The sequence below is a fragment of the Lysinibacillus sp. NPDC096212 genome (assembly GCF_044763105.1).
Classification (GTDB): domain Bacteria; phylum Bacillota; class Bacilli; order Bacillales_A; family Planococcaceae; genus Lysinibacillus.
This window is the reverse complement of record NZ_JBIWFQ010000009.1, coordinates 115,344-162,822: the sequence shown is the minus strand read 5'-3', so window position 1 is coordinate 162,822 and position 47,479 is coordinate 115,344. Positions and strand designations below refer to the sequence as shown.

The following is a 47,479-nucleotide window of genomic DNA, read 5'->3' as shown; positions in this document are numbered from 1 at the left end:
TTTATTCCGCTCCGACATCTTTTTTCTCATTATAAACAAAAGTACCCTATAGGATAGACTTTTTTCAAAGTGTCTATCTTATAGGGTACAGTTTATTTTTTGAATCAGCTCTTTTTGTTAGGATTAAGTCATTGATTGTGATTTTCGCTTATTCCTTCAAACCTTGCCACGACTGCACTTACACGTAATTATATTGCAGTTTACCCATGCACAGCTATTGCGTGAAAAGCCTCTTTTGACAAGGCTAAATCTTATTTCATTCAAATTCATAAGAGATTGCAGACAGTGCATAGAGTGGTGCCGTTTCTGCTCGTAAAATTCGAGGTCCTAATGACATCGTTTGGGCACCGGCTTGAAGCAGGGCATCTGCTTCTTTTCTAGCAATGCCTCCTTCTGGACCAAAGATAATAAGAATTGATTTCGACTTCTTGTCATACACATTTTTTAACTTCTCCGAAAATCTTGTGCGTCGTTCTGCTTTTGCATCCTCTTCATCTGCTATAAAAACGGCGTCGAATTTGCCAACTTGTTCTACTAGCTGTTTAAAAGAGATTGGTTCATAGATTTCCGGGATATGTGTACGATGGGATTGCTCAGCTGCTTCTTTAGCAATTTTTTGTAGACGCTCTTGCTTTTTGGCACCCTTCTTTTTATCCCATTTAACGATGGAACGCTCCGCTTCAAAAGGCAACAAGGCAAACATTCCAAGCTCTGTTGCCTTTTGTGTAATAAGTTCTAGTTTATCGCCCTTTGGCAAACCACATGCCACTGTTACATTTACAGGTAACTCCGGAGAAGGAATAATTTCACCTGTAGTTTGAACGTATACTTCATCTGCTTCGAAGGCTTCAATTTCACATATATGGGCGGTATTTTGTGCAACTACAACGATTTTGTCGCCTTCTTTCATACGCATTACTCGTTCAATATGTCGCGCATCCTCTCCGCTAATACGTGCTTCCTCAATGGTCGTCTCAATAAAATAGCGTTGCATGTTACCATACTCCTTTATAGCAAGAAGAGAAAACGCCAAATCGCCAGCACTCGGCTCACGATTTGGCGCTTCCTCAATCAATTTATTGTGGTCGACGGGCAATGATCGCTACCCAATCTTCCATTAGTAATACTTCTTCGATTACAAATCCTGAAGCTTCTAGTGCTACTTTTACATCATCACGTTTCGCGCCAATGATGCCTGAAGTGACATATAATCCACCCGGTTTAACAACTGAAAATGCATCGTCAGTAAAGGACATAATAATTTCTGCTAAAATATTAGCCACAACGACATCAGCTGGTTCCTTAACTGTATCCAATAGATTTCCATGGAATACAGATACTTTATCATCTACTTTGTTTAATGCAGCATTTTCTTGTGCTGAACGTACAGCTACTTCGTCTAAATCAAGTGCATGTACGCTCTTAGCTCCTAGTAAGGCTGCACCAATTGATAGAACGCCTGAACCCGTCCCGATATCGATAACTGTATCGCCCTCTTTTACGACCTTCTCAAGCCCTTGTAAGCACATAACAGTTGTAGGGTGTGTTCCTGTACCGAAAGCCATACCAGGATCTAATTCAATAATTAATTCATCTGTTGATACTGGTACATATTCTTCCCATGTTGGCACAATTGTAAAGCGTTCAGAAATTTTTACAGGATGATAGTATTGCTTCCATGCTGTTGCCCAGTCTTCCTCGTTAACCTCCACAATCGATACAACATTTTCACCAATATCGATGTTGAAGTTCGTTAGATTTGTTATAGCCGCCTTAATTTCTTCGACTGTTTCATTTAAAAAACTAGACTCCGATAAGTAAGCCTTAACAATAACACCATCTCTCGGAAAATCCGCTTCATTTAGCGCATAAATTTCACCATACTGATCCTCTCGTGGCTTCGCAAATTCTGCAGAATCCTCAATAACCACACCACTTGCCCCTGCTTCATGCAAAATATTCGAAATTGCTTCTACCGCTTCATTTTTTGTATGAATGGATAATTCTGACCACTTCACGTAGCTCTTCAGCTCCTCTAATTATTCACCTTGGAATTTTTTCTTAATTTTATCGAATAGCGAGCTTCCTTGCTCTTCAGGAATATCACCACTGATTTCCGCAAATTCACGTAGTAATTGTTTTTGTTTTTCTGTTAATTTTTCTGGCGTTACAACTTTTACTGTTACATATTGATTCCCTGTACCATAGCCATGTACATTTTTGACACCTTTGTCTTTTAGACGGAATTGCGCACCTGACTGTGTGCCCGCTGGAATACGTAGTTTTACTTTTCCATGAACAGTCGGAACTTCAATTTCATCACCAAGAGCTGCTTGTGGGAATGTCAGTTTTAGTTCGTAATAAATATCATCGCCATCACGTTCAAACTCATTATGTCCTTGAACGCGGAACATAATATATAAATCCCCCGCTGGGCCTCCATTTATACCTGGCTCACCTTGACCAGACACACGAATTTGCTGACCATCATCCACACCTGCTGGAATGTTAACTTTGATTTTCTTACGTTGTTGAACTTTTCCTTCACCACGACAAGTTGAACATTTTTCTTTAATGATTTTACCTGCGCCATGACATGTAGAACAAGTACGACGATTCATCACACGGCCAAAAGGTGTATCTACAGCTTGATTTACTTGACCTGCACCTTGACATGTTGAACATACTTCGGGGTTAGTACCTGGTTTTGCACCTGAACCGTGGCAAGTATCACATAATTCATCTTTTGGAATTTCGATTTCTGTTTCTTTCCCGAAAATCGCTTCTTCGAATGTAATATTCATACGATATTGAAGGTCATCACCCTTGCGCGGTGCATTCGGGTCCTGACGGCGACCGCCACCACCAAAGAATGAGCTGAAAATATCCTCGAAGCCGCCAAAGCCGCCGCCTCCGAAGCCACCACCAAAGCCTGCATTTGGATCCTCGTGGCCAAATTGATCATAGCGTGCTTTTTTCTGATCATCACTTAACACTTCATAAGCTTCAGCGATTTCTTTGAATTTTTCATCTGCACCTGGCTCTTTATTAAGGTCAGGATGGTATTGTTTTGATAATTTACGGTATGCTTTTTTAATTTCATCTTTAGAAGCTGATTTCGTTAAACCAAGCACCTCGTAGTAATCGCGTTTCTCCATCATTCACACTCCGCTCTTTTTGCATAAAATCTATTGTATCACGCAGTTAAAAAAACTGCCTCTATTTTTATTATTAAATATTCATTAAAAATGTTGCACATATGTTTCTTCACATTTCTCGCAGTTAACCTATACACCTAGACGAATAAATGTGCGTAGGTTATAGCTAACTATAAAGAGAAAAGCCAAAGCCGCAAGCGGTCTTTGGCTTCTTCACTTAACTGTGTTACTTACTATTATTTATCGTCTTTTACTTCTTCAAAATCAGCGTCTACGATATCATCTTTTTTACCAGCGCCAGCATCTGCACCAGCATCGCCACCTTGAGCTGCTTGAGCAGCTGCTGCAGCTTGTTCATATACTTTCATAACTAATGGCTGTAATACGCCTTCTAGTTTTTCTTTAGCGGATTTAATGCCTTCTAATTCGCCAGCTTCAAGCGCTTTTTTCAATTCATCACGAGCATCTTCAACAGATTTTTTCTCGTCTTCTGTAATTTGTTCGCCTAAGTCAGCAATTGTTTTGTCAACTTGGAACACTAATTGGTCAGCTTCGTTGCGAAGATCTGCTTCTTCTTTACGTTTAGTATCCGCTTCAGCATTTGCCTCTGCATCTTTTACCATACGTTCGATTTCTTCCTCAGACAGACCAGAATCAGATTGGATAACAATTGTTTGTTCTTTGTTTGTACCAAGGTCTTTCGCTTTAACAGATACGATACCATTTTTGTCAATATCGAATGTTACTTCGATTTGTGGTACACCACGTGGTGCTGGTGGGATATCTGATAATTGGAAGCGACCTAATGTTTTGTTGTCTGCTGCCATTGAGCGTTCACCTTGTAGCACGTGAATATCTACTGCTGGTTGGTTGTCAGCTGCAGTTGAGAATACTTGTGATTTAGATGTTGGGATCGTAGTGTTACGGTCGATTAATTTTGTGAATACGCCACCCATTGTTTCGATACCTAATGAAAGTGGAGTTACGTCAAGTAAAACTACGTCTTTTACATCACCAGTTAATACGCCACCTTGAACAGCAGCACCCATTGCTACAACTTCATCAGGGTTTACACCGCGGTGTGGCTCTTTATTAGTTTCTTTACGTACAGCTTCTTGTACAGCTGGAATACGAGTAGAACCACCAACTAAGATTACTTGGTCAAGTTCAGATGTTGAAAGACCTGCATCAGATAATGCTTGACGTACTGGACCTACTGTACGGTTTACTAATGGTAATGTAATTTCGTCAAATTTTGCACGAGTTAAAGAAATTTCTAAGTGTAATGGACCCGCTTCACCAGCAGTGATGAATGGTAAAGAAATTTGAGTAGATGTTACACCTGATAAGTCTTTTTTCGCTTTTTCAGCCGCATCTTTTAGACGTTGCATAGCCATTTTATCTTTAGAAAGGTCAATGCCGTTTTCTTTTTTGAATTCTGCAACAAGATATTCGATGATAGCATCGTCGAAATCGTCCCCACCTAGTTTGTTATCACCAGCTGTTGCTAATACTTCAAATACACCGTCACCTAATTCAAGAATAGATACGTCAAATGTACCGCCACCAAGGTCAAATACTAATACTTTTTGGTCTGTGTCTTGTTTGTCTAAACCATAAGCAAGTGCAGCAGCTGTTGGTTCGTTGATAATACGCTCTACTTCTAAACCTGCGATTTTACCAGCATCTTTAGTAGCTTGGCGTTGAGCGTCGTTGAAGTAAGCAGGTACAGTAATTACTGCTTTAGTTACTTTTTCACCTAAGTAGTCTTCAGCATAGCCTTTTAAGTATTGAAGAATCATTGCAGAAACTTCTTGTGGTGTATATTCTTTATCTTCCACTTTAACTTTTTCAGATGTACCTATTTTAGATTTAATAGAAATAATTGTGTTAGGATTTGTTACTGATTGACGTTTTGCTACTTCACCAACTTGACGTTCGCCATTTTTAAACGCAACAACAGATGGTGTTGTACGGTTTCCTTCTGGATTTGGAATTACTTTTGGTTCTCCGCCTTCAAGTACAGAAACACAAGAGTTTGTTGTTCCTAAGTCAATACCGATAATTTTGCTCATAAAAATTTCCTCCTATTATTTAAACGCAAATGACGCGTTTTCTAACTAATGTAATTAATTAAATAGTACTAAGTCTATTCGTTTACAGATACCATTGTTGGGCGTAATACGCGATCCTTTAACATATAGCCTTTTTGAAGCTCACGTAAGACAACACCCGTCGCTTTTTCACTATCTTGCTCCTGCATGACAGCTTGGTGAACATTAGGATCAAATTGCTCACCTTCAGCTTTAATAATCTGTAAGCCTTCCTTCTCAGTAGCTTCTATAAGAGAACGGTACACCATTTCAATACCTTTCACGATGGAAGCAGTTTCTTCAGAAGTCGCTTCAACTTGTAAGGCACGCTCGAAATTATCGATTACTGGCAGTAAATCAGACAGTAAGCTCTGAGCGCGATACTTTTCAGCAGCCTCACGATCAAGCTGATTGCGGCGGCGAATATTATCGAAGTCAGCACGTAAGCGTAGATGACGACTTTCCTCGTCGTCTAACTTTGCTTGTAACTCAGCTAGCTTTGCTTCATACTGTTCTTCGAGTGTTAATTCAGCTTTTTGTTCTTCTACTACTTCTGTTTCTTCTACTACATTTTCAGCTTGTACATCCTGCACAAGGTCTTTGTTTTCAGTTGTTTCAGTCACTTTAATCCTCCTCATTATCAATCACTACGATTCTTCGTAAAGGCCTGTGATAAATCCATGCGCATTACGTCTAGTAAAGCAACGACACGCTTATAATCCATACGTGTTGGACCAATAATTGCTATAGCCCCTTGCTGATCTTCACCAATAGAATAAGTGGTCGTAATGACACTACAGTTTTCCATTTCTAGTTGTTTATTTTCTGAACCAATACGAATTTGAATGCCCGATTCATTAGGATGGAAGAGTGACTGCACTTGGCTAGTCGTTTCCATTAAGTCCAAAATCATACGGACTTTATTTAAATCGTGGAATTCCGGTTGGTTGAACATATTTGTTTTACCACCATAGAAAATTTTACTTTCCGAATTATGCATCGTCGCTGTAACGAGACCGTGGATAAAATCATCCGCTGATCGAACATGCTGTTGTAATACTGTTAGCACTTCAGCTTCGAGTTTTTTATGAATATCCTCTAATGAAACACCAACGAGACGTTCATTTAAGATATTAACCATTTTCTCTAAATCAGAAGCGGTAAAATTAGGCGGTAAACTAAACATGCGATTTTCAACATGCCCGTTATCCGTTACGATAATCGCTACTGCTGAATCGCTAGAGAGTGGCACAATTGAAAATCGTTTTACTCGATGTCTTTGAACATCTGGTCCTAAAAGAATCGATGTATACGATGTCAGCTCTGATAAAATATTGGCTGACTTTCGGATAATATGCTCTACTTCTACCAAACGATCATTAAAAATTGATTGGATTTGCTGAATATCCCTTGAATTAATGCCTTGTGGGTTCAACAAATGATCTACATAAAATCTATAACCCTTTTCCGAAGGCACTCGACCAGAGGAAGTGTGCGTTTTTTCTAAGAAGCCTAATTCCTCTAAATCCGCCATTTCATTTCGAATTGTGGCTGGACTAAATGTAATCTCTTTCTTTTTGGAGATTTGGCGAGAACCTACCGGCTGTGCAAACATAATAAAGTCATCTACAATAGCTTGCAATATTTGTAATTGCCGATTTGTTAGCATGATCATCACCTCTGTTAGCACTCAACTAAGAGGAGTGCTAATACTATTATTAAGTTATCAAATCCTACATTTTATGTCAACGATATCGCTCAATCTTCTAGTAAAAATTGTTGAAATACTTCATTACCTACAAAGCGACCTTTTCGCGTAAGACGAATTCCTTTAGTATCATGTTCCAAAAGACCTTCTGAAACTAACTTTTCAATGACTTGTGAGTAATCCCTCTGCATTGATTCTTTAAATTTTTCTTCATATATAGAGTGTGGAATTCCTTCCGTTTTACGCAAACCTAAAAACATTTGCTCTTCGCGTTTCTCATTCTCTGTTACAACATGTTCATATACAATTGGTAGTTCCCCTGCATTTACTGCATCCATATACTTTTTCAATGGTCCATGATTTGAATAGCGCACACCAGCTAGATACCCATGAGCACCAGCACCAAATCCTGCATATTCATCGTTTTCCCAGTATATTTTATTATGTTTAGAACTGAAACCAGATAGAGCAAAATTGCTAATTTCGTATTGGAGAAGTCCATGCGCCTCCATCTGGCTCATTAGCACATCGTACATATCCGCTTCAAGATCTTCCGTTGGTAAATGGAGCTTACCTTTTGTGTATTGATTATAAAAAATCGTTTTTGGCTCCACTATTAGTGAATAGGCAGAATAATGTGGTATATCAAGAGCGAACGCTTTTTCTAAAGTATCTTTCCATTGTGCCATCGTCTGCCCCGGCAAACCGTACATTAAATCCAGACTAATATTTCTGAAACCTACCTTTTTCGCCATGGCAATTGTTTCATAGACGTGATTATTACTATGTGTACGACCAATGTTCTTTAACAACTCTTGATCAAAGGATTGTACACCCATACTTAAGCGATTTACACCCCCATCAAATAATGCCTGCATTTTTGCTTCTGATAGCTCGTCCGGATTAGCCTCTGATGTAAATTCTGTCACATTGTCCATCGGAATATACGTACGAATAAGCTCAAGAAGTCTCTCTATTTGTTTAGATGATAGTGCTGTTGGTGTACCGCCACCAAGAAATATTGTTTCGATTTGCTTAAAACTCTCGGGATATTTTTTTGTCGCAAGTTCCATCTCCTTGCCAAGCATTTCTATATATTCATCCACTGGTTGATTTTTAAAATAAAATTTATTGAAATCGCAGTAGTTACAAATTTGGTGACAAAAAGGAATATGAATGTAAACACCTCGTGCCATAGCTATCCCTTCTTTCTCGTTAGTCTTTTCCATTTCCTCATTATAAACAATAGTGGCATGGAACGCCATGAATCAAGTTAGTAAAATAACTAAATCAAAACTATTTTGCATTAACATTATTTGCTCAAATTATTATCTGAAAATTCACATCTTTATGTTATGCTAATTAAAAGCAAGAAACGGAGTGATCATGATGGACATAATTTTAAAACAACAACAGCAACAGAAAATGATGATGACACCTCAATTACAGCAATCTATTGAATTACTACAATATACAACACTTGAACTTGAGCAATTTCTGTATGAACAGCAATTAGAGAACCCGTTAATCGACTTACAACCACCATCATTTCAAGAACGTATTTACGGAAATTCTTATTCTCCCTTTCGAACAACTGAGAATGATTTATATACAAAAATTGTAGAACTAAACTACCGGGAGGAATTGCTACAACTAGCTACACTCACTTTTGCAGGTGATGATTTACAAATTGTACAGTTTCTTATTGAACAGTTAGATAACAAAGGTTATTCTCCAGCCCACCTTTCTAATGTTGCAGAAGAACAACATTATTATGGTATTCAGCTTTTACAACAAATCGGGCCGCCGGGAATTGGTGCACGTAATCTGCAAGAATGTCTTTTACTGCAAATCGAAGAGAATAATTATGATTTACAGCAACTTATTCAAAAAGGGCTGTTCCTACTAGCTGAACGTAAATTTCCTGAATTGATGAAATCTCTTAAGCTTTCTAAGGAACAGTTATTAGCACTAATTAATCAGCTACAGCAACTAACACCAATCCCTTGCACTTTGAACTCAGAAGATAATATAGAATATGTCACACCAGATATTGTTGTTGTGATCGAAGATAGCACATTACAATTCAGTTTAAATGATTGCTCAATGCCATCTATTCGGCTTCATGATAGCTACGCATCTATACTGCCCTTAGCCGAACAAGCATATGTAAAACAGCATTATAAGCATTATGAATGGCTCGTCCATAGTTTACAGCGGCGCCGTCAAACAATTATTCGGATTATGTCAGTTGTCCTACAGCATCAACAACAATTTTTCTACAAAGGGCTACCTTATTTAAAACCTTTATCACTAAGGGATGTCGCAACACAAATCGATATGCACGAATCAACAGTAAGTCGAGCAATTCGGAATAAAATAATACTAACACCTGTTGGAACATATTTATGGAAGGATCTATTTTCTTCTAAAATTGAAAGCACTCAAACAGAGCATTCTCAAACGTCAATCTTAGAAATGATTAAAAAAATAATCACCTTTGAAAATAAACAAAAGCCTTTATCCGATCAAAAGATTGCTGAAAGCCTAGCCAGCTCTTTTCAAATCCATTTGGCTAGACGTACTATTAGCAAATATCGAGACGAGTTAGGAATACCAGCAGCAAGCAAACGTAAGGAATTATAAAAACGATTTTCCTTTATTACAATATTTTAACAATAATTCCAATTGCGAGAATAATAAGCTTCGAGACTATTATTTTGGTAACAAAAAAGTATGCTAGAAGACATCTTCAAGCATACTTTTTCTCATTAGGGATAACCCAGATTTTGTCTTATTCAATACTTAAAATATCGTTACTACTTAATAATTAGTGAGCAAGTGCTTCGGGCCGCTTCCAAACAATTAAATATTTCTCGCCAATCTCTGCAATATCATATGAAGAAACTAGCCATTCGAAAAGAAGAGTTTATCTAAGCATTCCATTCATTTCACAAAAAAATCAAAACCAAAGCAATAATGGTTTTGATTTTTTATATGTCCTTAATAACATACAATCCCTACACAAATACCAACTAACACAAGCAAATAAGGTTGAACTTTCCAACGTATCAAACACCATAGAAAAACGGCTGCAATTACTATGTCTAGACCATTTTGAATTGTCTGTGTAACAATCGGATGAATAAAAGCTGCAGCTAATATTCCAACAACTGCTGCATTTGCACCAGCCATCGCCCCTCTTAATCCAGCGAAACGATTAAGAGCTAGCCAAAAAGGCATTGCCCCTACTATTAGCAAAAATGCCGGTAAAAAAATGGCTATCGTAGCGATAATGGTCCCAGGTACTCCAGCAATGACCATACCTATGTAGGAAGCAAACGTAAACAATGGACCAGGGACTGCCTGGGTCATTCCGTATCCTGCTAAAAAATCTGAAGAACTCATTAATCCACTTTGGACAAACTGTGCCTCTAGTAAAGGTAATACGACATGACCTCCACCAAACACTAATGCACCTGATAAATAGAACTTTTCAATGATCGTAAACCATTCATATTGTATAAGTGGGCTAACAATTGGTAAACCAACAAGAAGTATAACAAACAACGCTAAAAAACATACACCTGTCGTTTTTGAAATAGGTACAACAGTTTCTTTTGGTTCATCTTTATGATTAGTCTTCTTAAAAAAATGATAGCCTATAAAAGAAGCAACAATAATAGTAGTTACTTGAGCAAATGGATGGACCCATAAAAGCACTACTACAAGCGCCAACAAAGCGATTATAAAATGGTGAATACTAGGAATCAATTTTTTTGACATTTCAAAAACAGCTTGCGCAATGATCGCAACTGCCACTAATTTTAAGCCATGAATCCAACCCATATCCATCCGTGTATGTGCAAAAAAATACGCAAATGCCATAAGCAGAAAAACTGACGGTAATGTAAAACCAACAAATGACACAATACTCCCAAATAAACCGCCTCTTAATAAGCCAATACCCATCCCTACCTGGCTCGATGCTGGCCCAGGTAAAAATTGACTGAGTGCAACAAGTTGACTGTAGTCATGATCCGATAACCATTTACGTTTCTGAACATATTCATTTTGAAAATACCCTAAATGTGCAGTAGGGCCTCCAAATGATGTACAACCCAATTTAAGCGAAACTAAAAAAATTTCCCATAACCTTCGCAATATCTTCAACTACTTTCCATGTCATCTATATTCATAGTACAATGGGTAATCGTCCTTTTGGTTTAAGATATTGTAAAGTTTTTTTCACGGTAACAGGTTTCGTTCTTAATCTCCAATTTTAATGGCAGAACCAAGCTCACTTCCATTTGCAGCTATCGGAATGAGCTCATAGCTCTTCCCCGTTAAATATAATGCATCGAGGCGGACACCCCACTTCGTATACTCTTCATTCAAAGGATAGGCTACGTTAAATGCCCAAGATTCCCCTGTTACTGATTGGATTTTAAAATGCAATGCTTCATTTAGTAAGCTTTTCTCTGAATGAAAGTATATCGTTGTTGATATTGGTGTAGTAACAACCTCCTCTATTGTTATTTCCTGACCATCTAAAAGCTTTACTTTTTTCTCAACAGGGAAGACCTTTCTATCTTCTTGTAAATGCTCTTGTGAAGCTTCCACTTGAAATTCCCACGGCTCGTCAATCTTTTTTTCACCGTTCCAGTCGTTATAACGAATATCTAAGTTTAATATTTTATCCTCTGGTAGTTCACTTAATTTCACACTACTATAGATTGTATAAGTTTTATCAGATTGTTGGACAGTCTGTCCCCCATTTCTAACCGTGAACTCTTTTCCATTCACAAAAACCTGTGGAAAGAAAAAGATTTGGTAGTCGAAATTTAAGCCTTTTACTGGCTTAAAGGTAGCATTCAGTAGTATTTGGTTATCATCAATTATTATTTCATTTAACGTTAAACGTCCGAGACTATTTTCAGTAGTTTTATCGATCACTGTTTTGTAGGCTTCAAAATTCAAATCCTTCTTAAACAAAAAATAATAAACAATTACACAAGTAGCTACCAATAAAAGCAATAATACAATAAACCATATTTTCCGCCCTCGATTTTCCTTAAGCTGACTCTCGACAAGAAGCATATCATTGGACATCATGTACACCTCATTTTAAGAAAGTATGTCTACACAAATGCTTTTTATTTATTGTAGTTTTCAATTGGACATTATATAACCTCTAACAATGTCAAGGTTTGGCTGATTTCACTATGTATCTTTAGATGTTGTTGAAACAATTGTATGAATGAAATTAAGGTGTCATATAAAGTATGGCTTTTCAAAACGAGGGGGGTGATTTCCGTTCCGGCTGGGCACTTTCCTGGTGGCGTCCGATGAGCCGCTTCGCTTCGCCGCAGAGTCTCCGGCCATCAGATGTTTTTTGCGCGAAAGCGAAGCGACAGCGGCAACGTGTTTTGTCTGCGCGAAAGCGAAGCGACAGCGGCAACAGCACAATGTCACGAAGGCGTTATCACATTATGTGATGGTTTTAGCCTTCGCTCCTCTATTGTTAATCCCCAAGGAGTCGCCCAGTCTCCACTCCAATCAACTGATTCACATGACGTACGTTTTAACAAAATGTCATCCAACTTTTTAGTTTTACCGGAACACTTTCAGGATTTATCGCCCAACTTTTGAATTTTATCGCCTAACTTTCACGTTTTATCACCCAACTTTTGAATTTTATCGACATCTACCTTTCAAAGAGCAAAAAAAGATTCACACACAAAACTGTGCGTGAATCCTTTTCTTTATGTCGCCCATCCAATCAACTAATTCACTTAGCATGTATTCTCTGACATGTCAGTTTAATTTAAGTGATAAAACGCAACTTTAGCAAAAGAGTTTTATCTAAGCGAAAGTGAGTAGCTTGGAACGGAAATCATCCTTATTTACAACACCACAACATTCACAAAATTCCCTTGACTATTTACCTTTTCACAAGGAGTAATATATATCCCTTACTCTTGATGACGAACCTTTTTGGCTTCTTCCATTAAATAATCTACAAATAACTCATCTTTCACTAACCATGCTTGATAATTTCTTTTTAAAAACCATTCTGCTTCATAAAAACTTGTAAAGATTTGATCTAACGGGATTTTATTTTTTTCAATGATCCAATCAAAATCACTTATTGAATATAGGAGGAAAAATTCTCCCTTAAGGTTTTTATACATTGTCCCAAAAGAAGAGAACCTTAAATTATAGCGATTTCGTTTCGCATCCTCTGGTATTGGTGCTATATGAAATATTTGTGCCACATACTGCTCATAAGCTTCATCAGTTAAAGAGCAACCAGCTGCTTTTTGATGCCCTCCCCCTCCGAATTCTGCTGCAATAGCCGAAACATCTATATGATCATGAATCGTACGAAATGAAATTCTTTTGCCACCCATATTTAAAATAGCTATAAAATCAAGGTGTACATTTTCTTTTCCCAATTCATTACCAAGCTCTGAATGATACGATTCTGCATAAACCACACCTGTAAAATATTCTCCTATCGATGTTTGCACTAACTCCCTTTTTTTCCGGCGGATGTACCGTTCTATCTTCTCCTCTTCCATTTTTAAAATTTTCTTTTCAAATTCATCAAAGTCAAAATGTTCGCTAGTCTTTAAACGTTCAAGCATTTTTTCTTCAAATTCTTCGATTGATACTAAAAAAAAGAGTGCATTGAGTCGACGTGCTTGTTGATTATCATTCTTTTCCCATTCCCACGTATCGTACTGTCTGACTAACTCTACAAATTCTGTGATGGAATTCTTTTGTTCTAAATATCCATGTGTAACAAGATATTGATAAAATAAAGACGTTGCTGATGTTAAATAGCCCTTTTCATCTTCTATTAATACTTTACCCCATTCATAATCGTTCAAATGAAAAGCCGTTTTATGATGATCAAGTAGTTGAACATTACCCGTTGCGATATAATAATCATTTAATCTCCTTTCATTTTCCTCATTGGGAGATAAATCGGTAATAAATAAAAATGTATCTTGTTCGTTATTGTCTAAAAAAAACTCAATTTCGCGGTCCAACGTTGAAATTGAATTGTACTTTACCTTCACTTGATCTTGAAAGGCCAGCTTGGCTAATATCCCGCAACTTACTCCATCTAAATCATTATGCGATAGCAATTTATACATTTTTTCACCTCAATATTAGTATGGTTTATCATTGAAAAAATTATCGGTATTGTAAGGCGTGTTTATGTTGAAAAAAATTTACTTACTAAAAATTTCAACGAACCTCTTTTCACATTTTGATATGCTCCCCATCAGCTAGACAGATGAAAAACTTATGTAGATTATTATTCTTTGACTAAAAGCAGATTAATACCATATATCACCGTTAATAGTCATAAAGCATTAAAACGTTCACCAATTATAAATAAATTAAAATCATTTTCTGAATAGTATTTATGTTTTTACCTCCTCATATCACTTCCCCATCATTAGCTTTGCAACAAATTATTAAAAGAGGTCATATAAATCCTTTAAATTCAACGTTTACAAACATAATCTATCACAATATTTCCCCATATATTTCACCTCAAATTAAATCAGATTATTTAGAAATGACTGAAATTAATTATCCTATAAAATATAAACTCATTTTTTTGTTATAATATGTTATTATAATTTTAGTAAAACGACCTATTTTTGCTAAATAAGAAAATAGAGGAAAAACGAACTAAAAAGGACGATGAACATGAAAAAAATCCAGCAATTATTCCAAAGCGAAGATGGTAATATCGAACAAAGGGAGAATTTTTTATCCCTATTGGAGAAAATCGTTACATCATTAGATGAGTTAAAAAACCCACAAACAACAACTCTTGGACCAATGAAAGAGCGCTCTGACAATTTCTATAAAGAGTTAATGCAAGAAAATCAAGTACCAGCTTCAGGTGTCGGACTTGAACAGGTTGTGAATGATTTAACACAATTGATGCAAGGACATCCTTACCATACACGCAACTTTGTAACAAATGTTTTACCAATGGCTAGCATTCCCGGTATATTAGGTCAATTTACGAATGCTCTGCTTAATGGTAACAATCTATGGGATGTATACGGACCAGCTGCAGCAGAATGTGAGGTAAAGGTAGTAGCAATGATGTCGAAGTTAGTTGGCTACGACTATACTCAAAGCTTTGGTTACACAACGTGGGGTGGACAAGGGGCTGTTTTCAGTGGGCTTCGTCTTGCGATTGCTAAACAATTCCCTAACGCAAAAGAAGATGGCGTACCAAATAATTTATATTGCTTCGCTTCAGAAAATGCTCATTACAGCTTATTAAAATCAATTGAAGCAGTCGGCATCGGTAGCAAGCATTTAATTCGTATTAAAGCTGGAAAAGACCATTCAATGGATATTGAAGACTTACGTATGCGTATGACTGAGGTTATCGAAAAAGGTGGTATTCCAGTGTATGTAGTTGCTACTACAGGCGCTACAGATCAATTTGCTATTGATGATGTACAAGCAATCAAAAAAGTTACAACTGACCTTGAACAAAAACATTCCTTAAAACCTATACATATTCACGCTGATTCAGCGTTAGGTGGTTTTTACGCATTTTTCAACGATTATGATTTTAAGGCAAATCCACTTCAGTTAGAGACTAATGTTTTACAAGCACTAGAACAAATTAAAGAACGTATGCAATATCTACCTATTGCAGATAGCCTTTGCTTCGACTTCCAAAAGCTTGGTCAAACACCTTATTTAACAAGCTTATTCTTAATAAAAGAAGGAAAACATCTACAGCTATTAGATATCGAGGACTTCGACACACCTTATGTTGGTAATCGAGGCTATGGTTCTTATCATACAGGCTATACCCTAGAGTGCTCTCGTATGGGGAGTTCAATTGCTATTTATGCTGCATTACAGGCGTTTGGTAAAGAAGGCTACCAACAAATATTAGCTAATTATGTGCGTGTAAACTTAGCGTTCCGTGCGCAGTTAGCTGAGAAAACTCCAATGTTACAAGTAGTCAATGAGTCTAATATTGGACCAGTTACAGCCTTCCGTTTGTATCCTGAAGGCTTTAATTGGAAATCTGAACAATCAGGTAGCTATACGCAAGATCAGATTGAATATATTAATGGTCTTAACGCTTCTTTATTTGAAATTATAGGAGAAGGTCGCGACGAAGTATTTTTCGGTGATACGACACGTGTTTGCACTGTCAACACTAGCGATACAACACAACAAATTCCAGTCGCTGCTGCAAAATTCTTTTCAATTTCTCCTTATACAGAGACAGAACATATTAGTGATATGGTTCATTTCTTACAACAAAAGGTAAAAGTATTGGAGGCTGCTAAAGTTGAGTATAGTCAAAAAATTTAAGAGCTCTTTACTCTATAAATATATTGCGAGTTTTACTATTCCAATTGCTATTATTTCAGTAATATTTAGTATCGTATTATTTGTTACATCTTATCGGATTATCGATAATAATGTTATTACACAATTTGAGTCATCATTAGAGGTTATATCTCATACAATTTTTGATGATATAGACAAAAATGACGTCAAAGCTGCAGATGATGGCGATAAGGATAAATATGATGAAATATTAAATGAATTAAATGAAACACTTAAAAAGTATGAAATTGAAAATGCTTACGTTCTTTCACGTGCAAATGGCAAAGAACATATTGTGGCATTAAGTAATAAAGACGATTATCAAGAGGACTATGCTTTTAGTGAAGACATGAATGAAGCGCTAAATACTGGAACCATTCAATCTAGTGATATTTATAAAGATGAATACGGTATTCATAAATCGATTTTTATACCATTTAAAGATACTGATATTCTTTTTGGTTTAGATATGGACGCTTCCTTCATTTCTAAACTTCAAACAGAGACTCTTTGGATTTGTATCATCATGACTGTGATGTTTTTGATATTCGGTATTATTGTGGCTTATATCATTAGCAAAGGCATTATAAAACCAATTAAAAATATGACTAACTATGTTGGTAAGGTGGCACAAGGAGACTTAGCTGTTGAACCACTTCAAATAAAGGGTTCTAATGAAATTGCACAGCTCTCTTCAGGCATTGAAAATATGACAGCAGATTTACGCTCTCTTATTCAGCAAATTGCTGAGAATGCTGAGCAAGTAGCTGCTATGTCTGAAGAGTTATCGGCAGGCTCTGAGCAAACAAGTGCATCTATTCAACAAATTACATCTTCAATGCAAGAAGTAGCTTCAGGATCAGAAAAACAAACTTCTTCTATTGAAGAAGTAGAAAATCATATTACGACAATCTCCACAAAAATGTCAGAAGTTGTATCGAGCGTTAATGATGTCACTGCTAAAGCATCTAGTGCATCTTCTATTTCAGAAAAAGGCAATACAACGATTCAAAGTGCTACAGAAAAGATGGCCATAACATCTAATGCTATTCAAGAGACTTCGGAAGTTGTGAAACGTTTAAGCACATACTCAAATGAGATCGGCGACATTGTAACCTTAATTAATGAGATTACGGATCAAACAAATTTACTCGCTTTAAATGCATCTATTGAAGCAGCACGTGCTGGTGAGCATGGTAAAGGCTTTGCAGTTGTAGCTGAAGAAGTGCGTAAACTTGCAGACCAATCTTTAGCAGCGACGAATAATATTCGAACACGTATTGAAACAATTAAAGAAGAGTCTGTGCAAGCTGTAAAATCTATGGAAATTAGTAGTAGTAATCTTGCAGAAAGCTCTACTACCTTTAATGAATCAGGTGAAGCTTTTAAAGAAATATATTCGCATATTACTTCACTAACTCAAGAAATGGGTTATGTCAATAATATCATTTCAAATATTAACGATGGGGTTAGCAGCATTGCCATTTCTGTAGAGACAGTTGGTGTAATAGCCGTTCAATCATCTGGAAACATTCAAAATGTGGCTGCTGCTTCTGAAGAACAATCAGCTAGTATTGAGGAAATTACTGCGTCTTCAAATAATTTAGCTGAGATGGCACAGCAACTTCGTAATATCATACAAAAATTCCAGTTATAAAAATAACTAATGACAAAAATCCGCTATACTTTTTGTAGGTAAGTTTTCTACCAACAAAAGTTTAAGCGGATTTTTTTCATTAACTCAACAATTATGCCTCGGCTAATTGTTGCTGTCGCTTCGCTTTCGCACAGATAAAACCTTGTTGCTGTCGCTTCGCTTTCGCACAGATAAAACCTTGTTGCTGTCGCTTCGCTTTCGCACAGATAAATTGCCACAGGACGTGGCGTTCTTAGATTGAGTTCCTCTATTTCAGTGGATGTCTGCTGAAATAAGTTAATAGTTTTCTTATTTTAGTGCTCTCTTGTTCATCCAGGCAATCGTTTCTTCTAGCCCTACTCGATATGAAGTACGTGGTAAAGCGCCTATTTCCTTTTCGTATTTTTCCCCACTTAAAATGACTGGTTCTTCTGTTAAATACAATATTTCAACTACTTCTTTCATAGAAGGATTAAATAGTCCAATTAATCGGATCATGCCTTTAGAAACTGTACGAATACCTTTTTTGTAGCTTGTAATTTCACGTAAAATTTTCACTAGTTCTTCCCCTGCAATTGGATGAACGGCTGGCACGTTCCAATTCTGATTATATGTGTCGTTACGTAAAGCAAGCTCAACCATAGCCTTTGCGCCATCAACTGTATAAAGGAATTCCCTTTTCACCTGCATATTCCCTACAAAATTAGCTTTTTTATCTTGTGCTACATTTTTTAACGTTTCATAGAGTATTGTATTCTCTGCATTTGGGCCGTATAAATCCGGGAAATGTACAATTATCGAGGGTACATTACTGTTTATTAATTTATTTTCCATCGTTAAACGAATCTTCCCTTTTTTCGTCTGCGGTTCCTTTCTAGCTTGCTCTATTACAGGGTTTGTTGATTGTCTTCCATATGCATAAATATTATCTACTAGTGCAATCTTCGCTCCTCGCCTTTCTGCTATGTTAATCACCATGTCTACGCATCGCATATGGAGTTTTTCCCAATCTTGATATGGAAAACTAATAGCATGAAAAATAATATCCACACTATTTGAGGCCCTCATCAAATCCTGTTCATTAAATACATCACCCGAAATGATTTCTACATTTTTGTGATGCTGAAAAAGTGCAACTAACTTTTCTTTATTTCTAGCAAATGCCTTCACGTGTATATTGCGACTTACTAGTTCATTTACTAATGCAAATCCCATACCACCAGATGCTCCAATAACTAATGCTGTTTGCAAAATTAATTCCCTCCTCTATTAATTAACCACTGGTCAAATAACTATTAAATGAAAGCTCTAGATTTTTTAACTAGAGCTACTTTCACTATGTGTTAAAGCTTTGATAAGAAATTTTGCATGTATATCCACTGCTTCTTTCGCTTCCTCATAATTTTTTACATAATGACGATAATGTGTAACAAATCCATGAAGAGCAATGAATGTAGAATGTATATCTGAAATCAGCAGTTCTGTCATTGATAAGGACTGTACAGCTTGTGCAAATTTTTCATAACTAACGTTCGCTGCCTCTTGCGAAAGCCCATCAATTTCACGATCTCTCATGATAAACATTAATTCATACTGGCTTTGATGATTTAAACCAAACGCCATATAGCCTACAAAAACATTTAGTAGTTTAGTGTTATGATCTTCAGGACCGTTCATATTTTCATCTAGAGTATTATTTAGTTCAGAAAAATAGTCACTTAATATTGCATAAAATATTTCTGCTTTATTTTTAAAATGATAGTAAATAGCCCCATGACTACAACCAAGCTCTTTAGCAATACTACGCATTGATACTTGGTGAAAATCCTTCGTGATAAATTGCTTATGAGCCTCATTTATAATCATTTCTTTCGTCAAATCTTTTGTTGACGGCTTACGTGGCGACATATTATCCTCCTTATTGACCGGTGGTTAATTAATAGTATATAGTTGTTTTCATTTTTTGGCAATAGTGACACTAACATGGAACAAAAAATGCAGGAGCTTAAAAAACAACCTCTTACTACTTCAGAGTAGGAGGTTGTTTCTAACGAATTTAAATTAGACCTTTTACAACTTTTGAAATAACAGCGCCTTCAGCCTGACCAGTTAACAAAGGTTTTGCAATTTTCATAGCGTCCCCCATGTTCATCCCTTTTACAATGCCAGCTGCCACAAGTTTTTCTGCAATTTCTTCTTCCGTTAATTGCTTCGGTAAAAATGATTTGAGAAGTGCTAATTTCGCTTCTTCTTTTTCAATTAAATCAGCTCGCCCTGCATTTTGAGCACCTTCTAACGCCTGATTTGTTTGCTTGACTTCACGATTTATAATAGCCATTTCCTCTTCAGATGATAAAGCTTCTCCCTTTTCCTTCTCAGCTAAATCTAGAGCGGATTTTAAAATTGATAATACGCCTTTTGCTAATACATTCTTTTCTCTCATTGCCTGTTTTAATTGTTCAAATACCTCAGTTTTTAACAATGTTTTCACTCCTTCATGACATTTATTATAACACAAAAAAATACCGTAACCTTAAGGGATACGGTAAACCAATTTAGGAAGTTATGTGGTGAGTTGAATGTGGGTTTAAGTTACTCATTGTGCTAGCACAGAGCCAATCCTGGAAGCAATTATGCCAAGATATACTTGCTACTATCTTACCTGTTTTAGCATAGATACTTCAGCTTTTGTCGTTAATAAATCCAGTGATAATATTTCAAATTTTGCATCTACAAGATCAATTTTTCGACTTAAATTTTGTTCAACTTTTTCTAACCTTGTTTCCACTGCTTCAATTTTTACATCTAATCTCTTTTCGGCCGCTTCAATCTGTTGCTGAAGATCTGATTTCATGTCTTGCATTTGCTTCGAAAGCTCTAAAATTGCTTGAAGAATCGTATGTTGGTTTACCTCTTGTTCCATTTTTGAATTCCTCCCCACTTTTATATTCATTCCATAATCTATTAACTTCACAGCATTAATCACATTTTCATAAATAAAAAAGGTAGAGTTACATTAGCAACTCTACCTGTCATTCTATCTATCATTTATTCCAAAGTCAAAATATTAATAGATGAAGTCAAGTATTCATCCGTTAATTTAATTGCAGGAGACCTTACAATCACTTTCAAATTGCCATTACCCAGGAAATGATACTAACTGCAATAGCAATATGTAATTTATTAGTCTCTACCATTTACCCAATATACAAAACCAATAACGGCTCCACCGATAATATTACCTAGTGTTACAGGTAATAAATTTGAAATGGCTCCAGCAAACGATACGAGTTCACCATGAGGTACTAAAAGAGCAAGTGAAAACAATGTCATATTTGCTATACAATGCTCAAATCCAATTGTAACAAAAGGGAAAATACAGCAGAAAATCATTACTAATTTTCCAATCTCCGTTTTTAATTTATAGGTACACCATACGGCCAAGCATACAAGCAAATTACATAAAATACCTCGACATAAAAGTTCAACGAAGCTACCACTCATCTTAGCTGTAGCCAGTTTTTCAATGTAAGCTGCTATGTCTCCACCTGCTAGCCCTGAGTAAAAAAATAATGCGGCTGCTAGAAGAGAACCAAAGAAGTTTCCTATGTAACTAAACGTCCAAATGCTCAACATCTCTAATGGTGATGATTTTTTTGATAGTGTACTAACCGTTAGCACTAGATTATCACCGGTAAATAAATTGGCCCCGGCCATCATGACCATACTAAGTGCCACACCAAATGCTAATCCTTGTACGATCTTCATACTCGGTACCCCAGCTGGACTTAATAAGCCTCCAATAGTAGTGATGAGCAAAATTCCAAATCCGATAAAAAGTCCACCAAAAATAGCTAACAATAAATAATTAGCAGGCTTTTGCTTCATCATGTTAATTTTTGTTTCAGCTGTTATACAAACTGAAGAAATTGTCTCTTTCATACTTTCATCTCCCAAACAACATCAAGCTAATTTTTAACGTTGATCTCAAGTAGTCATTCAGTCTCTACTCTAACCAACTTTTATACAAGGGTTCCATTTTAGCAAATATTATTCCAAAATATTATTAATTAGCAAATTTAAAGTAAATTCCTCCAAATTCACATATATTCATGCACTATTACTTTCTGAGAAGACATCAATTTGTGTTTTGGGCTACTCGCTTTTGCATAGAAGCATTGTCAATAATAATCCGTATTTCTCGTATTACTAAACCAAGAAAAAATTATTTTGTAGATTCGATTAATTATTTTTTTCTATTGCTACATTAAATACTTCTATTACTGATTTTATTGCTTATATGGATATATATTGATATGATTCCCTCAATCCCTACAAAACAAGTTTGTTAAGTAGGTTAAATTAAAGGGGTTGATTGGGATGGGTCAAATTGTAACTAATAAGATTAAACAATCTATTACAGAATTAATCGGACATACACCACTTTTAGCATTAAATCAGTATGTAAAAGAGCAACAGCTAGAAACCGAAATTATTGTAAAACTGGAGTATTTTAATCCTGCTAATAGTGTGAAAGACCGTGTTGCTAAAGCGATGATTGAGGATGCTGAAGCACGTGGTGTATTGACAAAGGATAAAACAATAATTGAAACAACTAGTGGCAATACTGGTATTGGTCTAGCAGCAATTGCGGCAGCAAAAGGCTATAAGCTTCGAATTTACATGCAGGATGGCGTAAGTGAAGAGCGTACAAAGGTAGTTAAGGCATACGGAACGGAGGTTGTACCATTTTCAGATGTCCCAGAAATGGTAGCTGCCTTTGAGGAAACTGATGGTGACTTTGTTGAAACGATTAAAGTATTTCGAGAAACAGTCGTTGAACAAGAAGAAAATGTTGTATTTTTAAATCAGCTTGATAATGATGCCAATCCAAATATTCATAAGTTAACAACTGGTCCTGAAGTCTGGGAGGATACAGACGGACAAATTGATATTTTTGTAGCAGCAATTGGCACAGGTGGTACGATCAGTGGTGCTGGTGCATATTTAAAATCTAAAAATCCAGATATTCAGATTATTGGTGTTGAGCCTGCTGTTAATTCCATTGCAACAGTTGATAATCCAGATATTATTGAAATCACAGGTGTTCACCGCTTCTCTGATGCTGACGAGGCTCGCGTACCATCGAATGTTCATTTAGAAATAATTGATGAAGTACTTGAGGTGGAAACTGCACAAGCTTATGAGGCGGCACGTGCTGTTGCGAAGTCAGATGGTCTATTAGTAGGTACTTCATCAGGTGCTGCTTTATTTGCAGCCACAGCCCTTGCAAAACGTCCAGAGAACAAAGGGAAACGGATTGTCGTTATCCTACCCGATACTGGTCTACGATATTTATCTACAGATTTATTTTAGAAACAAGCGCATCGAAGGATACGCAGTCGCTTAGACACCCTATAAAAAACGAAGGGTAAAATAAAATAAATTACCCTTCGTTCATATAACTTGTTAAAAAGATCTTTCCTTTTGAGGCTTTAGACGATTCAACGGCCGTTATCGCATTTTTAATGTCTAACAAATCATAATGAGAATCCACTGCCATCATTTTTAACTTACCACTATTAACTAGATCGATTAAGTTATGAAATGTACCTTGCCATCTTTCTATCGAGACTTGCTTGTTCCAATGACGTAAATGGAACATATTTGCCTTTACATTCGCCTCTTTAACGATTTTTTGCCAATTCACTTGTACACCTGATAAAAGACCAATAGCTAAAAAATTCCCTCCAGCTTTCAGACAGAAAGCAAGATCGTTGCCTGCTGTCCCCCCAATTGAATCAATAGCGGCATCAGCCCCATTGCCATTTGTTAGTTCCATTACTGTCTCATAGAGCGGTGCTACTGAAGTATCTATTACATAGGAAGCGCCAAGCTGAATTAAATCGTCAGTATGTCTATTATTTCTCGTAACCGCGATTAACTTGAACCCTAACAATTTTGCTAGCTGAGCAAATATGTGTCCAATTGCGGACCCGCAGGCATTCACTAATAAAACATCATTTGGCTGCAATTGTAATATGTCAGTACAAGTTACCCAAGCTGTCATTGGGTTGATATACATTTGCGCTGCGGTAAAATCATCAATTGAATCGGGAATGGGTACTGCGAATTCTGCGCTCGTTTTTACAATTTCCTGCCAAGTCCCTTCTCCTCGTAAAGGTAGAACACGTTTTCCGATAAGATTTTGAGAAACATACGGACCCACAGCTTCTACAATTCCGACCCCTTCATAGCCAGGAATAGTTGGTAAAGAAATTCGATGAGCATAACTCCCCCATATTGGTATTAAATCGGAAGGATTAATAGGTCGTGCCAACATTCGAACAAGGATTTCTTGTTCTTCAGGAGGTTTAATCGTCTTATTTTCAAACTTCAAAACCTCCCGAGGGCTTCCAAATTCATATAATTTAATGCTTTTTGCTTTCAAAAAATTAACTCCTTATGATTGATTAATAACATTTTTGCAACTACTCCAAAATGAAACCTTCAGAGGGCTTTCTTTATCCTCACCGATTATTAATTTTCACCAATCGAGATTTTATGAGCAGTTTTTCTCCCGCTTAATTTCTTTGCTATCGCGAATATTAAATATTCCCCTAATCACTTTTACTTTTTTTATTCAATGACAATTATAAGGAAATTTAATGGTCTGATGGTGTTTTTAAAGCTGTGAAATGGTAAATTCACCGTCTTCGGTCATACATAGTTGTAGGTTTTTATTAATTTCTATCTTAATAGGACTAACAATTGCTTTTTTGTTAGAAAAATACCAAACACGTTCACTTGGTCCTAAAAGTAAATTTGCTCCATCCTCATAATTCCCCATAAACGTGAGAGCATTTGAGCGAATTTCGTTATGATTCATTGGAGTTATACCGTATTCTTTTAAACTATCGGCTACTGAATAAATAGCATCCGTCGTTAAATTCATTTCGGCAATATTTAGTACACGCTCGGGTGAAAAAGACTCTACATCCTGTTTTGGATTTACTTCCTGTCTTGAAATGAGCTCAATAATATTTCCTTCTGGATCATAAAAATAACAAGAATGAGCCTTTAATTTATCAAAATATACTTCATCCTGTCCCTCTGAAAATAATAATTCTGCATATTCTTTTACCCAGTTTTTCGCTTGTTTAAATAAATTGCATGGAATATTTAACGCAAAATGATATTGCTTTTTAACTGAATACGGTATTTTTTCAAAAGTGATAATACTTTCGCCAACAGCTATATCAAAAAAATTATCTGCATTCTTTATTAATGTAAATCCTAAATAATTGCAGTAAAACTCCTTTATTTTATGTATATCATACACATATAGTTTCACCTTTGTAATCTTCATCGTAAAACATCTCCTTTGCAATTGTTAGCATTTACTATACTTACTAAAATAAATACATACCTCATGCAAAAGAATGAAAATTACTTTATAGTTGGATACGATCGCCCCTACTATTTGGTTGTGAAATGACTAAAAACTCTACCTCTTCCTCTGAATCATTACGCATCTGGTGCGGTTTAAGGGGCGGCACTTCAATTCCTTCATTCTTTTGTAACACAATTCGTTCTCCGCCGATATCCATTGTTGCTGTTCCAGATAGTACAAAGAAAAATTGTTGTGCATGATGGTGATAATGATTTACCTCTACTGTTTTAGCAGGCATACGCTCATGGATAATACTGAGATCATTATTCTTCACTAAATGCCAGCCATCACATTGTTCTCCCCATATATAATGTTCTGCATACTGTTTGCTAATTTTCAAAACTGATATCCCCTTCCTTTTATCTTGATTGTTATGGATATTTACCTAATATTTCTATAAAATATAAATAAGTATTTTAACTATCACGCAGTAAGGAGTGAGATTGTTGAATATCAAAAAACAATTGCTGGGCACTGCTCTCGGCTATATACTGGCATTATTAATTGCATACATCTTTTTCAATTATTTTTCCTGGTCGTTTACTCTAGGTTCTATTATAGGTATTTGTTTATTTGCTCTAATTTTAATGTTCATGAAAAGGAGATAAATCCCCTTTTCATAATGTATTTAATAATTTTTCGAACTTATTTGCACTCAGTATTTCATGTGTCATAAAATGACCATTGTAAAACAGTCCAAAGGTAGTCCATATGATAGGTGCATTCTGTGCTTCATCTTTCGTCCTTAGTTGATATGCATGAAAAGGAATGCCCCTTTTCTCTGCTAATTTTTTCAAATCATCTATAACGCCTACTGCAAACGGACATTGGGCAGTGAAGTATATCACAATACCATTATTATTAGATAAAGGATTTTTCACCTGCAGTTTAAAGGAAGGATCGTCGGCACAATCGTTAAATTTATAGACAGCTAGTTGAAAATAAGGTGCTGCTTGATCTACAATTTCAAATCCCAAATGTTCAAAAAAACGCTTATCACTTAGAAATGGAAGCTTTTTCTCCCCTATTATATGTACGATGCCATCCATTCCTTGCGCTAATGCATCTTCCTTACACTTTTCAAACAGTTGTCTAGCATGGTTTTGATTTTTGAATTTACCTGAAACCCATAGGCAATTAATATACATATAATTCGGTGCATCGATAGGAACCCAAGCTTGATTTGCCGGTAAATATTCAATAAACACTTTTGCCCGGTCGTTTAGACGATAAAAAACTAGCCCCTCATCCATACGGTTCATCAACCATTCTTTCTTTTCCTTTACCGCTTCCTCGTATTGCTTCGAACCGAGAGCGCAACATATATGCTCCTGTTCAATATTGTTTCTAGTAATTTGAATATAATCCACTTTACTAACCGCCTCTTTACTAACCCAATTTGGTACCACTATTTTATTATTATATCGAAGGTAGAAAATGGATAGCAATTCCTTTTCTTTTTTATTATCTATAATCTGGATTTCATGACAAAAAAGCGAACAATTGAAAATCTATATTGATATTTAATCCTAGGAATTAAACCACTTTAATTTCTTAAGTAAACTTATCGCATCTACACATAATATAGTCATTATTCTTCTCTCACTTTATTAGCATACGATTTTAACCCAAACACCTTAGCTAGTGCACTCATTTGGTTGTACGATTTTTATAAAAAAAGATGGTTATGTCTTTTTCCTTTATACAACTTTTTTTCACACTAGTTATTTAATCGGAGTTAGGAAAAAACGTTGCTATAGACCCACTCAAAGTTTACTTGGTATCATAGGTTTATATTTATCAGGAGGTGATTTCAGGTGAATTCATCAAAAATTGCATTTTTATCAGTTTTAAGTAATTCTACTGTGGTCATATTAAAAATTATCGTTGGATTGTTCACAGGATCAGTTGCAATTTTATCGGAGGCAATCCATTCACTTCTAGACTTACTCGCCTCTTTTATTGCCTTTCTCTCCGTACGAATTTCCAGTAAACCAGCGGATAAAGAGCACCCCTACGGACATGGAAAGGTTGAAAATATATCAGGGACAATTGAAACACTTTTAATTTTTGTTGCTGGAATTTGGATTATTTATGAATGTATTCATAAAATTATCACTCCTACACCAATCAAACTCCCAGTTCTAGGAATACTGGTCATGTTATTAGGCGCCTTAATTAATTTTTTTGTTTCAAGGATTGTTTATAGGACTGCAAAGAATACCAACTCCGTTGCCATGAAATCAAATGCACTACACCTACTTACAGATGTCTATACATCATTAGGTGTTGCCTTGAGTTTACTGATTGTCCATTTAACTGGTTGGTACATTTTAGATCCAATCATCGGAATAATATTAGCATGTTATATTATGATGGAAGCTTTCAAACTAATGAAAGAAACATTTCCTCCATTAATGGATGCCCGATTATCAAAGGAAGAGGAAGAACAAATTATTCAAATTATTGAATCATTTAAAGATGAATACATTGAGTATCACGATTTTCGAACTAGACGTTCTGGGGCGGAAGAATACATCGATTTCCATTTAGTCGTAGCATCAAATGAAAGCATTGAAACCGTTCATAATTTATGTGATCGTATTGAAGAAAAGATTAATACCCTATTTCATCAAGCCAATATTCTTATTCACTTAGAACCGGAGAATGAAAAAATAAATGAATGATTTGCAAATGCGAGGGCACTGAAAAAGTCCATATCTTCTCACATTGCGAGGTATTCAACGATTAAATCGTTGAATACCTCGCTTTTTTCATTTGGCACTGTGACTCTACTGTTGTTTTCCGAAGCATTCCGCTCGCTTTCCGCGGGCGAGCGCCGAGCCTCCTCCTACGCTTCGCTTCGTGCGGGGTCTCGTCTGTCTCGCTTTCCCGCAGGAGTCGAGCGATGCTTCTCCAAACAACGCAATGTATCATACTATTATTTTAGTCACGCTTTCCTTGTGAAGGATCAATTAGCTTACTGTAAGGGAGTCATTTCAGTCATTGAAAAGGAACCACAAATTGCACAAATATCGGCTGTCATTACAACAGATGAAAAAAGCGATGGGAAATATCTTCAAGAATTAATTGAAAAAAGCACACTAGCAGGTATGAAAATTATTACAGTTATTGGAGACGCAGCTTACTCTGAAAAGGCAAATATCGAATATGCTAAAGAAGAGAAAATCGCCCTTGTGGCAAAGTTGAATCCTATTCTTACACAAGGACCACGAAAAGAAGAAGACAAGTTTGAGTTTAATAAAGATGCTGGAATGTTTGTTTGTAAGGCCGGCCATCTCGCGACAAGAAAAGCATGTACGGGTAAAAAAGAACGAGTAAGAGTCAAAGTCAGACATATTATTTTGATATTGAAAAATGCAAAGTATGTTCAATGAGAGAGGGCTGTTATAAAGAAGGCGCAAAAAGTAAAACGTATTCTGTCACAATTAAGTCAGATACACATGCCGAACAAGAGGCATTTCAAAATACGGAAGCTTTTAAGCAATTAGCCGCAAATCGCTACAAAGTAGAAGCGAAGAATAGTGAATTAATAAACGGACACGGGTACGATACGGCATCGACAGCGGGTCTATTTGGCATGGAAATTCAAGGTGCTACAACGATATTCGCTGTCAATTTGAAACGGATATTAAAGCTACTAAACGAAAATGAATAAGGAATAGAGACAGAAATAAGGAACTTCCATCTAAAAAAAGTTGTAATTGTAATCACTTAATCCTCATTATGTCTTACAATTACAACTTATTCTTTTATACTAAATATTAATTACCAATTAGTATTCTAATAATTTTGTACTGAATATATATGATGAATTTTATTAAAAATAAACGACTCCTTCTCCATCGTAAAACCATTTTTTTCAGCCACTCGAATTGATGGTTCATTTTTAGGATCAATAATACTTATTAATTTTTCTTGTCCTAACTGTAAAAATCCATACTCTACACAACCTTTAGCCGCTTCAGTTGCATATCCTTTAGACCAATGTTTTTTATGAATATGGTAGCCTACTTCCACTTCAGTTTCTCCATCAACTATTTGTTTAACGAGTCCACAATCTCCAATTAATTCATTCGATTCTTTTAAATATACACCCCATAAACCAAAATCATCTTCTCGATATCTTTTTTTATTTTTTTCAATCCAATTTTTAGTTTGTTCTAAACTAAATGGTGATGGATAATATTTCATTGTTTCAGCATCTGAAAAAATTGAATAAAGGACAGAAATATCATCATCGTTTAGTTCTCGTAATTCTAACCTTTCTGTTTCCATAATTATCAATATAGTTCCCTCCTTGAATTGTTTTTTCTTTTAAAATTTCATAATTTTATCAAACTAACAAAAAATTAGCTTATCACCATAACGTGTGGTTGATTTCCGTTCCGACTGGGCGCTTTCCTGGGGGCGTCCGATGAGCCGCTTCGCTTCGCTGCAGGGTCTCATCTGTGACGCTAATCCCCAAGGAGTCGCCCAGTCTCCACTCCAATCAACTCTTTTCAATTTCGCAATAGCGTAATTGCTGCTATCACTTTGCTTTCGCACAGATAAATTGCCACAGAACGCGGCGTTCTTAGACTGGAGTTCCTCTATTTATTTGAACACCTATTGCAAAGACGAATTCATCTCACCCCTTTTGAGATAGGAGTTTTCTACTGAATGAAGATAAATAGCATACGTTTTAACAAATGTCATCCACAACTTTTGATGATGAGGCAATAATTATCTTGTGCAATTAACAATATTTTTTAAGGTTTATGTAAGGATTACGTAAAAAGGATGTAATTTCAAAAATCTATGCTAATATATAGAAGTTTAAAAATAAAACGATCAATACTATATAGGCGAGGTGTAGGTTTATGTATTTTTGGATTATTCCGCTTATCCTATTTTTTATTTTTTTGTATTCTTACTTGAAAGATCCCAGAAAGATTGTAAATGGCTTTTTATTTAATATTTTTTTCTGTTCATTTCTTTTATTTTGTACGATTATTTCATTAGCATCTGAAAACAATACTATAAAGCTTTTAGTTATTATTCCTTTAATAGCACTTTTCTTTATTATACCTTTTGGAATTGTAACTTTAATGTTCGGTCTATTTCTTAACGCAAGAATTTTAATGAAAAGAGAAGGAAGACGCTTAGCAAATTCCTTAACTTTAATTGTAGCTATTATTATTTTATTATTTATTGTCATGCCTATTATTAGTCCATCCAGTTTGTTATCTAATATATTTCAACCTATGTTTGGTGGAATATCGCTTATAATGTTTTATTTCTTGATTCATTTATCAAACTTTCTATCTGCATATTTCCTCTATCAGTTTAATAAACCAAAGTATAACCAAGATTTTATCATCGTACTAGGCAGTGGTTTAATTAACGATAAAGTACCACCACTTCTTGCCAGTAGAATTAATAAAGCTATTGATTTTTATCAGAAACAAGCAACGGTTACCACACCACCATCAATTATTTTCTCTGGAGGACAAGGTCCCGATGAAAATCTGCCTGAAGCGGAAGCGATGCAGAAATACGCTGTTGAAAAAGGCATTCCTCTTGAGCATACTATGCAAGAAAATCGTTCTGTAAACACCTATCAAAATATGTTATTTTCGAAACAAGTTATGGATACGTTAAAACCAGATGGTAAATACAACAGCATCTTTACAACAAATAATTTCCATCTTTTCCGTGCCGGTCTATACGCTAGACAAGCTGGTCTGAATAGCCAAGGTATCGGTTCAAAAACAGCATTTTATTATTGGCCCAACGCAATGGTTCGTGAATATGTTGCAATTGTTGTAATGGGGCGAAAAAGACATATGAAAGTTGTTGGGACAATCCTCGGAATTTCTCTACTCCTTTCTTTATTTGGCTTATTATTCTTATAGTTTGATGAAAAAAATAATCAACAAAAGGGTACTGAATCAAAAAATTATTCTAGTACCCTTTTATTAGTTGTTAGTATTCTTCCCCTGTAGCCAAACACGCAATACACTCGTTCATGACACCTATTTTAAATGCGAAGACGAAACTTAATTTTGATAATTTAAAGCGGCTTCGACAAATCGGATAGACAAAATGAGTTGTTTTCGTTTAACTGTCAGCATATTTATAAATAAATTTCTCATAAAACATACATTGAAAAGATGCTTAGTGGTGTTTAACCAAATTTATTGAGGGAGGGACAGTGAATGCACCTACAAAGTAAATCGTCTTGGTTACTTGCATTATTAACTCTAGTAGCGGTTATTTCAGTGTTTTATTTGTTGGATTCACCAAAACAATCCAAAGAGGATATTATCTTGTCTGTAGATGCAGATCAAAAAGCTGCAATACAGACTGTTACGAAGGAAGTATCTTCTTCTAGCCCTTTATTTGAAGAAACACGCCTACAAGTTAATAACGAAAGAAATCAACTTCGCCAAAAGTTAACGCAAAAAATAACGTCAAATGAGTATTTTGTTGAGGATCAAAATACAGCGTCTATGGAAATCGATACTCTCAATAAGGAAGAATCTACAGAGGCAATACTTGAGATGCAAATTAAATCATTAGGCTTTCCCGATGCTTTAGTAAGAATAGAAGGAGAAAACATTTCCGTAACAGTGGTGGCAAATAAATTATCAAAATCTCGAGCAAATGAGATTATTTATCTGGTTAAAAAAGAATGCGAGGATGCAAATGTGCAAGTAAAATTCGGTGCAAACAATTATTGAAAAATAGAAAAAAGGGGTCTTCATTTATTTACGAAAAACAGCGTCACGAAGGATTTTTTTAGTGGAAATACCGTTCTACCACCATCTGTGGAGAGCTTTGTAACGCTTCTCTTAAGTACATAAGAACCCCACTGCTTTAGCTGTGGGAGTAGTCAGTTCAATCCTAAGTGACCTTTTTTATTGTCTTATCCCACAAAAATATTACTAACTTGATTAATTTTTAATGCCTATTGTTGAATGGATGAATACCCCACTCCTTCTCAACAGCCTACATATTATATATTGTAGGAAGGAGGATTTTTTTATGGGATACTATGGAAACGCAGGTAATTTTAATTGTGGCTGTTATGGTGGCTATAGCCGTGGCCACGGTTCATCATTTACGCTGATTGTTGTTCTATTCATTCTTCTAATTATTATCGGCGCTACTTTCTTAAATAATGAAAACTGTTAGCATATCAATACAAAACTATCAGTCTTTCTCACCTCTTTAAAGGGTCGCTTCTTGCCTAGTGACCCTTTAATCGTTTCTTCCCTCATATTGTGCAGTTACTTTTTATCATCTATTGCATTAACATACGATGTTTACATGACCATTGCTGGCGTTCGGCTGTCGAATTACATTAATCTAGAATCGATTCTGTTCGTGGAGGGTCTTTCTCATACGAGGATATTCAAGGATCGGATCATGGGTAATAATAAATTACTGAATCATGTAAATCATTAAAATATATGAAAAAGGACACTTCCTATACTTAGGAAAAGCGTCCTATAATTGAATAACGATAGTAATTTACTATCAATAATCTTAATAGATTTTGCTAGCTTGAATTAAATCTGTTTTTCGAACATTTTAAGAGCCTCAGACATTCTGTAAATAATCTCTTCAACCTGTTGGCTTGTAATAATAAGCGGTGGAGCAAGAGCAACCGTATTTGTTCCCTTCCAATCGAAGTAACGCAATTGCAGCCCTAAGTCCATACATATATCTGTATACAGAGCTGCGGCATGTACCGACGGATCAAATGGGATGCCTTTTTCAGGATCTTTAACTAGCTCAATACCGGCAAGTAGACCGAGACCTCTTACATTCGTTATATGTTTATGATTGCTTTCGAGATACTTAAGTCCTTTTAATAATTCTTCACCACGAAGTCTACTATTCTCAACAATTTGATCTCTTTCTAATATCTCAAGTGTCTTTAAGCCAACCGCACAAGCCATTGGATGTCCACTATATGTGAATCCATGGAACATCATTTCATCTGATTGAATAAATGCTTCTCTTACATGCTCTCTCATAATTACGGCACCCAGGTGAGCGTAGCCACTTGAGATTCCTTTTGCAACACATAGAAGGTCCGGAACAATGTTCCAATTATCAACACCAAAGGTCTTTCCGGTTCTTCCAAACCCACAAATCACCTCATCTGCAATAAGCAAAATGTTGTGTTCGTCGCAAAGTTTGCGAACAGCTTGAAGGTATCCGTCAGGAGGAAATCTTACCCCGCCTGCGCCTTGGATTGGCTCCAGAATGACAGCAGCTATGGTGTCGGATCCTTCTGATTCAATTATTCCACGAATAGAACGCGAGTAATTTGGATCACTTTTGTCACCAAGTTCTGCATTCAAAACATGCGCTGCAGCTGTAAGGAAGTTCGGAGCATTGGAAGTCGTAAATTTGTTGAATCCCTCGATTCCGGTAGCACTTGTGGCTCCTACTGTAACTCCATGGAATGATTGTTCAAGAGAAATAATTTTAGTTTTCTCTGGCTGACCTTTTACTTTCCAATAAAAACGGGCTAGTTTAAACGCAGTATCATTAGATTCCGAGCCTCCCGATGTGAAGAAGCAAACATTCAAATCACCAGGTGCTAATGAAGCCACTTTCTGTGCTAAAAGGATAGCGGGCTCATTGGATTGTCCGCTGAATGAAGAGCTGTAAGAAAGTTTTAACATCTGCTGTTTTGCTACCTCAGCAAGCTCTTCATTCCCATAGCCAAGGTTTACATTCCAAAGCATCGAAACCCCATCAATACGCTCTTTCCCCTCTATGTCTTTCAGATAAATTCCTTTGCCTTCTTTAAAGATTGTTGAAGGCCCTGATAAATAATGAGCTCTTGGTGGTGTCGTTGGATGCAAATAATGTTTTTTATCCAGTTCTGATAATTCCAATTTGCTTAGGTTATTTCGCTTTGCAACGTATTGCATATTTTATTCCTCCTTTAATAGACAAATATAATTAAGCATCCCTAGGTATTTAATAATTAATTATCGATTTATGAAATTACCCTTTCACACTCTATCAGGCTCTCAATAAGGGTATATAAATAGCCATGAGCTTCGGCTACAGCTTTATATGTCACAAATCCCCCAATAACGTTAATTCCTTTAGCTAATGCTTGGCTTTCCAGAGCGGCTCCTTGATTTGCAATTTTCACACCATATGGGATTGTCACATTCGTTAGCGCATTTAACTAACATTCTGCCCTTCTATATCTGTTAAGAGTTTCTTGGATTCTTTTGAATACAGGGATCGAATCGCTAAATAACACACACCAATTCCCATCCAGGTAAATCCAACTATTTTTCCAGCTGTTGAAAGCCCCCACAATATATAAAGACAAACCAACGTTCCAATTAATGGAACAATCAAATATTTAACGATATTTTTTTGCTTATTTTTTAAATAGTAGTGTTTAATTACACAAATATTCACGAAAGCAAATCCTAATAATCCACCAAATGCAACTAAGTCTGATACAATTTGCAGATTCAAAGATATTGCACCAATCATTCCGATTATTGACATTAATAAAATATTATTAATTGGTGTTTTATACTTTGGATGGATATAGCTAAAAAATTTTTGAGGGATGACATTGTCACGTCCCATCCCCAAGAGCAGACGACTTGAAGCTGCTTGGCTCGCTAAGGCGCTTGCAATTCCAGATGCGATAATCGTAAGTGTAATATAAGTCTGGAGGAACCCGCCCCCTATCGTCTCTAAAACGTTGAAGAAGGCTGTGTCGGGATTATCAATAGTTAAATAGTTCCCTACAAGAATCACTGCTAAATAAGTTACGGAAACATAAAATACTGTTTGAATGATACAGGTAAACAAAATGGCCAAACCAATTTTATTCCCCCCTACGTTCGTCTCTTCAGCCAAGGTTGTAATAGCATCAAAACCTAGGTAAGCGACAATAACAATAGCTGCCCCGCCAATAACTGCTCCTATTGAAAATGAATCACCATCATAAATTGCATTATAGTTTATTAAAGTTAAATCCCCCGTTATAATATAGTGACTTGCGCTGAAAACGAAGGCAATCACCGCGATAATCATGAGGAGCACTAAAACTAAATTCAACTTAGCCGCTATATCAATTCCAATTATATTTATAATCGTGATTGGGATAGCGAAAATGAGAACCCAACCCCAAACTGGAATGCTTGGTACAAGGGCGTTTGCAAAACTTGCACTGATCAAAAAAGTTAGCATGGGTATCAACAGATAATCAAGGAGCATTCCCCATCCTGCTATAAATCCTATTTTAGGGTGTAGCGCTTTATGGGCGTAGGTATAGGTTGAACCCGCAACTGGGTAAGCTTCAACCATTTTACCGAAACTGTACGCCGTAAATAACATTGCAACAAAACCAAGAACATATGAGAGGACAGAATGGCCCTGAGATACCAATGTGATAATTCCAAACATTGACATCGCTGCAACTGGTGCCATAAAGCCAAGACCAAAAATAACTAAATCTCGCATCTTTAAACTTCTTTTTAGACTTTGCCCATCTGATAAAATTTGAATGTTCCCTATTGATTTTTGTGTTTCTATAATCCCTACCCCCATTGGCGTTATTATAATTTTGTTATTTATACAAAACGTTACCCTCCATACCAATTCAAAACTTTTTCATTCAAGTCAACCCAGGCGCTTGTTAACTGGACATTTCCATAGCCCGCACTCCTAATTCACGTCCGAAACCATTTTGTTTCATCCCTTCAAAAAATGCTGCATGGTTTAAGAAGCTGTATGCATTTACCTATTGATGTAATTGCTTATCTGAAACCTGAGAACCCATCTGGATTGTCGGACCTAGAGGATTTCCTACCCATATCGACTGTGCTTTCTTTACAAATAGCTCCATAAAATCATCTTAGATTGAACCTTGCACAAAATCTGCTTTGATAGGCAGGCAGTTTCTTTTCACTCTACTTCCGCAAGAAAATCAAAATACTCCCGCATTCTTAGCGCAGCTCTATATAGCAAACGGCCATGTTTCGATGGAACCATTTCAGCCAAAAGCCTTCCTAGTAGCTTTGACTGGAGGTCCACATCTTCTGGTCTGACCTCGGATAAGACGGAATTCACTTTTCAGTTCTGGGATTAATAAACGAAAATGTTCTGCCTAACACGGCCTCAACCCAGTTACAACTAATAAACAGTTAGTATTTCGTCATTCATCTGACTCCCCTCTTTGATTTTGTTGATTGCCCATTTTTCCTTAGAACTGTAGTAGGAAAATAAGCATTCTTTATATTAATTACAGATTATCAGATTAAGATAATTTGATATTGTAAAAATCGGAACATTCTAAATTTTCACCCAAGGATTCTTCAAGTATGCGCATGCCGGGTGCACTTAAAAAAGCAATTACTTAAATAAGTAATTGCTTGAGCTATACAAACATTATTTAGCTGGTTTTCAGGCAACTTTTTTGCCCAGTTAATTGATAAGGTGTCATGCATCCAAAATTCCGAAACTCATGTATCAAATGGGCTTGGTCATAATAACCATTCTCATAAATAACATCATTTAACGTAGAGTGGGTTGTCCTCAGAAGCATATTTAGTGATGATTGAAATCTTACTATTTGGCTAAATAATTTTGGGGAAATTCCAATATGATCTTCAAATTGTTTTCTTAAATATCTAGTTGAATATCCTACTTCTTCTGCAAGTTGAGCTATGGTAATATTACCTCTTGTCGCGTATATATTATATAATGCTTGTTTTATTAGTTTTGATGATTTATCAATCTCAAAAATTTGACTTCCCAATATTTCATTGACTCTCTCCGTAAAACTATCGTAGGTTACTACCCTTTCTAAAATATTCGTATTTACAGGAAACATTTCATTTAAGGAAACTTCTTTATCTGTAAGGTCTTTTATACCGAATTTTATTTTCTTAATATCTAGACATGGCAGAAAACGAAACCCAAAGTATGTACTGTTTGGGAGAAGGTTAATCTCTCTACTTTTAGTAACGCTTCCACAAATATTACCGTAATGCTGATCACAATTAATGAGAATATCGATACACCCATCCGGGATAACAGAAATTTGATTACTGACCCCTCCCATTTTAAATTGGTAAAACAGAATAGATGGTTGATTTGGTTTAATTCTAACTTTTTGTTCAGTATAGTAATCTGTCTGAAATTCAAAGTCAGGCTGAGACGGCAAGTAACTAATTATTTTGGAATTTAAAGGATTAATCAACTTTATACCACCTTTAATACAAATTAGTAAACGCTTACAAATCGATGTTTAATATGTGATAATTTCCTCGGTTAATCGAATAACAGCTAAATCAACGGTTTGAAAGTTGCTAATGTTGTTTACGAATGTTCGTAAAATAAGTGTAATAAAAAAAGGAAAAATAATCAATAAAACTTTTGGAAAATTTAGATAATTAATTATTTCCCCTCAGTGTTCCTTTTATTTGATGAAGATGGTAAATTCTTCGAAAAAGTAGACGAGTTACGAATAGCGGGCAGACTTTAAAACAGCTATAAAGAGCGCTTTCCCATTCATAGTAAGTTAAAAGCCTGTATCCCTTGTCACTCAAGGTTACAGGCTTTTCTAACAACGGTTCAATGCTTTATTGAGAAATATCTTCAAATCTATTAATATCCTCTTAATAGTATCGAGCTGTAAGTAATTTGAACTTCGCTGCAATCCTAAAACGGATAATCTAATTTACTTGTCTGTACGGATACCCATTTCGTAACAGTAAACTCATCTACAATCCATTCATATCCAAATCGCCCAATTCCACTTTGTTTCACTCCACCAAATGGAACATTTCCTTCTAGCACTGCAGGCATATCATTTATATGTGTTGTACCAGATTCGATCTCAAGGGCTAATCTTTCCCCTCTTTCTAAGTCACTAGTTATAATGGCAGAGGATAGTCCATATTCCGTGTCATTAGCAAAACGAATGGCCTCTTCATCACTTTCAGCCGGAATAATTTGTGCAACAGGACCGAAGATTTCACAAGATGCAAGACTTGAATCATTAGGTACATCAACAAATACAAATGGAGAAATAACATTCCCTGTAAGGTCACCTTCTACGGCAACTTTTAATCCACTTTCCTTTGCTTTATTAACTAAATCCATGATTTTATCAGCTTGTTTTTCATTTATAACAGGTCCAATAATTGTGTTAGGGTCCTTGGGGTCTCCTACTGTTAATCCCTTTACTTTTTCTACGTATCTAGCAACAAATTCATCATAAATATCTCTATGAACAATAATTCGGTTTGTAATCGCACAGATTTGGCCACTATGCAAAAATTTCCCGAAGATGGCGGCTCTCACAGCTTGTTCAACGTCGGCATCTCCTAAAACTACTAAAGGATTATTGCCTCCAAGTTCTAATGCCATTTGTTTTAATGTTCCGCCTGTTACCTTATTAATATGTTTTCCTACTGCAGTTGATCCTGTAAAACTGATAAACGAAGAATTCTTATTTAACAGGAATTCATCTTCTGATTCTTGAAGATCGGTTAAAATTGAATTAAACACTCCAGCAGGAAGTCCTGCTTCTTCGAAAGCCTTTGCAAAAACTTGTCCACCAACTATTCCAACTTGGAGATCTGGTTTATGAACAACACTGTTCCCGAGAGCAATGGCCGGGAAAATTGTTCTTGTTGCCATGTTAAATGGAAAGTTAAAAGGTGTGATGGACGTAATTACACCTAAAGGCAATCGATATACACGGCTAACCTTTCCTGGTGTAGTAGATGCATAATTTTGGGGTCTGTATATTTCATCAACCATATTAATAGAATCTTTTATGTCACTAACCCCAAAGCCAAACTCAATATGAGCTTTAAGTAGTGTTCCACCTGTTTCCCGTGTAATTAATTCCAAAATATGCTCTTTATTTTTCTCTAAATAGTCTAATGCTTTCGTTAAAACCTCTCTTCTTTGTTCTGGAGTAGATTTAGCCCATTCCTTTTGAGCTACTTTTGCTTTGTGATATGCGTCTTTTATTTGCTCTACATTCGCTAATTCTACAGATGTAATAGTTGACTGATCATATGGATCCTTTATTGAATAAGTTCTTTTACTACCACCCTCTACCCATTGACCGCCAATATAACTTTTGTTTATTTTACTTGCCCATTCAATGCAGTTCACATCTAAAGCCTGATTCTTTGTCATTTAAAGTCCCCTTCCTGAAATGAAAATCTATACTTAACGCGATGTAACCTAAATTGTAAGCGGTATTAATTGTTTTTTATTGTAAAAAGCGGAACTATACTTATCAGGATGATAATTGCTAAGAGAAGCAAAAAAATAAAAGAATAGGAATGAACGACTTACACGCCTTCTTACTTTTTAAAACGTGTATGAATATTGTTATACTTGTAAGTACCTTCCTCACTGAATTCAATCAATTCCATAGATAATGCCAGGTATCGTCTAGTAAATAGATCAGCAAAATGATCCTTCATTACTTCGAATAATTCGTCACAAGTTTCTTTCTTATTTTCAGCCGATCTTCCCGCCCCAATTTTTAATATAGCATGAACAAATGCATCATCTTCTGCTCCATCTGCTACTCGGTAATCTTGAAGTTCAACTGCTCTTGATCGAATTCCTCCAGTCGGAAAAAGATTACTACGGCTAATCAAAACATCATTCACTTTTTTAAGCAAATTCGGAATGTCTGTTTCTTTCTTTATGTTATCGGTATACTCAACAATAAAATGCGGCATGTTTTCATCCCTTTCACTGACTAAAAATAGCGTTATCACTTTTAGTTTTTAAGAAATGTTTTTCGCTAATAATGGTATTTACTAGTCGTCCCACTCCTTCAATTTCAGTAATGACTTCATCTCCTTCCTTTGTATCAACTAAGCCCTCAGGAGTACCAGTAAGGATAATGTCGTTTTTATTTAATGTCATAAAACTACTTAAATACTCAATTAATTGCGGAATACTAAAAATCATATCTTTCGTTGTGCCTTCCTGAGTCACTTTTCCATTTACATAAGTACGCAATGTAAGATTCATAGGATCTTCAACATCTTTTGCATCGACTAGCCATGGACCGATTGGTGTACAAGTATCTCTATTCTTCACTTTTAAATTTGGACGATAATAGTTTTCTAAATAATCACGGATGGCATAGTCATTTGCAACGGTATATCCTGCTACATAATCATAAGCATCTTCTCGTTTAATGTTTGTCCCGGAACGACCAATGACAACTGCAAGTTCACATTCATAATGCATATTGGTAGCCTCAGCCGGTCGGTAAGTCTGATCTCGATGACCAATCAAAGTATTAGGACCTTTTAGAAAAACTAAAGGTTCTGTTGGTGCTTGAAAAGCAAGTTCCTTTGCATGATCTGCATAATTTAGTCCTAAAGCAAAAATGGTTCTAGGTTGGACAGGCGGTAGCCAGACCACTTCCTCCTCAGAAACAATTTGTCCATTATCTAGTTTCAGGTGACCATCATTTGTTTCAATTGCTTGATGAATGACATCCTGAAATACTACACGTGCATGTTTCATAATAATCGCGCTCCTTTACAAAACAATGAGATTTTCATTTAACTGTATTTTCCAAATAACCGATTCCATCGATTGCAATCCGTACTCGATCTCCCTCTTTCACAAGCGGGGGATTTTCAGGTACCCCAACCAGTAAAACATCTCCCTCATACAGCGTCATGAATTCCGAAATTTCAGAAATCAATTGCGATACAGGACGAATTAAATTGGCCGTTGTATTCTTTTGTTTTAATTCATCGTTAACGAATACAGTAATCGTCAACTTATTAGGGTCAGAGATTGCATCGCGTTCAATAATCCATGGACCTACAGGGCAAAAGTTATCTCTTGCTTTTTGTTTAATAGCTGGTCGATAAAAATTCTCATGTGGAATACTCACATCATTTACAATGGTGTATCCTAATACATGATCTAAAGCTTTTTCTTCTGTTACACGAGTAACATTTTTCCCTATGACAATGCCTAATGAGGCACCTACTTGCAGATGAGATGTATCCTCGGGTAATGGAATTGAAGATTTAAATCCAGTAATGGTGTTCACCGGTTTTATATATAAGACAGGCGCTTTGGGAGGCTGTTTATAAGGTTCTTTTGTTAAAGATGAACCTAATGCCTTAAGCTCGCCACTATAATTTAATAAAGCCCCATATACTGTACCCGAAATTGGCGCCTCTAAAGAGGACTGTTCTACGGTTAAATTTCTATCACCGAGAATAATTGTATTGCTTTGAGGATCTACCTCCACTTCTTTTGTGTGAAGGGTTTCACTAAATTTAATAATTGCCTTACTCATAACTATTCACTCCTCTCATAAACTCGTAAATTCTTCTGATAATTACTTAATATTATTGACCTTGCAAAACTATTACTAATGATTAACTACACCTTTAACATCATTACCTATATTTGACTTAACGATAATTTCCGAAAAATTATCCTCTACATTTTTTGACTTACGGGCTCCTATAAATGTACCAATATAGCAGCCTAAGAAACCTAACGGTATTGAAAGAATTCCTGGTGATGCAAGAGGGAAAATAGGATTACCAGTAAATAAGGCTACACCTGGTTGTGGATTCCAAACATTTGGACTTAACATAACCAGACCAATCGTGCTAATTAATCCTATAAGCATCCCAAAGATTGCTCCAGTTTTGTTGAATTTTCTCCAAAAAATAGTTAATAAAATAACTGGTAAATTCGAACTCGCTGCTAATGTTAGAGCGAGTGATGATAAAAAGGCAACATTAAAATTTTGAAGAAATAGTGATAAGGCAACGGCACTAGCAGTGATGACAATCGATGCAAGACGTACCATAAACATTTGCTGTTTTTCGGTTGCTTTCCCGTCTTTTAAAATTTCGTTATAAAAGTCATGGGAAAATGCTGTTGCTCCTGTAACTACAATTCCAGCAACAACTGCGAGAATAGTAGCAAAAGAAACCGCAGAAATGAAAGCAAACATAAAATCTCCACCAATAAACTTTGCTAATAATGGCGCTGCCATATTCCCTGCTGGGTTAGCCTCTATAATATTCGAAGTCCCAACTAGTTTTGCTGCTCCAAGCCCAAGGAAAATGACCATAATATGGAATAGCCCCATAATCCACATAAGCCAAACAACTGACTTTCTGGCAACCTGAGCATTAGGTACAGTTAAAAAGCGAACTAATACATGGGGTAGACCCGCTGTCCCAAGAATGAGCCCAAGTGTTAAAGAAGCTGCATCCCATCCGTTTTTATATTTTAAACCAGGATTTAAGAAATCCATTCCAAAAGGAGTGGCTGTTTTCATATCAGTAAAAATGCCAATAAAATTAAAATTAAATTTCCACATAACCATTACAAACATAATAAAGGTTCCACCTACTAAAAGAACGGCTTTAATAATTTGAACCCAGCTTGTTGCGGTCATTCCTCCAAACAAAACAAAAGCTAACATAGCAACACCAACAATAAGGACTGAAATATTATACGGAATACCTAATAATAATTTGAATAAAGCTCCTGCAGCAACAAGCTGTGCGAGCATATAAAAAACTGAGATGATTATTGTATTGAAGGCAGTTACACCTCGTACTTGTTTAAACTTAAATCGCGCAGTAATCATATCACCTAGCGTATATTTTCCAAGATTCCTTAATGGTTCTGCAACTAAAAATAAAATGACAAGAAAAGAAACAAGGGCACCGTACATGAGGAAAAATCCGTCATATCCCGTTAAAGAAAAGGCTCCAATTAACCCTAAAAAGGTAGATGCAGACATAAAGTCTCCAGCTAAAGCAAGACCATTTTGCCTAGCAGTCAGACCACCTCCAGCTGTATAAAAAGAACCTGCAGTTTTTGTTTTTTTTGAAGCATAGTACGTAATGAAAAGTACCCCTATTGACATGAGTATAAAAAGAAGAATAATATCCCATCCCATATGTCTACAGCCCCTCTTTTACTATGATTTGCTTTACCTTTTCGTCAAATTCAGCAGCCTTCTTTACATAAACACTGCATACCCCAAATGACATAAAGATAATTGAAATACCGTAAATCCACGCCAACGTAATGTCTCCTATTACTTGGACGTTTAATAGATTTGTAAACAAGGCTAGGAATGGTAAAGCTAGTGAATAAGCCAAATAAAAAATTGTGTATGGAATAATAAACTTTTTCTTATATAAAAGTAGTTGTTTAAAATCCTCCGAAGCGGAAATTTTGTCATAATCTATTTGTTTGTTGTCTTGTTGTTCGATGTCTTTTTTTACACTACTCTGTTCTTTTACTAGCTCCAAATTGATAGCACCTCTTTCCTAATAATTTAATAGGGTACTTAAATGCTTCTAATTCTTCGATTTTTAATTTCTATTAAAAACCACTAGTTTTAGCTCTGTCATTTCCTCTACAGCATATTTTATTCCTTCTCTTCCAACTCCACTTTCCTTCACACCCCCATAAGGCATGTGATCTACACGAAACGTTGGAATGTCATTAATCATTACGCCTCCAACATGAAGATTTTCAGCTGCAGTTAACGCTGTATGAACATTATCCGTGTATATTCCCGCTTGGAGACCATATCGCGAATCATTTACTTGCTCAATTGCTTCTTCTACTGCTTGAACTTTATTGATGATCACAATTGGAGCAAACACTTCTTGACACGAAACTTTTAAAGAAGACTCTGCATTTAATATTACCGTTGGCAATAGAATATTCCCTTTTGCGATTCCCCCAGTTGCTACTTCTGCTCCATGTTGTTTCGCCTCATGAATCCAGTCTAAAGTACGTTCCACATCTCCTTTTGAAATAAGCGCTGAAACATCCGTACTTGGATCTAAAGGGTCACCAATTTTGAGTTGTTGAGTTGCTTCAACGAATTTTTGTACAAATGTTTCGTACAAACTTTCATGAATATAAATTCGTTGTAATGATATACATACTTGACCTTGGAAAGAAAAGGCTCCCTTCACACAACGATTAATAATTGAATCAATATCGATCCCTTTATCAATAATAACGGCTGCATTTGAACCCAGTTCTAATGTCACGCGCTTCAGTCCTGCTTTGTTTCGAATACCAATCCCAACAGCTGGACTTCCCGTAAATGTAATAGCTGCAATTCTACCATCGGTCACGATTTTATCCCCCACGACTCTTCCGCTTCCAGTAATAACATTAAAAGCTCCATTAGGTAAACCAGCCTCCTGTAACAACTCGGCTAAAAAGAAGGAAGATAGTGGAGTTTGACTTGCCGGTTTTAATACAATTGTATTTCCTGCGGCAATGGCAGGACCTACTTTATGGGCAACTAAATTCATCGGGAAATTAAATGGAGTAATCGCTCCAATAACCCCAATAGGTTCACGCACCGTATATGCTACTCGTTTTTCTCCACCTGGTGCAGCATCCAATGGAAGCGTTTCTCCATGAATTCGCTTTGCTTCTTCAGCTGCAAACTTATACGTTTGTATTGTTCGTTTCACTTCATCGATTGCAGTAGCAATTGGTTTCGCTGCTTCTAAAGCGATAATTTCTGCAGCTTCATCTAAACGCTTCTCAAACAAAGCTACCAAACGTTCCAAAATAGCTGCACGTTCGTGAGCTGGCATTTTCGCCATTACTGTTTTTGCACGAACTGCAGCTTCAATCGCCTCATTCACTTCTTTTTCATTAGCCTTAGGAATATATGCAATAACATCTCCAGAGTATGGAGATGTTAGAGATGCATGTTCAGTGGCTTCTTGCCATTGACCATCAATGTATAAATTTTTCTTTCTTGCTTGCACTTTTAAATTCATATTCTACTCCTTTCTGTTATATCCAACTATTAATTAGATCACTAGCTCATCTTTTTTCATGTATTCATTCATTCCATATGACTCATTTTGCTTGCCATATTTATAATCTAGCCACCTTACCTTAATCCGCTTCTTGTATGGGTTTACAGAACAATCTTTCAATTGTATTAGTAATGAAGAGTGTTGCTCATTTATAGATATTTGGTGGCAGGTTCCATCATAATTTTTACCATCTATTTCAACTTGAATATGGTAAATACCAGGTTTAGGCATTCGGTATCTCTTTTTTACTATTAATTTAAGAAACTGATGTTTTTTGTAAAAAAGAGAACTTTGATTCACTTCTCCATTAATTTCATAAAAATCGCCAAGGTACATAGGAATCTTCTGCACATGACCTTCATCAAGCAATTTTCGGATTGCTGTTGAACTAATTTTTTCATCACAATGTTGGATCTTTGAGACAGTCGTTACTTCCAAGCTTCCGGGATTATACTCTGATAACGTTTTCATATTACCGAGTCCTTTATAGCCATAATGATAATCAAAGCCTGCTACAACATGTATACATCCAAGTTCTATAATGTATTGTTCAACAAAATCGTTAGGAGAAAGACGGGCAAACTCAGGGCTAAACTCAACAACAAATAATTTCTCAACACCCAGCTTTTCAAATCGATCTTCTTTCAAAGGAAGCGGAGTTAAATAAGTCATTGGCTCCATATGAGGAAAGAGTATATCTTTTGGGTGCGGATAAAACGTCATAACACCAAAGGCGCATTGTTTTTGCACAGCAATTTGTTTTGCTGTTTCAAGAATTCTTTGATGACCGATGTGAACTCCATCAAAAAAACCAAGGGCCAAAACACAAGCTTCTAATTCAGTGAACTTTGATTTATCAATTGAACTTTTGATATAAATTGTCTTCATCGTTGGCCCTCTCCTTATATGTTAAGTTAACTGCGGTGCAGCGAGCTGGCCATATTTCCCTGCAAAGAATGTCAGAGGATTTCCTTCACGAAGGACAATATCTTCTACTTCTCCAAGGAACAGCGTATGGTCACCAGCTACTTGCTTTCCATATACATTGCATGTAATATTCGCCAGCGCATCCTTTACTACCGACATTTCATTTAGTCGGTCAAATTCTGGTTCACGCTTTTCTTTGATCTGGCCGGCGAATAACATAGAAACTTCTTGCTGGTCTTCCGATAAAATATTCACTGCAAATTTACCGGAGCGGTTAATTTTATCCAGCATTTTTGCATTTTCTTTAATCGATATTAGTACGAGTTGCGGGTTTAACGACACTGACATGAAGGCATTTGCTGTCATGCCATGAGGCTCTCCATCAATGTCCGTTGTAATAACTGTTACACCGGTTGCAAATTTACCCATGGCATCTCGAAATGTACGATCATCCATTGAAATTCCTCCATTCTTTTTATTTAAATAACTAATTCTGGTTTGCGCTGTGCAAGGTTTGGTGCCGTCGATTGAATTTGTTCATTGGTTTCAATATCTAAAAACGGAGACGTTTCATTAAACCAGCTGTCCGGTGCTTTTGCCCCCCATAATGTTTGACGACGTGGGTCATTTAAATCCCATCGAATTGGCTCGAAGTCATTGTCACTTGTTAAGTAATCTCCGTTATACAGCTCAATGCGGTATCCATCTGGATCTCTTAAATACAAGAAGAACGCATTGGATAAGCCGTGGCGAGCTGGACCTCTTTCAATGTTCTCTGAATAACCAAGAGAAGCTAAAACATCGCAGCAGTGAATTAGAGCAAGTGGATCCGGTAGCCAGTAAGCAAAGTGATGAAGACGCGGACCATCTCCGTTCATAAAGGCTTGATCATGCACGGTCTGTTTGCGGTGGAGCCACGCAGCCCAGATATTACCATCTTCTATAGTTGTATATTCAGAACATGCAAAACCTAGCTCGTTGATAAAGAAGTTGTAAGCTTTTTCTACATCCGGTACAGCACAGTTTACGTGGTCAATCCGCTGAATTCGGGCACCGCTGTATAAGTCGTAGCGCTGAAGTAAGCGCTCTGCTTTTTCAATCTTACAGAAAAATTCAAGAGGCATCCCTGAAATATCATGTACATGCAGTGCACGCCCAAGAGCATGCTGAGTTCCTTCCTTAAGCCACTTTGTTT

At 36.2% G+C, this 47,479-nt stretch carries 41 protein-coding genes and 2 pseudogenes (1 of these 43 running past the window's edge); 9 read left to right on the top strand and 34 right to left on the bottom strand.

The window, feature by feature from the left end; genetic code table 11:
* Positions 1-256: 256 nt before the first annotated feature.
* From ACIQ7T_RS11555 to hemW, 7 genes are all read right to left on the bottom strand, one after another.
* Entirely contained in the window at positions 257-994 is a 738-nt protein-coding gene (locus tag ACIQ7T_RS11555; RefSeq protein ID WP_370079451.1) for a 16S rRNA (uracil(1498)-N(3))-methyltransferase, read from the bottom strand.
* 82 nt (positions 995-1,076) lie between these two features.
* Complete coding sequence (gene prmA / locus ACIQ7T_RS11550; protein ID WP_370079453.1) at positions 1,077-2,018, bottom strand: 50S ribosomal protein L11 methyltransferase; 942 nt, start codon at positions 2,016-2,018, stop codon at positions 1,077-1,079.
* Between the two features lie 21 nt (positions 2,019-2,039).
* Complete coding sequence (dnaJ, locus tag ACIQ7T_RS11545) at positions 2,040-3,158, bottom strand: molecular chaperone DnaJ (RefSeq protein WP_370079455.1); 1,119 nt, start codon at positions 3,156-3,158, stop codon at positions 2,040-2,042.
* A 236-nt stretch (positions 3,159-3,394) separates the two neighbouring features.
* Positions 3,395-5,233: a molecular chaperone DnaK gene (gene dnaK, locus ACIQ7T_RS11540; protein ID WP_370079457.1), complete on the bottom strand. Its 1,839-nt coding sequence runs from the start codon at positions 5,231-5,233 to the stop codon at positions 3,395-3,397.
* 74 nt (positions 5,234-5,307) lie between these two features.
* The gene (gene grpE / locus ACIQ7T_RS11535) at positions 5,308-5,889 is read right to left on the bottom strand and encodes a nucleotide exchange factor GrpE (RefSeq protein WP_370079459.1); all 582 of its coding nucleotides are present in this window, start codon (positions 5,887-5,889) and stop codon (positions 5,308-5,310) included.
* Positions 5,890-5,891: 2 nt separating this feature from the next.
* Positions 5,892-6,920: a heat-inducible transcriptional repressor HrcA gene (gene hrcA, locus ACIQ7T_RS11530; protein ID WP_370079460.1), complete on the bottom strand. Its 1,029-nt coding sequence runs from the start codon at positions 6,918-6,920 to the stop codon at positions 5,892-5,894.
* 89 nt (positions 6,921-7,009) lie between these two features.
* A complete protein-coding gene (gene hemW / locus ACIQ7T_RS11525; protein WP_370079461.1) occupies positions 7,010-8,155 on the bottom strand; it encodes a radical SAM family heme chaperone HemW in 1,146 nt (381 codons plus the stop codon).
* A 193-nt stretch (positions 8,156-8,348) separates the two neighbouring features.
* Between hemW and rpoN the strand changes: the two genes are divergently transcribed.
* Complete coding sequence (rpoN, locus tag ACIQ7T_RS11520; protein ID WP_402870426.1) at positions 8,349-9,605, top strand: RNA polymerase factor sigma-54; 1,257 nt, start codon at positions 8,349-8,351, stop codon at positions 9,603-9,605.
* 357 nt (positions 9,606-9,962) lie between these two features.
* Here the strand turns inward: rpoN and chrA are convergent, their stop codons facing one another.
* The 3 genes from chrA to ACIQ7T_RS11505 all read right to left on the bottom strand — a co-directional run bounded on the left by chrA (position 9,963) and on the right by ACIQ7T_RS11505 (position 14,125).
* Positions 9,963-11,123 (bottom strand): chromate efflux transporter, encoded by a 1,161-nt coding sequence (gene chrA, locus ACIQ7T_RS11515; protein WP_370079463.1) that lies wholly within the window; start codon positions 11,121-11,123, stop codon positions 9,963-9,965.
* Positions 11,124-11,228: 105 nt separating this feature from the next.
* Positions 11,229-12,071, bottom strand: a complete 843-nt coding sequence (locus ACIQ7T_RS11510; RefSeq protein WP_370079464.1) for a DUF4179 domain-containing protein — start codon at positions 12,069-12,071, stop codon at positions 11,229-11,231.
* Between the two features lie 863 nt (positions 12,072-12,934).
* Positions 12,935-14,125 (bottom strand): DHH family phosphoesterase, encoded by a 1,191-nt coding sequence (locus ACIQ7T_RS11505; protein ID WP_402870423.1) that lies wholly within the window; start codon positions 14,123-14,125, stop codon positions 12,935-12,937.
* Positions 14,126-14,690: 565 nt separating this feature from the next.
* Between ACIQ7T_RS11505 and ACIQ7T_RS11500 the strand changes: the two genes are divergently transcribed.
* Positions 14,691-16,340 carry a pyridoxal phosphate-dependent decarboxylase family protein gene (locus tag ACIQ7T_RS11500; RefSeq protein WP_402870420.1) on the top strand — a complete coding sequence of 550 codons (1,650 nt, stop codon included), beginning with the start codon at positions 14,691-14,693 and terminating at the stop codon, positions 16,338-16,340.
* Positions 16,318-18,015, top strand: coding sequence for a methyl-accepting chemotaxis protein (locus tag ACIQ7T_RS11495; protein ID WP_402870418.1), 1,698 nt, complete (start codon positions 16,318-16,320; stop codon positions 18,013-18,015). The genes ACIQ7T_RS11500 and ACIQ7T_RS11495 overlap by 23 nt, the downstream gene beginning before the upstream one ends.
* Positions 18,016-18,303: 288 nt before the next feature.
* Here ACIQ7T_RS11495 and ACIQ7T_RS11490 read toward each other — a convergent pair whose 3' ends face one another.
* The 5 genes from ACIQ7T_RS11490 to ACIQ7T_RS11470 all read right to left on the bottom strand — a co-directional run bounded on the left by ACIQ7T_RS11490 (position 18,304) and on the right by ACIQ7T_RS11470 (position 21,936).
* Complete coding sequence (locus tag ACIQ7T_RS11490) at positions 18,304-19,245, bottom strand: SDR family NAD(P)-dependent oxidoreductase (protein WP_402870415.1); 942 nt, start codon at positions 19,243-19,245, stop codon at positions 18,304-18,306.
* 66 nt (positions 19,246-19,311) lie between these two features.
* Positions 19,312-19,902: a TetR/AcrR family transcriptional regulator gene (locus ACIQ7T_RS11485; protein ID WP_370079469.1), complete on the bottom strand. Its 591-nt coding sequence runs from the start codon at positions 19,900-19,902 to the stop codon at positions 19,312-19,314.
* A gap of 148 nt (positions 19,903-20,050) precedes the next feature.
* Positions 20,051-20,476, bottom strand: coding sequence for a GatB/YqeY domain-containing protein (locus ACIQ7T_RS11480; RefSeq protein ID WP_370079470.1), 426 nt, complete (start codon positions 20,474-20,476; stop codon positions 20,051-20,053).
* Between the two features lie 171 nt (positions 20,477-20,647).
* Complete coding sequence (locus tag ACIQ7T_RS11475) at positions 20,648-20,917, bottom strand: hypothetical protein (protein WP_370079471.1); 270 nt, start codon at positions 20,915-20,917, stop codon at positions 20,648-20,650.
* Positions 20,918-21,177: 260 nt separating this feature from the next.
* On the bottom strand, positions 21,178-21,936 hold the full coding sequence (locus tag ACIQ7T_RS11470; protein WP_370079472.1) for a formate/nitrite transporter family protein: 759 nt from the start codon (positions 21,934-21,936) through the stop codon (positions 21,178-21,180).
* A 438-nt stretch (positions 21,937-22,374) separates the two neighbouring features.
* Here ACIQ7T_RS11470 and ACIQ7T_RS11465 point away from each other — a divergent pair, with 438 nt between their 5' ends.
* The gene (locus tag ACIQ7T_RS11465) at positions 22,375-23,370 is read left to right on the top strand and encodes a PLP-dependent cysteine synthase family protein (RefSeq protein WP_370079473.1); all 996 of its coding nucleotides are present in this window, start codon (positions 22,375-22,377) and stop codon (positions 23,368-23,370) included.
* Between the two features lie 70 nt (positions 23,371-23,440).
* Here ACIQ7T_RS11465 and ACIQ7T_RS11460 read toward each other — a convergent pair whose 3' ends face one another.
* From ACIQ7T_RS11460 to ACIQ7T_RS11445, 4 genes are all read right to left on the bottom strand, one after another.
* Complete coding sequence (locus ACIQ7T_RS11460; protein ID WP_370079474.1) at positions 23,441-24,445, bottom strand: zinc-dependent alcohol dehydrogenase family protein; 1,005 nt, start codon at positions 24,443-24,445, stop codon at positions 23,441-23,443.
* Between the two features lie 234 nt (positions 24,446-24,679).
* Positions 24,680-25,363 carry a VOC family protein gene (locus tag ACIQ7T_RS11455; RefSeq protein ID WP_370079475.1) on the bottom strand — a complete coding sequence of 228 codons (684 nt, stop codon included), beginning with the start codon at positions 25,361-25,363 and terminating at the stop codon, positions 24,680-24,682.
* Between the two features lie 85 nt (positions 25,364-25,448).
* Entirely contained in the window at positions 25,449-25,787 is a 339-nt protein-coding gene (locus ACIQ7T_RS11450) for a cupin domain-containing protein (protein ID WP_370079476.1), read from the bottom strand.
* A gap of 277 nt (positions 25,788-26,064) precedes the next feature.
* Positions 26,065-26,817 carry a GNAT family N-acetyltransferase gene (locus tag ACIQ7T_RS11445; protein WP_370079477.1) on the bottom strand — a complete coding sequence of 251 codons (753 nt, stop codon included), beginning with the start codon at positions 26,815-26,817 and terminating at the stop codon, positions 26,065-26,067.
* Between the two features lie 447 nt (positions 26,818-27,264).
* On the opposite strand from ACIQ7T_RS11445, the gene ACIQ7T_RS11440 reads away from it, so the two are divergent.
* Positions 27,265-28,134 (top strand): cation diffusion facilitator family transporter, encoded by an 870-nt coding sequence (locus ACIQ7T_RS11440; RefSeq protein ID WP_370079478.1) that lies wholly within the window; start codon positions 27,265-27,267, stop codon positions 28,132-28,134.
* A gap of 348 nt (positions 28,135-28,482) precedes the next feature.
* A pseudogene (locus ACIQ7T_RS11435) lies at positions 28,483-29,126 on the top strand (transposase); the annotation flags it as partial.
* Positions 29,127-29,251: 125 nt separating this feature from the next.
* Here the strand turns inward: ACIQ7T_RS11435 and ACIQ7T_RS11430 are convergent.
* Complete coding sequence (locus ACIQ7T_RS11430) at positions 29,252-29,746, bottom strand: GNAT family N-acetyltransferase (protein ID WP_402870436.1); 495 nt, start codon at positions 29,744-29,746, stop codon at positions 29,252-29,254.
* Between the two features lie 584 nt (positions 29,747-30,330).
* On the opposite strand from ACIQ7T_RS11430, the gene ACIQ7T_RS11425 reads away from it, so the two are divergent.
* From ACIQ7T_RS11425 to ACIQ7T_RS11415, 3 genes are all read left to right on the top strand, one after another.
* On the top strand, positions 30,331-31,365 hold the full coding sequence (locus ACIQ7T_RS11425; protein ID WP_402870406.1) for an ElyC/SanA/YdcF family protein: 1,035 nt from the start codon (positions 30,331-30,333) through the stop codon (positions 31,363-31,365).
* A gap of 303 nt (positions 31,366-31,668) precedes the next feature.
* A complete protein-coding gene (locus tag ACIQ7T_RS11420) occupies positions 31,669-32,193 on the top strand; it encodes a SpoIIIAH-like family protein (protein ID WP_370079480.1) in 525 nt (174 codons plus the stop codon).
* A 304-nt stretch (positions 32,194-32,497) separates the two neighbouring features.
* Positions 32,498-32,647 carry a YjcZ family sporulation protein gene (locus ACIQ7T_RS11415; protein ID WP_370079481.1) on the top strand — a complete coding sequence of 50 codons (150 nt, stop codon included), beginning with the start codon at positions 32,498-32,500 and terminating at the stop codon, positions 32,645-32,647.
* A gap of 377 nt (positions 32,648-33,024) precedes the next feature.
* On the opposite strand, the gene ACIQ7T_RS11410 is transcribed toward ACIQ7T_RS11415, so the two are convergent.
* The 14 genes and pseudogenes from ACIQ7T_RS11410 to hpaD form a co-directional block, all read right to left on the bottom strand.
* Positions 33,025-34,404 carry an aminotransferase family protein gene (locus tag ACIQ7T_RS11410; protein ID WP_402870401.1) on the bottom strand — a complete coding sequence of 460 codons (1,380 nt, stop codon included), beginning with the start codon at positions 34,402-34,404 and terminating at the stop codon, positions 33,025-33,027.
* Between the two features lie 68 nt (positions 34,405-34,472).
* Positions 34,473-34,664: pseudogene (locus ACIQ7T_RS11405) on the bottom strand (alanine dehydrogenase); the annotation flags it as partial.
* Between the two features lie 2 nt (positions 34,665-34,666).
* Positions 34,667-35,971 (bottom strand): APC family permease, encoded by a 1,305-nt coding sequence (locus ACIQ7T_RS11400; protein ID WP_402870398.1) that lies wholly within the window; start codon positions 35,969-35,971, stop codon positions 34,667-34,669.
* A gap of 931 nt (positions 35,972-36,902) precedes the next feature.
* Positions 36,903-37,712: a helix-turn-helix domain-containing protein gene (locus ACIQ7T_RS11395; protein WP_402870396.1), complete on the bottom strand. Its 810-nt coding sequence runs from the start codon at positions 37,710-37,712 to the stop codon at positions 36,903-36,905.
* Positions 37,713-38,173: 461 nt separating this feature from the next.
* A complete protein-coding gene (locus ACIQ7T_RS11390; protein ID WP_402870393.1) occupies positions 38,174-39,667 on the bottom strand; it encodes an aldehyde dehydrogenase family protein in 1,494 nt (497 codons plus the stop codon).
* A gap of 170 nt (positions 39,668-39,837) precedes the next feature.
* Positions 39,838-40,224 (bottom strand): 5-carboxymethyl-2-hydroxymuconate Delta-isomerase, encoded by a 387-nt coding sequence (locus tag ACIQ7T_RS11385; RefSeq protein WP_370079486.1) that lies wholly within the window; start codon positions 40,222-40,224, stop codon positions 39,838-39,840.
* 13 nt (positions 40,225-40,237) lie between these two features.
* Positions 40,238-41,026 (bottom strand): fumarylacetoacetate hydrolase family protein, encoded by a 789-nt coding sequence (locus ACIQ7T_RS11380; protein ID WP_402870390.1) that lies wholly within the window; start codon positions 41,024-41,026, stop codon positions 40,238-40,240.
* A gap of 34 nt (positions 41,027-41,060) precedes the next feature.
* Positions 41,061-41,819 (bottom strand): fumarylacetoacetate hydrolase family protein, encoded by a 759-nt coding sequence (locus ACIQ7T_RS11375; RefSeq protein ID WP_402870388.1) that lies wholly within the window; start codon positions 41,817-41,819, stop codon positions 41,061-41,063.
* Between the two features lie 75 nt (positions 41,820-41,894).
* The gene (locus ACIQ7T_RS11370) at positions 41,895-43,451 is read right to left on the bottom strand and encodes a solute symporter family protein (protein ID WP_402870385.1); all 1,557 of its coding nucleotides are present in this window, start codon (positions 43,449-43,451) and stop codon (positions 41,895-41,897) included.
* 4 nt (positions 43,452-43,455) lie between these two features.
* Positions 43,456-43,809: a DUF485 domain-containing protein gene (locus ACIQ7T_RS11365; RefSeq protein WP_370079490.1), complete on the bottom strand. Its 354-nt coding sequence runs from the start codon at positions 43,807-43,809 to the stop codon at positions 43,456-43,458.
* A gap of 63 nt (positions 43,810-43,872) precedes the next feature.
* Positions 43,873-45,315: an aldehyde dehydrogenase family protein gene (locus ACIQ7T_RS11360; protein ID WP_370079491.1), complete on the bottom strand. Its 1,443-nt coding sequence runs from the start codon at positions 45,313-45,315 to the stop codon at positions 43,873-43,875.
* 33 nt (positions 45,316-45,348) lie between these two features.
* Positions 45,349-46,245 (bottom strand): cytidyltransferase, encoded by an 897-nt coding sequence (locus tag ACIQ7T_RS11355; RefSeq protein WP_370079492.1) that lies wholly within the window; start codon positions 46,243-46,245, stop codon positions 45,349-45,351.
* A 21-nt stretch (positions 46,246-46,266) separates the two neighbouring features.
* On the bottom strand, positions 46,267-46,740 hold the full coding sequence (locus ACIQ7T_RS11350; protein ID WP_370079493.1) for a flavin reductase family protein: 474 nt from the start codon (positions 46,738-46,740) through the stop codon (positions 46,267-46,269).
* Between the two features lie 23 nt (positions 46,741-46,763).
* Positions 46,764-47,479, bottom strand: the 3' portion of a protein-coding gene (hpaD, locus tag ACIQ7T_RS11345) for a 3,4-dihydroxyphenylacetate 2,3-dioxygenase (protein ID WP_402870382.1). It continues 268 nt past the right edge of the window; 716 of the gene's 984 nt are visible here — the last part of the coding sequence; the start codon falls outside the window, past its right edge; it ends in the stop codon at positions 46,764-46,766.

What these genes read in the sequence shown, in the direction of transcription:
- ACIQ7T_RS11555 (WP_370079451.1), bottom strand. Translation starts at nt 994, where the DNA reads ATGCAACGCTATTTTATTGAGACGACCATTGAGGAAGCACGTATTAGC.
- dnaJ (WP_370079455.1), bottom strand. Translation starts at nt 3,158, where the DNA reads ATGGAGAAACGCGATTACTACGAGGTGCTTGGTTTAACGAAATCAGCT.
- dnaK (WP_370079457.1), bottom strand. Translation starts at nt 5,233, where the DNA reads ATGAGCAAAATTATCGGTATTGACTTAGGAACAACAAACTCTTGTGTT.
- grpE (WP_370079459.1), bottom strand. Translation starts at nt 5,889, where the DNA reads ATGAGGAGGATTAAAGTGACTGAAACAACTGAAAACAAAGACCTTGTG.
- hrcA (WP_370079460.1), bottom strand. Translation starts at nt 6,920, where the DNA reads ATGCTAACAAATCGGCAATTACAAATATTGCAAGCTATTGTAGATGAC.
- hemW (WP_370079461.1), bottom strand. Translation starts at nt 8,155, where the DNA reads ATGGCACGAGGTGTTTACATTCATATTCCTTTTTGTCACCAAATTTGT.
- rpoN (WP_402870426.1), top strand. Translation starts at nt 8,349, where the DNA reads ATGGACATAATTTTAAAACAACAACAGCAACAGAAAATGATGATGACA.
- ACIQ7T_RS11510 (WP_370079464.1), bottom strand. Translation starts at nt 12,071, where the DNA reads ATGTCCAATGATATGCTTCTTGTCGAGAGTCAGCTTAAGGAAAATCGA.
- ACIQ7T_RS11505 (WP_402870423.1), bottom strand. Translation starts at nt 14,125, where the DNA reads ATGTATAAATTGCTATCGCATAATGATTTAGATGGAGTAAGTTGCGGG.
- ACIQ7T_RS11500 (WP_402870420.1), top strand. Translation starts at nt 14,691, where the DNA reads ATGAAAAAAATCCAGCAATTATTCCAAAGCGAAGATGGTAATATCGAA.
- ACIQ7T_RS11485 (WP_370079469.1), bottom strand. Translation starts at nt 19,902, where the DNA reads ATGTCGCCACGTAAGCCGTCAACAAAAGATTTGACGAAAGAAATGATT.
- ACIQ7T_RS11475 (WP_370079471.1), bottom strand. Translation starts at nt 20,917, where the DNA reads ATGGAACAAGAGGTAAACCAACATACGATTCTTCAAGCAATTTTAGAG.
- ACIQ7T_RS11470 (WP_370079472.1), bottom strand. Translation starts at nt 21,936, where the DNA reads ATGAAAGAGACAATTTCTTCAGTTTGTATAACAGCTGAAACAAAAATT.
- ACIQ7T_RS11465 (WP_370079473.1), top strand. Translation starts at nt 22,375, where the DNA reads ATGGGTCAAATTGTAACTAATAAGATTAAACAATCTATTACAGAATTA.
- ACIQ7T_RS11455 (WP_370079475.1), bottom strand. Translation starts at nt 25,363, where the DNA reads ATGAAGATTACAAAGGTGAAACTATATGTGTATGATATACATAAAATA.
- ACIQ7T_RS11430 (WP_402870436.1), bottom strand. Translation starts at nt 29,746, where the DNA reads ATGGAAACAGAAAGGTTAGAATTACGAGAACTAAACGATGATGATATT.
- ACIQ7T_RS11425 (WP_402870406.1), top strand. Translation starts at nt 30,331, where the DNA reads ATGTATTTTTGGATTATTCCGCTTATCCTATTTTTTATTTTTTTGTAT.
- ACIQ7T_RS11420 (WP_370079480.1), top strand. Translation starts at nt 31,669, where the DNA reads ATGCACCTACAAAGTAAATCGTCTTGGTTACTTGCATTATTAACTCTA.
- ACIQ7T_RS11415 (WP_370079481.1), top strand. Translation starts at nt 32,498, where the DNA reads ATGGGATACTATGGAAACGCAGGTAATTTTAATTGTGGCTGTTATGGT.
- ACIQ7T_RS11410 (WP_402870401.1), bottom strand. Translation starts at nt 34,404, where the DNA reads ATGCAATACGTTGCAAAGCGAAATAACCTAAGCAAATTGGAATTATCA.
- ACIQ7T_RS11400 (WP_402870398.1), bottom strand. Translation starts at nt 35,971, where the DNA reads ATGCGAGATTTAGTTATTTTTGGTCTTGGCTTTATGGCACCAGTTGCA.
- ACIQ7T_RS11390 (WP_402870393.1), bottom strand. Translation starts at nt 39,667, where the DNA reads ATGACAAAGAATCAGGCTTTAGATGTGAACTGCATTGAATGGGCAAGT.
- ACIQ7T_RS11385 (WP_370079486.1), bottom strand. Translation starts at nt 40,224, where the DNA reads ATGCCGCATTTTATTGTTGAGTATACCGATAACATAAAGAAAGAAACA.
- ACIQ7T_RS11380 (WP_402870390.1), bottom strand. Translation starts at nt 41,026, where the DNA reads ATGAAACATGCACGTGTAGTATTTCAGGATGTCATTCATCAAGCAATT.
- ACIQ7T_RS11375 (WP_402870388.1), bottom strand. Translation starts at nt 41,819, where the DNA reads ATGAGTAAGGCAATTATTAAATTTAGTGAAACCCTTCACACAAAAGAA.
- ACIQ7T_RS11370 (WP_402870385.1), bottom strand. Translation starts at nt 43,451, where the DNA reads ATGGGATGGGATATTATTCTTCTTTTTATACTCATGTCAATAGGGGTA.
- ACIQ7T_RS11360 (WP_370079491.1), bottom strand. Translation starts at nt 45,315, where the DNA reads ATGAATTTAAAAGTGCAAGCAAGAAAGAAAAATTTATACATTGATGGT.
- ACIQ7T_RS11355 (WP_370079492.1), bottom strand. Translation starts at nt 46,245, where the DNA reads ATGAAGACAATTTATATCAAAAGTTCAATTGATAAATCAAAGTTCACT.
- ACIQ7T_RS11350 (WP_370079493.1), bottom strand. Translation starts at nt 46,740, where the DNA reads ATGGATGATCGTACATTTCGAGATGCCATGGGTAAATTTGCAACCGGT.